This is a genomic window from Raineyella antarctica, assembly GCF_900092135.1.
Classification (GTDB): domain Bacteria; phylum Actinomycetota; class Actinomycetes; order Propionibacteriales; family Propionibacteriaceae; genus Raineyella; species Raineyella antarctica.
This window is the reverse complement of sequence record NZ_FMYF01000002.1, coordinates 1-56,025: the sequence shown is the minus strand read 5'-3', so window position 1 is coordinate 56,025 and position 56,025 is coordinate 1. Positions and strand designations below refer to the sequence as shown.

General features: G+C 71.4%; 55 protein-coding genes (1 of these 55 only partly in view). 23 read left to right on the top strand and 32 right to left on the bottom strand.

What is annotated here, in order from left to right; all coding sequences use genetic code 11:
* Together typA and GA0111570_RS02745 are read left to right on the top strand one after the other, a co-directional pair.
* Positions 1 to 157, top strand: the 3' portion of a protein-coding gene (gene typA, locus GA0111570_RS02750; protein ID WP_092606148.1) for a translational GTPase TypA. 1,703 nt of this gene lie to the left of the window's left edge; the window shows 157 of its 1,860 coding nt (coding positions 1,704–1,860); its start codon lies beyond the left edge, outside the window; it ends in the stop codon at positions 155 to 157.
* A gap of 423 nt (positions 158 to 580) precedes the next feature.
* The gene (locus tag GA0111570_RS02745) at positions 581 to 1,687 is read left to right on the top strand and encodes a L,D-transpeptidase family protein (RefSeq protein WP_139283122.1); all 1,107 of its coding nucleotides are present in this window, start codon (positions 581 to 583) and stop codon (positions 1,685 to 1,687) included.
* Between the two features lie 72 nt (positions 1,688 to 1,759).
* Here the strand turns inward: GA0111570_RS02745 and GA0111570_RS02740 are convergent, their stop codons facing one another.
* The 7 genes from GA0111570_RS02740 to GA0111570_RS02710 all read right to left on the bottom strand — a co-directional run bounded on the left by GA0111570_RS02740 (position 1,760) and on the right by GA0111570_RS02710 (position 8,326).
* Positions 1,760 to 4,267: a glycoside hydrolase family 65 protein gene (locus GA0111570_RS02740; protein WP_092606144.1), complete on the bottom strand. Its 2,508-nt coding sequence runs from the start codon at positions 4,265 to 4,267 to the stop codon at positions 1,760 to 1,762.
* 8 nt (positions 4,268 to 4,275) lie between these two features.
* On the bottom strand, positions 4,276 to 5,025 hold the full coding sequence (locus tag GA0111570_RS02735) for an HAD family hydrolase (protein ID WP_092606143.1): 750 nt from the start codon (positions 5,023 to 5,025) through the stop codon (positions 4,276 to 4,278).
* Between the two features lie 74 nt (positions 5,026 to 5,099).
* Positions 5,100 to 5,336 (bottom strand): thioredoxin family protein, encoded by a 237-nt coding sequence (locus GA0111570_RS02730; RefSeq protein WP_092606141.1) that lies wholly within the window; start codon positions 5,334 to 5,336, stop codon positions 5,100 to 5,102.
* Positions 5,337 to 5,389: 53 nt separating this feature from the next.
* Positions 5,390 to 6,445, bottom strand: coding sequence for a permease (locus tag GA0111570_RS02725; protein ID WP_092606139.1), 1,056 nt, complete (start codon positions 6,443 to 6,445; stop codon positions 5,390 to 5,392).
* Entirely contained in the window at positions 6,436 to 6,774 is a 339-nt protein-coding gene (locus GA0111570_RS02720) for an ArsR/SmtB family transcription factor (protein WP_217633992.1), read from the bottom strand. The genes GA0111570_RS02725 and GA0111570_RS02720 overlap by 10 nt, the downstream gene beginning before the upstream one ends.
* Positions 6,775 to 6,852: 78 nt before the next feature.
* Positions 6,853 to 7,827 carry a CAF17-like 4Fe-4S cluster assembly/insertion protein YgfZ gene (gene ygfZ / locus GA0111570_RS02715; RefSeq protein ID WP_092606135.1) on the bottom strand — a complete coding sequence of 325 codons (975 nt, stop codon included), beginning with the start codon at positions 7,825 to 7,827 and terminating at the stop codon, positions 6,853 to 6,855.
* A gap of 1 nt (position 7,828) precedes the next feature.
* The gene (locus tag GA0111570_RS02710) at positions 7,829 to 8,326 is read right to left on the bottom strand and encodes a heme-binding beta-barrel domain-containing protein (RefSeq protein WP_092606133.1); all 498 of its coding nucleotides are present in this window, start codon (positions 8,324 to 8,326) and stop codon (positions 7,829 to 7,831) included.
* Between the two features lie 170 nt (positions 8,327 to 8,496).
* On the opposite strand from GA0111570_RS02710, the gene dtd reads away from it, so the two are divergent.
* Positions 8,497 to 8,946: a D-aminoacyl-tRNA deacylase gene (gene dtd, locus GA0111570_RS02705; RefSeq protein ID WP_092606131.1), complete on the top strand. Its 450-nt coding sequence runs from the start codon at positions 8,497 to 8,499 to the stop codon at positions 8,944 to 8,946.
* On the top strand, positions 8,946 to 9,626 hold the full coding sequence (locus GA0111570_RS02700; RefSeq protein ID WP_245702998.1) for a cation efflux transmembrane domain-containing protein: 681 nt from the start codon (positions 8,946 to 8,948) through the stop codon (positions 9,624 to 9,626). The genes dtd and GA0111570_RS02700 overlap by 1 nt, the downstream gene beginning before the upstream one ends.
* Positions 9,627 to 9,643: 17 nt before the next feature.
* On the opposite strand, the gene GA0111570_RS02695 is transcribed toward GA0111570_RS02700, so the two are convergent.
* Entirely contained in the window at positions 9,644 to 9,901 is a 258-nt protein-coding gene (locus tag GA0111570_RS02695) for a MoaD/ThiS family protein (RefSeq protein WP_092606127.1), read from the bottom strand.
* 245 nt (positions 9,902 to 10,146) lie between these two features.
* Here GA0111570_RS02695 and GA0111570_RS02690 point away from each other — a divergent pair, with 245 nt between their 5' ends.
* From GA0111570_RS02690 to GA0111570_RS02655, 8 genes are all read left to right on the top strand, one after another.
* A complete protein-coding gene (locus tag GA0111570_RS02690) occupies positions 10,147 to 10,788 on the top strand; it encodes a winged helix-turn-helix domain-containing protein (RefSeq protein WP_092606125.1) in 642 nt (213 codons plus the stop codon).
* 34 nt (positions 10,789 to 10,822) lie between these two features.
* Complete coding sequence (gene mshD / locus GA0111570_RS02685) at positions 10,823 to 11,701, top strand: mycothiol synthase (RefSeq protein WP_092606123.1); 879 nt, start codon at positions 10,823 to 10,825, stop codon at positions 11,699 to 11,701.
* A 95-nt stretch (positions 11,702 to 11,796) separates the two neighbouring features.
* Positions 11,797 to 12,690: an NUDIX hydrolase gene (locus GA0111570_RS02680; RefSeq protein ID WP_175557296.1), complete on the top strand. Its 894-nt coding sequence runs from the start codon at positions 11,797 to 11,799 to the stop codon at positions 12,688 to 12,690.
* Between the two features lie 238 nt (positions 12,691 to 12,928).
* On the top strand, positions 12,929 to 14,035 hold the full coding sequence (pstS, locus tag GA0111570_RS02675) for a phosphate ABC transporter substrate-binding protein PstS (protein WP_092606119.1): 1,107 nt from the start codon (positions 12,929 to 12,931) through the stop codon (positions 14,033 to 14,035).
* A gap of 201 nt (positions 14,036 to 14,236) precedes the next feature.
* Complete coding sequence (gene pstC / locus GA0111570_RS02670; protein ID WP_092606117.1) at positions 14,237 to 15,193, top strand: phosphate ABC transporter permease subunit PstC; 957 nt, start codon at positions 14,237 to 14,239, stop codon at positions 15,191 to 15,193.
* A complete protein-coding gene (gene pstA, locus GA0111570_RS02665) occupies positions 15,193 to 16,356 on the top strand; it encodes a phosphate ABC transporter permease PstA (protein WP_092606115.1) in 1,164 nt (387 codons plus the stop codon). Before pstC ends, pstA begins: the two co-directional genes overlap by 1 nt.
* Positions 16,357 to 16,383: 27 nt before the next feature.
* Positions 16,384 to 17,163, top strand: a complete 780-nt coding sequence (gene pstB / locus GA0111570_RS02660; protein ID WP_092606113.1) for a phosphate ABC transporter ATP-binding protein PstB — start codon at positions 16,384 to 16,386, stop codon at positions 17,161 to 17,163.
* A gap of 94 nt (positions 17,164 to 17,257) precedes the next feature.
* Positions 17,258 to 18,181, top strand: a complete 924-nt coding sequence (locus GA0111570_RS02655) for a DUF2510 domain-containing protein (RefSeq protein ID WP_175557295.1) — start codon at positions 17,258 to 17,260, stop codon at positions 18,179 to 18,181.
* A 33-nt stretch (positions 18,182 to 18,214) separates the two neighbouring features.
* Here the strand turns inward: GA0111570_RS02655 and GA0111570_RS02650 are convergent, their stop codons facing one another.
* Entirely contained in the window at positions 18,215 to 19,480 is a 1,266-nt protein-coding gene (locus tag GA0111570_RS02650; protein ID WP_092606109.1) for a glycoside hydrolase family 3 N-terminal domain-containing protein, read from the bottom strand.
* Between the two features lie 5 nt (positions 19,481 to 19,485).
* The gene (locus GA0111570_RS02645) at positions 19,486 to 20,889 is read right to left on the bottom strand and encodes a mycothione reductase (RefSeq protein ID WP_092607091.1); all 1,404 of its coding nucleotides are present in this window, start codon (positions 20,887 to 20,889) and stop codon (positions 19,486 to 19,488) included.
* 79 nt (positions 20,890 to 20,968) lie between these two features.
* Between GA0111570_RS02645 and GA0111570_RS02640 the strand changes: the two genes are divergently transcribed.
* On the top strand, positions 20,969 to 21,622 hold the full coding sequence (locus GA0111570_RS02640; protein ID WP_175557294.1) for a GOLPH3/VPS74 family protein: 654 nt from the start codon (positions 20,969 to 20,971) through the stop codon (positions 21,620 to 21,622).
* A 10-nt stretch (positions 21,623 to 21,632) separates the two neighbouring features.
* Here GA0111570_RS02640 and ccsB read toward each other — a convergent pair whose 3' ends face one another.
* The 16 genes from ccsB to GA0111570_RS02560 all read right to left on the bottom strand — a co-directional run bounded on the left by ccsB (position 21,633) and on the right by GA0111570_RS02560 (position 36,789).
* A complete protein-coding gene (gene ccsB / locus GA0111570_RS02635; protein ID WP_092606107.1) occupies positions 21,633 to 22,628 on the bottom strand; it encodes a c-type cytochrome biogenesis protein CcsB in 996 nt (331 codons plus the stop codon).
* Positions 22,628 to 24,202, bottom strand: coding sequence for a cytochrome c biogenesis protein ResB (gene resB, locus GA0111570_RS02630; protein WP_092607086.1), 1,575 nt, complete (start codon positions 24,200 to 24,202; stop codon positions 22,628 to 22,630). Before resB ends, ccsB begins: the two co-directional genes overlap by 1 nt.
* Positions 24,203 to 24,282: 80 nt before the next feature.
* Positions 24,283 to 25,050: a cytochrome c biogenesis CcdA family protein gene (locus tag GA0111570_RS02625; protein WP_425438601.1), complete on the bottom strand. Its 768-nt coding sequence runs from the start codon at positions 25,048 to 25,050 to the stop codon at positions 24,283 to 24,285.
* A gap of 17 nt (positions 25,051 to 25,067) precedes the next feature.
* Entirely contained in the window at positions 25,068 to 25,676 is a 609-nt protein-coding gene (locus GA0111570_RS02620; protein ID WP_245702997.1) for a TlpA family protein disulfide reductase, read from the bottom strand.
* Positions 25,669 to 26,319, bottom strand: coding sequence for a histidine phosphatase family protein (locus GA0111570_RS02615; protein WP_092606105.1), 651 nt, complete (start codon positions 26,317 to 26,319; stop codon positions 25,669 to 25,671). The genes GA0111570_RS02620 and GA0111570_RS02615 overlap by 8 nt, the downstream gene beginning before the upstream one ends.
* A gap of 25 nt (positions 26,320 to 26,344) precedes the next feature.
* Positions 26,345 to 27,673, bottom strand: coding sequence for a glutamate-1-semialdehyde 2,1-aminomutase (gene hemL, locus GA0111570_RS02610; RefSeq protein ID WP_092606103.1), 1,329 nt, complete (start codon positions 27,671 to 27,673; stop codon positions 26,345 to 26,347).
* Positions 27,674 to 27,784: 111 nt separating this feature from the next.
* Complete coding sequence (hemB, locus tag GA0111570_RS02605) at positions 27,785 to 28,765, bottom strand: porphobilinogen synthase (RefSeq protein ID WP_092606101.1); 981 nt, start codon at positions 28,763 to 28,765, stop codon at positions 27,785 to 27,787.
* 22 nt (positions 28,766 to 28,787) lie between these two features.
* Positions 28,788 to 30,518 (bottom strand): bifunctional uroporphyrinogen-III C-methyltransferase/uroporphyrinogen-III synthase, encoded by a 1,731-nt coding sequence (locus GA0111570_RS02600; RefSeq protein ID WP_425438605.1) that lies wholly within the window; start codon positions 30,516 to 30,518, stop codon positions 28,788 to 28,790.
* A gap of 73 nt (positions 30,519 to 30,591) precedes the next feature.
* Positions 30,592 to 31,635: a hydroxymethylbilane synthase gene (gene hemC / locus GA0111570_RS02595; protein ID WP_092606099.1), complete on the bottom strand. Its 1,044-nt coding sequence runs from the start codon at positions 31,633 to 31,635 to the stop codon at positions 30,592 to 30,594.
* A complete protein-coding gene (locus GA0111570_RS02590; RefSeq protein WP_175557293.1) occupies positions 31,632 to 32,993 on the bottom strand; it encodes a glutamyl-tRNA reductase in 1,362 nt (453 codons plus the stop codon). Before GA0111570_RS02590 ends, hemC begins: the two co-directional genes overlap by 4 nt.
* Entirely contained in the window at positions 32,990 to 33,757 is a 768-nt protein-coding gene (locus tag GA0111570_RS17550; protein WP_175557292.1) for a redox-sensing transcriptional repressor Rex, read from the bottom strand. Before GA0111570_RS17550 ends, GA0111570_RS02590 begins: the two co-directional genes overlap by 4 nt.
* Positions 33,758 to 33,869: 112 nt before the next feature.
* Positions 33,870 to 34,103 (bottom strand): glutaredoxin family protein, encoded by a 234-nt coding sequence (locus GA0111570_RS17545; RefSeq protein WP_092607071.1) that lies wholly within the window; start codon positions 34,101 to 34,103, stop codon positions 33,870 to 33,872.
* A 185-nt stretch (positions 34,104 to 34,288) separates the two neighbouring features.
* Positions 34,289 to 34,390: a 30S ribosomal protein bS22 gene (locus tag GA0111570_RS02575; RefSeq protein ID WP_002550589.1), complete on the bottom strand. Its 102-nt coding sequence runs from the start codon at positions 34,388 to 34,390 to the stop codon at positions 34,289 to 34,291.
* A 158-nt stretch (positions 34,391 to 34,548) separates the two neighbouring features.
* Positions 34,549 to 34,785 (bottom strand): helix-turn-helix domain-containing protein, encoded by a 237-nt coding sequence (locus GA0111570_RS17830; RefSeq protein WP_281245193.1) that lies wholly within the window; start codon positions 34,783 to 34,785, stop codon positions 34,549 to 34,551.
* Between the two features lie 52 nt (positions 34,786 to 34,837).
* Positions 34,838 to 35,689: a pyrroline-5-carboxylate reductase gene (proC, locus tag GA0111570_RS02565; protein WP_092606094.1), complete on the bottom strand. Its 852-nt coding sequence runs from the start codon at positions 35,687 to 35,689 to the stop codon at positions 34,838 to 34,840.
* Between the two features lie 68 nt (positions 35,690 to 35,757).
* Positions 35,758 to 36,789 carry an aspartate-semialdehyde dehydrogenase gene (locus GA0111570_RS02560; RefSeq protein WP_425438600.1) on the bottom strand — a complete coding sequence of 344 codons (1,032 nt, stop codon included), beginning with the start codon at positions 36,787 to 36,789 and terminating at the stop codon, positions 35,758 to 35,760.
* Between the two features lie 210 nt (positions 36,790 to 36,999).
* On the opposite strand from GA0111570_RS02560, the gene benA reads away from it, so the two are divergent.
* The 4 genes from benA to GA0111570_RS02540 all read left to right on the top strand — a co-directional run bounded on the left by benA (position 37,000) and on the right by GA0111570_RS02540 (position 44,591).
* Positions 37,000 to 38,385: a benzoate 1,2-dioxygenase large subunit gene (benA, locus tag GA0111570_RS02555; RefSeq protein WP_092606092.1), complete on the top strand. Its 1,386-nt coding sequence runs from the start codon at positions 37,000 to 37,002 to the stop codon at positions 38,383 to 38,385.
* A gap of 17 nt (positions 38,386 to 38,402) precedes the next feature.
* Positions 38,403 to 38,927 carry a benzoate 1,2-dioxygenase small subunit gene (benB, locus tag GA0111570_RS02550; protein WP_092606090.1) on the top strand — a complete coding sequence of 175 codons (525 nt, stop codon included), beginning with the start codon at positions 38,403 to 38,405 and terminating at the stop codon, positions 38,925 to 38,927.
* A 10-nt stretch (positions 38,928 to 38,937) separates the two neighbouring features.
* Entirely contained in the window at positions 38,938 to 41,691 is a 2,754-nt protein-coding gene (benC, locus tag GA0111570_RS02545; RefSeq protein ID WP_092606088.1) for a benzoate 1,2-dioxygenase electron transfer component BenC, read from the top strand.
* Positions 41,692 to 41,834: 143 nt separating this feature from the next.
* Entirely contained in the window at positions 41,835 to 44,591 is a 2,757-nt protein-coding gene (locus GA0111570_RS02540) for a helix-turn-helix transcriptional regulator (RefSeq protein ID WP_092606086.1), read from the top strand.
* A 15-nt stretch (positions 44,592 to 44,606) separates the two neighbouring features.
* Here GA0111570_RS02540 and GA0111570_RS02535 read toward each other — a convergent pair whose 3' ends face one another.
* From GA0111570_RS02535 to GA0111570_RS02525, 3 genes are all read right to left on the bottom strand, one after another.
* A complete protein-coding gene (locus GA0111570_RS02535; RefSeq protein WP_245702993.1) occupies positions 44,607 to 45,401 on the bottom strand; it encodes a CPBP family intramembrane glutamic endopeptidase in 795 nt (264 codons plus the stop codon).
* Entirely contained in the window at positions 45,398 to 46,234 is an 837-nt protein-coding gene (locus GA0111570_RS02530; protein ID WP_092606082.1) for a sugar phosphate isomerase/epimerase family protein, read from the bottom strand. Before GA0111570_RS02530 ends, GA0111570_RS02535 begins: the two co-directional genes overlap by 4 nt.
* 102 nt (positions 46,235 to 46,336) lie before the next feature.
* Positions 46,337 to 47,332 (bottom strand): Ppx/GppA phosphatase family protein, encoded by a 996-nt coding sequence (locus GA0111570_RS02525; protein ID WP_092606080.1) that lies wholly within the window; start codon positions 47,330 to 47,332, stop codon positions 46,337 to 46,339.
* 38 nt (positions 47,333 to 47,370) lie between these two features.
* Here GA0111570_RS02525 and GA0111570_RS02520 point away from each other — a divergent pair, with 38 nt between their 5' ends.
* From GA0111570_RS02520 to disA, 5 genes are all read left to right on the top strand, one after another.
* Positions 47,371 to 48,264 carry a DUF3109 family protein gene (locus tag GA0111570_RS02520; RefSeq protein WP_092606078.1) on the top strand — a complete coding sequence of 298 codons (894 nt, stop codon included), beginning with the start codon at positions 47,371 to 47,373 and terminating at the stop codon, positions 48,262 to 48,264.
* A gap of 57 nt (positions 48,265 to 48,321) precedes the next feature.
* Positions 48,322 to 48,966, top strand: a complete 645-nt coding sequence (locus GA0111570_RS02515) for a VOC family protein (protein ID WP_092606076.1) — start codon at positions 48,322 to 48,324, stop codon at positions 48,964 to 48,966.
* 129 nt (positions 48,967 to 49,095) lie between these two features.
* Positions 49,096 to 50,166 carry a histidinol-phosphate transaminase gene (locus tag GA0111570_RS02510; protein WP_092606074.1) on the top strand — a complete coding sequence of 357 codons (1,071 nt, stop codon included), beginning with the start codon at positions 49,096 to 49,098 and terminating at the stop codon, positions 50,164 to 50,166.
* Positions 50,167 to 50,228: 62 nt separating this feature from the next.
* Positions 50,229 to 51,635 (top strand): DNA repair protein RadA, encoded by a 1,407-nt coding sequence (gene radA / locus GA0111570_RS02505; RefSeq protein WP_092606072.1) that lies wholly within the window; start codon positions 50,229 to 50,231, stop codon positions 51,633 to 51,635.
* A 54-nt stretch (positions 51,636 to 51,689) separates the two neighbouring features.
* Positions 51,690 to 52,748, top strand: a complete 1,059-nt coding sequence (gene disA / locus GA0111570_RS02500; protein WP_092606070.1) for a DNA integrity scanning diadenylate cyclase DisA — start codon at positions 51,690 to 51,692, stop codon at positions 52,746 to 52,748.
* A gap of 39 nt (positions 52,749 to 52,787) precedes the next feature.
* Here disA and GA0111570_RS17540 read toward each other — a convergent pair whose 3' ends face one another.
* Entirely contained in the window at positions 52,788 to 53,522 is a 735-nt protein-coding gene (locus GA0111570_RS17540) for a hypothetical protein (RefSeq protein WP_175557290.1), read from the bottom strand.
* Positions 53,523 to 53,640: 118 nt separating this feature from the next.
* Here GA0111570_RS17540 and GA0111570_RS02490 point away from each other — a divergent pair, with 118 nt between their 5' ends.
* Positions 53,641 to 54,516, top strand: a complete 876-nt coding sequence (locus GA0111570_RS02490; protein WP_092607062.1) for an HhH-GPD family protein — start codon at positions 53,641 to 53,643, stop codon at positions 54,514 to 54,516.
* 17 nt (positions 54,517 to 54,533) lie between these two features.
* Here the strand turns inward: GA0111570_RS02490 and GA0111570_RS02485 are convergent, their stop codons facing one another.
* Together GA0111570_RS02485 and GA0111570_RS02480 are read right to left on the bottom strand one after the other, a co-directional pair.
* Positions 54,534 to 55,205: an HAD hydrolase-like protein gene (locus GA0111570_RS02485; protein ID WP_092606066.1), complete on the bottom strand. Its 672-nt coding sequence runs from the start codon at positions 55,203 to 55,205 to the stop codon at positions 54,534 to 54,536.
* Positions 55,206 to 55,311: 106 nt separating this feature from the next.
* Positions 55,312 to 56,025, bottom strand: a 714-nt coding sequence (locus GA0111570_RS02480; protein ID WP_175557289.1) for an AAA family ATPase, incomplete at its 5' end; no start/stop codon positions are given.

Below are 56,025 nucleotides of genomic sequence, written 5' to 3'. Positions count from 1 at the left end.
GCGCCTGGTCCCGCCGCGCCTGCTGAGCCTGGAGCAGGCCCTGGAGTTCTGCCGCGGGGACGAGTGCCTCGAGGTGACGCCGGCCGCCGTCCGGATCCGCAAGACGGTACTGGACCGCAGCGAGCGGGCCAGGGCCACTCGTCGGGCCAAGGCCTGACCTTCCGGGCCTGCTCGCCCACGGAGCCCGGCCCCACTTGTACGGCCCCTGTCAAGGGCGGTTGCGGCCGCTCTCGACGGGGGCCGAACTGTTACCTTTCACCCCTTCACACGCCCCCGGCACAGAGTAGCGTTGGCTGTGCCGCAGCTGAGTCCCGGACGACCACCGGGGGCTGCAGCCGAAGGTTCTGGGCCGTGGACCGATCCACGGCGAACAGGGGGAAATATCCACATGTCACGCACCACCCGTCCCCGGCGCCGGGCTTGGGCCCTGCGGCTGGCGGCCCTGTCCGCGGCAGCGCTGTTGACCGCACCGTTCGGCGCCGGTCCCGCGAGGGCCGAGACCGCTAGCCCGACGCCCACTCCGACCAGCACGGCCACTCCGACCAGCACGGCCACTCCGACCAGCACGGCCACTCCGACCATGACGGCCACTCCGACCATGACGGCCACCCAGGCCCCTGCAGCGGCGCCCGTTCCGGCCGCGGCGTCCGCAACCTCGGCGTCCACAACCTCGGCTGCCGCCCCGGCCCCCCTCGCACTCCCGGCAGGTGAGCAGGCGATCGCGGACAAGTACGCGCTCTCGCAGGGTGTGCTCGGTGCACCGACCACCGCCGTCGCGTGCGGCCTGGTCGACGGCGGCTGCTACCAGCACTTCCAGGGCGGCTCCATCTACTGGTCCCCGGCCACCGGCGCCCACTTCACCACCGGCGCGATCCGCGCCAAGTGGGCCGCCACCCGCTGGGAGAACGGCTTCCTCGGCTACCCCACCACCGACGAGACCTGCGGCCTGGCCCGCGGCGGCTGCTACCAGCACTTCCAGCACGGCTCCGTCCACTGGTCCCAAGCCACCGGCGCCCACTTCACCACCAACGCCATACGGGCCAAGTGGGCCGCCACCCGCTGGGAGAACGGCTTCCTCGGCTACCCCACCACCGACGAGACCTGCGGCCTGGCCCGCGGCGGCTGCTACACCAGCTTCCAGGGCGGCTCGATCCACTGGTCGGCCGCCACGGGGGCACACTGGACGAACGGCACGGTCCAGTCCATGTGGAGACAGCGCGGCTACGAGAACGGGAGCTACGGCTACCCGGCCGGCGATCCCTACAGCGTTTCCGGCAAGACCAGCCAGCGGTTCGAGGGTGGGTACCTGACCACCGGTGTCGACACCCGCTGCCTAACCGGCCGCACGATGTGCGCCTCCAAGAACGACCGCAAGCTGCGCTGGATGATCAACGGCCAGATCGTGCAGACCATGGATGCGCGGTTCGGCTGCTCGGCCACCCCGACCGACAACGGTTCCTTCAAGGTCTACTGGAAGAGCTACAACCACACCTCCACGCTGTACAACACCTGGATGCCCCGGGCGATGTTCTACAACGGCGGCGAGGCCGTGCACTACTCGCCCGACTTCGCGTCCCGCGGCTACGCCGGCTGCAGCCACGGCTGCGTGAACATCCGGGACTGGGACGGGATCAACTGGCTCTACAACCAGGTCCAGGTCGGCGACAAGGTCGTCGTGTACTACTGACCACCACCAGCCGGGTGCGAGGGCGATCGGGGCCACTGGTCCCGGTCGCCCTCGTCGTTGAGCGCTCGTCGTTCAGTCGAGCGCCCCGGGCCAGGCGCCGGGCACGCTCGCGGTGATGTGGCTGCCGTCGCGACGGACCCCGATCACTGCCTGCGGCGGCACCGGCCCGGGCGTGAGCGGGCCCTGGTCGGCCAGCGGCACCCGGACGACCGGGTGCTCGTTGTCGATCTCGAACACCTCGCCGCGGACGCTGAACTCCTCGTACGTGCCCTCCTCCAGGGCGAACTCCATCATGTCGGCGGTCAGCCGGACCCGGGTGCGCGAGCCGCGCCGCTGCAGGCGGAACGTCAGGCTCTCCCAGTCGGCCGGTAGCCGGGGGTCGAAGGTGAGGTCGGACCCGTGGTCCCGCATCCCCCCGAAGCCGTACACCAGGGCCATCCAGACGCCGCCGCCCGAGGCGACGTGCACCCCGTCGGAGGTGTTGCCGTGCCGGTCGGCCAGGTCGACGAAGAGGCTGGAGTAGAAGTAGCGCAGCGCCAGCTCCTGGTAGCCGACCTCGGCCGCGATGATGGACTGGACCACCGACGAGAGGGTGGAGTCACCGGTGGTGATCGGGTCGTAGTACTCGAAGTTGGCGAGCTTCTGCTCCGAGGTGAAGTAATCCCCCTGCAGGAACATCGCCAGCACCACGTCGGCCTGCTTGAGCACCTGGAACCGGTAGATCACCAGCGGGTGGTAGGAGAGCATCAGCGGGAAGTTGTCCGGCGGCGTCGCGGCCAGGTCCCACACCTCCCGGTCCAGGAAGTGCGCGTCCTGTGGGTTCACCCCGATGTGGTCGTCGTACGGGATCACCATCGCGTCCGCGCAGCGCAGCCACTCCTCCACCTCGTCCTCGGTGAGGTCGAGCCGCCGGGTGAGCCGGTCGTACGAGTCCGGCCAGATGCTGGCCAGGGTGGCGACCGTCTCCGCCGCGCGGCGCAGGTTGTAGCGGGCCATCACGTTGGTGAACAGGTTGTCGTTGACGACGGTGGTGTACTCGTCCGGACCGGTGACCGCGTGGATGTGGAAGGTCGCCGACCCGTTGTCGGTCCAGAAGCCCAGGTCGGCCCACATCCGGGCGGTCTCGACCAGGACGTCGACGCCCTCCTTGAGCAGGAACTCGATGTCGCCCGTGGCTCCGACGTAGCGGTTCAGGGCGTACGCGATGTCGGCGTCGATGTGGTACTGCGCGGTGCCGGCGGCATAGAAGGCAGAGGCCTCCTCGCCGTTGATGGTGCGCCACGGGAACAGCGCCCCACGGGTGGACATCACCTCGGCGCGCCGGCGGGCCGCGTCCAGCATCAGGTAGCGGAAGCGCAGCGCATTGCGCGCCGCGTCCGGGAACGTGTAGGTCAGGAACGGCAGGACGTAGATCTCGGTGTCCCAGAAGTAGTGCCCCGAGTAGCCGGTCCCGGAGACGCCCTTGGCCGGGATCCCGTACGTCTGGGAGCGGGCCGAGGCCTGGGCCAGGGAGAAGAGGTTCCAGCGGATGGCCTGCTGCACGGCCGGGTCACCGCCGACGACGACGTCGGAGTTCACCCAGAACTCGTCGTACCAGTCCCGCTGCTGCTCCATGAACCGGGCCGGGGTGGACTCCATCGCGCGGTCCAGGGTCCGGCGCACCCGGTCGATCAACTCGCGGACGGGGACGGTCTTGGAGCTGTGGTAGGAGGCGTACTTGACCAGCCGGATCGGCTTGCCCGGCTCGGCCTGGGCCCGGAAGATCACCTTCGCCACGTCCTCCTCGGACATGATCAGCGGCTCGCACTCGTTCTCGGTCTCGACCACGTGGTCGATCCCGACGGTGAGGGTCATCCCGGACTCCACGGTGCGGTAGCCGAGCATCGCCCGCAGTCCCTTGGTCCAGTTCATCTGCGGCTCGAGGACCCGGCGTTCCACGCCCTCGGCCCGGCGCGGGTCGAGCCCCTGGGCGGCGGAGCGTACGTGGTACTCGTCCTCGCCGTCCTGCCGGTTGAGGATCTGGGAGGAGATCACCACCGGCGCCGCCTGGTCCTCCATGGTGACGTCCATGGTCATCACCGCGAGGTGCCGGTCGGTCATCGAGACCATCCGGGTGGTGTCGATCCGGACCGTCTTGCCCGAGGGCGTCCGCCACAGGAGGTGCCGACGCAGGACGCCGTCGCGGAAGTCGAGGGAGCGCTCGTACGCCTGCAGGTCGGCCATGGAGAGGTTGATCGGCTCGTCGTCGACGTAGAGCTTCATCACCTTGGTGTCCGGCACATTGACGATCGTCTGCCCCACCCGGGCGAAGCCGTACGCCTCCTCCGCGTGCCGGATCGGCCAGGTCTCGTGGAAGCCGTTGACGAAGGTGCCGTGCGCGAAGCTGTCCCGGCCCTCCTCCGGGTTGCCGCGCATGCCGAGGTAGCCGTTCGCGACCGAGAAGAGGGTCTCCATCTGCCCGAGGTCGTCCCGGCTCGGGAACGTCTCCACCAGCCGCCACTCGTCGACCGGGAACCGGGAGCGGTCGAGCGGGTCCACCGGAGGGGGTGGGATGTGGGCGTCGTGGTGGGGCGATCGCATGACGTTCCTCAGGGGTGGCGTACGGCGGGCGGGGCGGCGGATTCGGGCGGAACCAGGTCGGCGAGGTCGGCGACGACCTTGTCGGCGCCCGCCTCGCGCAGGGCCTCGGCACCGACGCCGCGGTCCACGCCGACGACCGCGGCGAAGCCACCGGCCCGGCCCGCGGCAACGCCGGAGAGGGCGTCCTCCAGCACGACCGCCCGGTCGTACGGCACGTGCAGCAGCCGCGCCGCGTAGCGGTAGGTGTCCGGGGCGGGCTTGCCGGGCAGGTCCTCGGCCGCCGCCACCTGCCCGTCGACCACCACGTCGAACCGGTCGGCCAGCCCCGCAGCCTCGAGCACCGCCGCGGCGTTGCGGGAGGAGGAGACGACGGCGACGGCGACGCCGTGGCCACCGAGCCAGTCGAGCAGGCGCACCGAGCCGGGGTAGGCGGCCATGCCGTCGCGGTGCAGCGTCTCGAGGAAGGCGTCGTTCTTCAGGTTGCCGAGGCCGCGGACCGTTCCGGCGCCCGGCGGATCGTCCGTGCTCCCCTCCGGCAGGTCGATCCCACGGGAGGCCAGGAACGCGCGGACCGCGTCGTACCGGGGCTTGCCGTCGACGTACGCGAAGTAATCGGCGTCGGTGAAGGGCTCGGCCAGCCCGCGGGTGGCCAGGAAGGCGTCGAACACCTCGGCCCAGGCCCTCATGTGGACCTCCGAGGTCGGGGTGAGCACCCCGTCGAGGTCGAACAGGGCGGCGTCAACAGCAGACCAGTTCACTTGTCCCACCTTAGGCAACCCTCCAATGGCCCCTTGGGGCAGTGTACCGGCAGTGCCGGCGGCAGGTCGGTCGATCAGCGCACGGCCAACAACTCGGCGATCTCCGCGGGCCGGGCCACCCGGCCGGACAGCACGACCTCCTCGTCGACCACGAGGCCGGGGGTGCGCATTATGCCGTACGAGGCGATCTCGCCGACGTCGGTCACCTTGATGATCTCGGCCTCCTTGCCGAGCGTGGCGAGGGCCGTACGGGTGTTCTTCTCCAGGTTGACGCAGTTGGCGCAACCGGAGCCGAGGATCTTGATCTGCATGGTGTTTCTCCTGTCGGATGGGGCACTTCTGGGGACTGTGGGGACGGAGCGGGTCAGGTCGGCAGGACGGCGTTGAACAGGTAGCCGACGGCGATGATCCCGACCGCTGTGATCGCGGCGAAAGTGGCGATGAGCCTGGGCTTGAGGACCCGGCGCAGCAGGATCATCTCCGGCAGCGAGAGGGCGACCGTGGCCTGCATGAAGGCGAGCAGGGTTCCCATCGGCAGTCCCTTGGAGTGCAGGGCGTCGACCAGCGGGAGGATGCCCGCCGCGTTCGAGTAGAGCGGCACCCCGACCACGACGGCGATCAGCACGGCGAACGGGTTGTCCTTGCCGGCGTACCGGGCGAAGAAGTTCTCCGGCGCCCAGCCGTGGATCACGGCCCCGAGGCCGATGCCGACCAGGAGGTAGGGCCAGATCTTCTTCAGGATCGAGCCGACCTCCTCGACACCCATCCGGACCCGGTCGGAGAAGGTCAGGCCGACGCTGGAGTTGATCACCTGGCCGCGCAGCCGGGTCTCGAACACGAACGGTTCGACCCAGCGCTCCAGCTTGAGCCGTCCGATCACGAGCCCGGCGATGATCGCGATGAGCAGCCCCGAGCCGATGTACAGCGCCGTGGGCCCGGGTCCGAACAGGCCGAGCAGCAGCGCGATGGCGACCTCGTTCACCAGCGGGCTGGCGATCAGGAAGCTCATCGTGACCCCGAGGGGTACGCCGGAGGCGACGAACCCGATGAACGCCGGAACCGCGCTGCAGGAGCAGAACGGCGTCACCACCCCGAGGCCGGCGGCCAGCACGTTGCCGACCCCCTCACGCCGGCCGCCGAGCAGCGCCCGGGTGCGCTCGACGCTCATGTAGGAGCGCAGCACCGTGACCAGGAAGATGATGCCCGCGAGCAGCAGCACGATCTTGATGGTGTCGTAGAAGAAGAAGTGCACCCCCGAGCCCAGGCGCGAGGTCAGGTCGAGCCCGACCACGTCCCCGACCAGCCAGTTCCAGAACGGCTGGTTCACCAGGTAGAGGCCGGTCCATGCGGCGGCGGCCAGGGCGAGGACGCCCCACAGCCGGACGAACGGCCGGACGCCGGGCTGCTGGATCACCGACATGGCGTGCCTCCTTGGCAGCCGCCGGAGGCGCCCGGAAGCGCAGCGTGCAGGCGCTCGAGGGCGTCCTCCGCCAGTGTGTAGTCGACCCAGCGGCCCCGCTTCGCGCTCGTCACCAGGCCGGCATCACGGAGCACCTTGAGGTGGTAGCTCAGCTTGTTCTGCGGGATCTGCTCGGCCGGCTGCAGGTCACAGACGCACTTGGTGCCCTGCGCGGCGAGGCGTTGGAGGATGCTCCAGCGCACCGGATCAGCTGCCACCGCGAGGAGGGCCACCGCATCCTCGGGCGAGACGCGGTCCCATTTCACATCGAGCTGGATTGATTCAAGCACACTTGAAGTGTGCGACGCTGTCGACCCCTTCCGCAAGCAAGGAAAGGCAAAGTGCCGAGGATCACACCGGGCCTGCGGTCACCCCCTCCCGGGGCGTACGTGCAGCCCGACCTCCGGGTCGACGATGACCTCCTGGGAGGCGGCGACCTCGCCGACGACCAGCGGGGCGTCGACCGGCACCGAACGCTTCACCAGGGCGAGGGCGATCGGGCCCTCCTCATAGTGACGGGCGGCGGAGCCGACGAAGCCGACCGTACGATCCGGGTCGTCGCGCAGCGCGACCGGCGAGCCGTGACCGGGCAGCATGTCCATCGAACCGTCGAGCTGGAGCCTGACGAGGCGGCGCGGCGGCCGGCCCATGTTCCAGACCCGGGCGACGGTCTCCTGGCCGGTGTAGCAGCCCTTGTCCATGTGCACGGCCCCGCCGAGCACCCCGATCTCGTTGGGGATCGTACGCTCGTCGGTGTCCACGCCGATCCGGGCGATGCCGGCGGCGATCCGCCGCGCCTCGTACGCCCACAGGCCGGCCCGATGCGGACGCTCGGCCAGCGCGGCCAGCGCCCCGCGGGGCACGAACAGGTCGGTGCCACCCAGGGAGTCCTCGGCGCGGCGGGTGATGATCGCGTCCGGCCAGCCGGCCGGGTCCTCGACGGTCCAGACCACCGCGACGTCGGCCGAGCGGTCGGTCACCTCGACCCGGCTCATGAAGCGCATCCGGTCCAGGAAGGCAACCAGGTCACCGACCCTCCCGGGCTCGGTGTGCACCCACAGCACCTCGCCGTCGTCGACGAGGAACAGTGCGTGGTCGACGTGCCCGTTGGGGTCCAGCAGCAGCGCCGTGGTGCCCTGGTGCGGGGCCAGCGCCAGCAGGTGCTGGCTGGTCATGGCGTGCAACCAGGTCAGCCGGTCCGGGCCGGCGACGGTCAGGACGCCCCGGTGCCCCAGGTCGACCCAGCCGCGGCCCTGGTCCAGTTCGCGCTGTTCGCGCGCCGGGTTGCCGCAGTGCACCACGGCACCGGCGTCGATGCCGTCCTCGGCCCGTACGAGTCCCATCTCAGTGCGCGGTCCGCTTGAGGCGGGCCCACATGTACGGCTGCAACTCGTGCTCGGTGGTGGCCCGGTCGAAGGTCCACAGCAGGTCGCCCTCCACCTGGCCGTACAGGCGCTGGCCGCCGGTGTAGCCCGGAGCGGTGACCGTACGCGCGACGGCGTCGGTCGCCAGCTGGATGCGGGCGCCCTCGACCTTGCCGAACCACACCTCGGAGTAGCCCTCGGGGTGGCACATCACCACCTCGACGGAGCCGTCGGCCTGGGGCCGCCAGAAGCCGGTCTCCATCGACCGCGGCGCGACCGGCTGGCCCTCCTCGTCGGCGATGAAGGTCTGCGAGAGGTAGTGCAGGTAGCCGCCACCGTTGTCGGTGAACTCGACCACCTGCCCGTACTCGAACTCGCCCTCGGTGGGCCACTGGCCCTTGCCGGTGCCCTCCCATCGGCCGATCATCCAGGCGATCGGCATCAGCAGCGGGTCGAGGTCGGGGCGAATCTCGAACATCTCAGTTCCGTCCTTGTTGGTCCATGATGAGGCGGACGACCAGGTACAGGGCCAGCACCCCCACCAGCACGCAGATGCCGATCAGGAGGGCCGAGTAGAAGGTCGCCACCCGCACAGTGTAGGTGGGCACCACGACCGGCCCCTCGCACGACGGCAGTAGGGTCGGGGCCATGCGTGCAGTGGTCCAACGGGTGAGTTCGGCGTCGGTCACCGTCGGGGACCGTACGGTCGGGGCGATCGACGGGCCCGGCCTGCTCGTGCTGCTGGGCATCACCCACGACGACACCGAGGCGTACGCGCAGCGGCTGGCCGAGAGGATCTGGAACCAGCGGATCATGGCCGACGAGCGGTCCTGCGCCGACCTGGGCGCCCCGCTGCTGGTCGTCTCGCAGTTCACCCTGTACGCCGACACCCGCAAGGGCCGCCGTCCGGGCTGGAGCGCCGCGGCGCCACGGCCGGTCAGCGAGCCGCTGGTCGACGCCTTCGTCGCCGCGCTGCGCGGGCTCGGCGCCCGGGTGGAGACCGGCGTGTTCGGCGCCGACATGCAGGTGGCGCTGGTCAACGACGGGCCGGTCACCCTGGTGCTGGACCAGCCGCCGGTCGGACCGGGAATACCGTGATGGAGGAAGGGATGGGCGCCGACAACGCCGGGCGACAGGAGGCACCGGTGCGGCAGGACGCCGACCCGGCAGCGGTCCGGGCGCTGCGGCGCACCGCGCTGGTGGTGGTGGCGCTCAACCTGGCGTACTTCTTCGTCGAGGTCGGGGTGGCGCTGGCCATCCGGTCGGTCTCGCTGTTCGCCGACTCGGTGGACTTCCTGGAGGACACCGCCGTCAACCTGCTGATCTTCATCGCGTTGGGCTGGAGCCTGCGCGCGAGAGCCCGGGCCGGCAAGGCGATGGCGGGGATCATCGTGCTGCCCGCGCTGGCCGCGGTGGTGATGGCAGTGCTGAAGTTCGCCGACCCCGAGCGCCCCGATCCGCTCTCCCTGGTGGTGACCGCGGGCGGGGCGATCGTGGTGAACTCGATCTGCGCCTGGCTGCTCGCCCGGCACCGGCACAACGTCGGCTCGATGTCCCGGGCCGCCTTCCTGGCCGCGCGCAACGACGTCTATGCCAACGCCGCGATCATCGCGCTCGGTGTGGTGACCATCTTCTGGGCCTCCGGCTGGCCGGACATCGTCCTGGGCATGTTCCTGGTCCTGCTGAACTTCACCGCCGCCAAGGAGGTCTGGGAGGTCGCCGAGGAGGAGGACCTCGCGGCCAAGGCCCTGGCCGGCGAGGCCATCGACGACGACTGACCACGCTGGCCGGCGGCTCAGCCCCCGGCGAAGGGCGGCAACGCCTCCAGCTCGACCGGCCCGGTGAGGGGACGGGTGCGATCCGCGTCGCCGAGCCGACGCCCGTCGACCAGGAACGAGCACAGCCCGATGACCCGGGCGTACTCCGCGTCTCCGGGGCGAGCGGCGGCGGCCCGATCGAGGGCGGCGGCCACTGTCGGGGCCTCCACGACGTCGGTCTCGACGCCCGCGGCGTCCCGCGCCCCGGCCCAGTAGCGAATGGTGATGGTGGCCATGCAGCCATGCTGCCACGCCACCCCGAGCCCTCCGGCCGCGGGCCCGGGGCGCGCCCAGAGGCGCTCCGGCGTGTTCCGGACGGGTAACAGGGCTGTTCCGGTGTCGTGGCGCGCCGATGACGGACCCACGCAACGGCGCGGTACCAGTCCCGCCCGGTTGCAGTCCCTGCCACGGCACCGGCGCGTCCGGCGCCCGAACAGGATATTTTTGGCCTCGGAAGCGAGGTGCGGTGCAACTATTGCTGATGACCACGAGGGATGACGCGGAGTCGGTCATGCCCTCGCTCGGGCTGCTCTCCCACCAGGTGGCGCTGGTCCCCCTCGACGCCGCGGCCCTGCTGCACGTCACGCTGCCCGACGTCATCCTGATCGATGCCACCTCGGCGTTGTCCCAGGCACGGGCACTGACCCGGGTGATCGGCACCAGCGGCAAGCACGCCCCGATCCTGCTGGTCACCGGCGAGGGCGGCCTGCCGGCCCTGTCCACCGACTGGGGGTTCGTGGACTTCGTGCTGGCCCAGGCCGGTCCGGCCGAGCTGGAGGCTCGGCTGCGCCTGGTCACCTCCCCGGTCGGCCGTGACGAGGTGATCACGACCGGCAGCGTGACGATCGACGAGGCCGGCTACGCCGCCTCGGTCAACGGGCAGCCGCTGGACCTGACCTACACCGAGTTCGAGCTGCTCAAGTACCTGCTCCAGCACCCGGGGCGGGTCTTCAGCCGCGAGCAACTGCTCTCGGACGTGTGGGGCTACGACTACTTCGGCGGCTCCCGTACGGTCGACGTCCACGTCCGCCGGCTGCGGGCCAAGCTCGGCCCCGAGCACGAGGGGATCATCGGCACGGTCCGCAACGTGGGCTACCGCCTGGTCCCCGAGGCGAACGGCTGACCGGACCGGCTGTGCCACCGGCTAGCGTGGTCCCATGCGCTACGAGCCGACCTTCCTCGACGACCCCGACGACAGCCACCGTACGGAGATCCTCGCGATGGCCGGCGCGGCGGCGGCCTTCGACGGCGTCGACCCGCTGAACGAGGCGGCCCGGATGAGCCTGCGCCCCGGCGCCGCCGGCGCCCGGCACCTGGTGCTGTCCGGCCCGGCCGGGATCGAGGCGTACGCCAACCTCTCCGCCACCGCCGAGGGGACCGCGATCCAACTGGTGGTCGCCCCCGAGGCCCGGCTCACCGGCATCGGCACCGCGATGCTCGAGGCGGCACTGGCCGCCCTGCCGCCGGACCCCGCCCCCGGGATCTGGTCCTTCGGGGACCTGTCGGCCGCCCGCGGCTTCGCGGCCGCCAACGGGCTGCGCCCCGGGCGCAACCTGCTGATCATGGAAGCGCCACTCACCGGCATCCCGGCCCCCCGACTGCCGGCGGAGGTGACGGTTCGCGCGTTCCGCCCCGAGGACGAGGCGGCCCTGCTGGGCGTGAACGCCCGCGCCTTCGCCCACCACCCCGAGCAGGGCGCGATGGATGCGGCCGACTTCCGGGCCCGGACCTCGGAGGACTGGTACCGCCCCGAGGACCTGCTGGTCGCCGAGCGGGACGGGCGGCTGGTCGGCTTCCACTGGACCAAGCGCCACGACGCCGACCTGTGGGAGGTCTACGTGATCGGGGTCGATCCGGTGGCGCACGGTGGCGGCCTGGGCAAGGGCCTGCTCCGGGCCGGCCTGCAGCACATGGCCGAGCAGGGCGCCCGCCGGGTGATCCTCTACGTCGAGGGCGACCAGGAGGTGGCGGTCGGCCTGTACCGGGCGCATGGCTTCCGTACGATCCACACTGACGTGATGTACGTCCCTGCCTGACCGGACGCCCGGATTAGGATGATCCCGCCGCCCCGGCCATGGTCGACCGGATCCGCGGCACCGCAGGCACTGCTCCACCAGACAGGTCACCCCCCATGCCCAGTCCCATCCTCGCGGCCGGCGCGGTCGTCCTCCGCCCCTCGGCCACCGACGCAGACGGCACCGAGGTGCTCGTCATCCACCGGGCCGGCTACGACGACTGGACCCTGCCCAAGGGACACAAGGATCCCGGCGAGCCGCTGCCGCTGACGGCGGTCCGCGAGGTCACCGAGGAGACCGGGGTGGCGATCCGGCTGGGCGCCCGGCTGGAGACCTCCCACTACCCGGTCAACGGCCGGCCCAAGGAGGTGCACTGGTGGGTGGGCATCCCGACCGGCGCCCCGGCCACCACGCCTGACGAGGAGGCCGACGTCGTCCGCTGGGCGAGGGTCGAGGAGGCCACCCGCCTGCTGACCTTCGAGAGCGACCGGCACCTGGTCGCCCACGCGGTCGAACTCGCCGCGGTGGTCCCGTTCCTGCTGGTGCGGCACGGCAAGGCGCTGGCCCGGACCAAGTGGAAACATGCCGATCGACGCCGCCCACTCACCAAGCGCGGCCGGCTGCAGGCGCGCTCGCTGGTCCCCCTGCTGTCCGCGTTCGGCATCGAGGAGGTCGCCAGCTCCGACGCGGTGCGCTGCGTCGACACACTGGTCCCGTACGCCACCGCGCGCGGGCTCGAGGTGCACCGGTACGAACAGCTGACCGAGGACGCCGCCGAGGAGAACCCCCAGCAGGCCGAGGACCACACCCGGGAGCTGGCCGGCACCGCCGCCTCCGGGGGGACCCCCACCGCCATCTGCGGCCATCGACCGGTGATCCCGATGATGCTGGCCTCGGTGGGACTGGAGAGCGTGCCGATGCGCACAGGAGACTGTGTGGTGGCCTACCTCGATACACAGGGGAAGGCGGTCTGCAGCGAAGTGGTCGAGGCGCCCCTCCCGGAGGACTGACCGGCGTCCTGGCCCCGGTTCCATGCGCTGCTGGCAGGGACAACCCTTGCCACAGAACTCGAGGGGCCGCCACACCCCAGTAGCGGGTGTGACCGAATCGTGACCGACAGCCGTTCCTTAGTTCACCCAGAATTCACCCAAGTTGGGCCTCCGCGTCATCCGCCGAGCTTAACGTCGCCCGCGGAGCCACCTCCGGCGGCCCCGAGCTCGACAATCATCATCCCCGAAGGGAATCTTTGTGAAGATCTCGCGTGTTGGCGCTTCCGTCGCCGCTGCCACCGCTCTCGTCCTGGGCCTCTCCGCCTGCTCCAACAACCAGGCCGCTACGCCGAACAGCAGCGCCTCGGCAAGCACCGGCAACCTGACCGGCACCCTCTCCGGCGGTGGCGCGTCCTCGCAGGAGTCGGCCATGACCTCCTGGATCGACGGCTTCAAGGCTGTCCAGCCCGGCCTGACCGTCCAGTACAACCCGGTCGGCTCCGGCGCCGGTCGCAAGGGCTTCCTCGAGGGCCAGTACATGTTCGCCGGCTCCGACTCGGCGATGTCGACCGACGAGTGGACCAAGTCGAAGTCCATCTGTGGCCCCGACGGCGCCTTCCAGGTCCCGGCCTACATCTCCCCGATCGCGGTTGCCTACAACCTGCCCTCGGTCAAGGAGAACATCAAGATGGATGCCGACACCATCGCCAAGGTGTTCAACGGTTCCATCAAGAAGTGGAACGACCCGGCCATCGCCTCCCAGAACGCCGGCGTGACCCTGCCCGCCACCAACATCACCCCCGTGCACCGTGCGGACGAGTCGGGCACCACCAAGAACTTCACCGACTACCTGAGCAACGCCGCCAAGACCGCGTGGCCGCAGAAGGCCGCCGAGGCCTGGCCGTCCGGCTACGCCGGCGAGTCCGCCCAGCAGACCACCGGCGTGGTCTCCCTGGCCAAGTCCACCGAGGGCTCCATCGTCTACGCGGATGCCTCCGCCGTGGGCGACCTGGGCACCGTCGCCGTCAAGGTCGGCGACAACTACGAGAAGTACACCCCCGAGGCTGCTGCGAAGACCGTCGCCTCCGCCAAGAAGATCGGTGGGATGGCCCCGCAGGACATGGGTGTGAAGATCGACCGCACCAGCACCGAGGCGGGCACCTACCCGATCGTCCTGGTCTCGTACCACATCTACTGCACCACCTACAAGGACCAGGCCACCGCCGACAACGCCAAGGCCTTCGGCAAGTACGTCCTCTCGGCCCAGGGCCAGAAGACCGCTGCCGACGCCGCCGGTTCCGCTCCGATCTCGGGTGACACCGAGAAGGAGGCCCTGGCCGCGATCGACACGATCAAGGTCGCCTGAACCACAAGCACCGCACCCACCTCTGGGTGATTGCGTTTCTCACACGGACAGCCGCCGGCGCGCCACTCGGGTGCCGGCGGCTGTCCGTATAGTCAGCCCTAGCCAAACTTCCGGATCGCTGCCACCTCATCGGTGGGGCAACGTCGCCAGAAGGTCCGTTTTCCGTTCCCGTCCCCTCACACTCCTGTAAGGAGGGAAACCATGTCCGAGACCACTGTGACCCCGCCGGAGACGCGCAACAAGCTCACCGGCGGCGGCTCGGCCGGCCGGGCCGGCGACAAGATCTTCTCGGGTCTCACCCTCGCTGCCGGCATCCTCATCTTCGTGGTGCTGGCCGTCGTCAGCCTGTTCCTCGTGCTCGAGGCACTGCCCGCGATGACCGCAGCACCGGACCAGATCACGTCCCACCAGAGCTTCTGGTCGTACGTGGCGCCGCTGGTCGTCGGGACGCTGATCGCCTCGGCGATCGCGCTGGTGGTGGCCACCCCGATCGCCATCGGCGTGGCGCTGTTCATCTCCCACTACGCGCCCGCCCGCATCTCCCGGACCGTCGGGTACGTGGTCGACCTGCTGGCCGCCATTCCTTCCGTCGTCTACGGCGCGTGGGGTTACCTGGTCTTCGGACCGGCCCTGGTGCCCGGGTACAAGTGGTTGCACGAGAACCTCGGCTTCATCCCGGTCTTCGGCCAGCCCTCCGCCACCGGACGTACGCTGCTGACCGCCTCGCTGGTCCTCTCCGTGATGATCCTGCCGATCATCACCGCGCAGTGCCGGGAGATCTTCATCCAGACCCCGAGCCTGCACCAGGAAGCCGCCCTGGCCCTGGGCGCGACGAAGTGGGACATGATCCGCGCAGCGGTCTTCCCCTTCGCCCGCAACGGCATCATCTCCGCCATCATGCTCGGCCTGGGCCGCGCCCTGGGCGAGACCATGGCCGTCACCCTGGTCCTGTCGGCCGGCGCGCTCACCCCGAACCTGATCGGCGTGGGCAACAACACGATTCCGGCAGAGATCGCGCTGAACTTCCCCGAGGCCTTCGGCATGCGCCAGAGCGAGCTGATCGCAGCAGGCCTGATCCTGTTCGTCATCACCCTGCTGGTGAACATGCTGGCCCGCTGGATCGTCAGCCGTTACTCCGAGTTCTCGGGAGCCAACTGATGTCCACCACCACTGAAACCTCGCAGCAGTCGCCGCGCCCCCAGCGCTCGGCCGCCTCCGGCAACACCCTCAAGGCCGGCCAGCTGCCGTCCTGGTCCCGGGCTGCCACCCTGGCCGGCTCCCTCGCAGTCTCGGCGGTGATCTTCCTGGTCGCCGGGTGGAACTGGGTGCCCGTCCTGCTGGTCGCCGCCCTGCTCTTCCTGGTCGCGCACAGCGCCTGGACCTTCGCGGTCGAGGGCCGACGCCACGGCCAGGACGCCTTCTGGGGCACCGTGGTCTGGATGGCCTTCCTACTGGCACTGATCCCGCTGGTGTCGATCGTCTGGACAGTGGTCGCCAACGGCGCCCCGACGCTGGTCCGGCCCGGCTTCCTCACCCACGACATGGCCGGCGTCACCGGCGTCCAGGACCGTCTCGCCCAGCGGGGTGGCGACCTCGCCGGCGGTATCCAGCACGCCCTGGTCGGCTCCCTGCTGATCACCCTGGCCGCCACCGTGATCTCGGTCCCGATCGGCCTGCTCACCTCGATCTGGCTGGTGGAGTACAGCCGGGGCAGCTGGCTGTCGCGGACGATCACCTTCCTGGTCGACGTGATGACCGGCATCCCCTCGATCGTCGCCGGCCTCTTCGCCGCCGGCATCATGATGGTCTTCTTCGAGTGGCAGAGCGGCGGCATCTCCGGAGGCCGCCAGACGATGGGCATCACCGCGGCCATCGCCCTGTCGGTGCTGATGATCCCCGTGGTCGTCCGGACCACCGAGGAGATGCTCCGCGTGGTGCCGAACGAGCTGCGCGAGGCCTCGTACGCCCTGGGCATCCGCAAGTGGCGAACGATCTTCAAGGTCGTCATCCCGACCGCGATCTCCGGCATCGCCTCAGGCGTCACGCTGGCGATCGCCCGGGTGATCGGCGAGACCGCCCCGATCCTGGTCACCGCCGGTGTCGCGACCGGGACCAACTGGAACCTGTTCCACGGCTGGATGATGACCCTGCCGGTCTACATCTACCGCCAGCTGGTCAACCCGACCGCCCCGGCCGCCCCGGACCCGTCCACGGCCCGTGCGTGGGGTGCGGCGCTGGTGCTGATCATCGTGGTGATGGGCCTGAACCTGCTCGCCCGCGTCATCGCGCGCCGGTTCGCGCCCAAGACCCTGGGCCGCTGAGCCCTCCGACACAGAAGGAACCCATCCATGTCCAAGCGAATCCAGGCCAAGGACGTCAACGTCTACTACGGGGACTTCCTCGCGGTCGAGGGTGTCAACATCGAGATCGAGCCGCGTACGGTGACCGCCTTCATCGGCCCCTCCGGTTGTGGCAAGACCACCTTCCTGCGCACGATCAACCGCATGCACGAGGTGATCCCCGGCGCCCACGTCAAGGGCGAGGTGCTGCTCGACAACGACAACATCTACGAGAGCGGCGTCGACCCCGTCAACGTCCGCGGCCTCGTCGGCATGGTCTTCCAGCGGCCCAACCCGTTCCCGACGATGTCGATCCGCGACAACGTGCTGGCCGGCTACAAGATCAACGGTCGCCGGCTGAGCTCCCGGGCCGCCGACGAACTGGTCGAGAAGTCCCTGACCGGCGCCAACCTCTGGAAAGAGGTCAAGGACCGCCTCGACCAGCCCGGCTCGGGCCTGTCCGGTGGCCAGCAGCAGCGCCTCTGTATCGCCCGTACGATCGCGGTCGAGCCCGAGGTGATCCTGATGGACGAGCCCTGCTCCGCCCTCGACCCGATCTCCACCCTCGCCATCGAGGACCTGATCGAGGAGCTGAAGGAGCAGTACACCGTCGTCATCGTGACGCACAACATGCAGCAGGCCGCGCGAGTGTCCGACCGAACCGGCTTCTTCAACATCGCCGGCACCGGCAAGCCCGGCCACCTGATCGAGTACGACGACACCGAGAAGATCTTCTCCAACCCGTCGAACAAGCAGACCGAGGACTACGTCTCCGGCCGCTTCGGCTGATCACTGACCGCTCCCGGACCCGACCGGAGACCCCGAGGGCCGGCGCCATGTGCGCCGGCCCTCGTCGCACCAGGGCACCCGTAGACTCGGACCCGTGAGCACGCAGGCTGGGTGGTATCCGGATCCGGGCGGCCAGCGCGGGAAGTTCCGCTACTGGGACGGCCGCGGCTGGACCGTCGCGCTGAGCAGCGACCCGACCGCTCCCCCGCCGGGCTTCCCGAGCACACCACCGCCGACACCGCCCCCACCACCGCCCGGTGGCGGCGCGTACGGTCCAGGCACGTACGGACCCACCCCGCCCCCGATGGAGCCCCCGCGCCGCCGTACCGCGATCGGCTGGTGGCTCGCCGCCGGTGCCGTGCTGGTGGCCCTGCTCCTGCTGGTCACCTGGGCGATCCGCGCCGGGACCGGCCTGTCCACCTCCGGCGCCGGCCGCGGCGGCCAGCCCACCACCCAGGTGTGCCCACCGGGCGAGCTGGGCACCCCGACCCCGATGCCCGTCCAGCCGGCCGACGGCCGGGTGCATGGCGGAAAGCTGTCCTACCCGGAGCTAGGGGCGCCCTTCGGGCCGGTGATCCCGGAGGACCAGGTGCCGTTCGCCCGCAACGCGGTCCAGCAGCTGTACGTGGTGGAGGCCGACTTCGACGGCCGCAGCGACTGGGTGGCCCAGGTGATGATCGGCGACCTGCTGGCCGGGGACGGCTTCTTCAGCCCCGAGGACGGCTCCCGGATCGTCGTCGACTGCGTCGTCGATCGGTTCTACGGCGACTCGACGGTCACCCGGAACGACGTCCGCAACGCCGCGACCACCATCGACGGGCATCCGGCCTGGGTGGTCGAGTCGAAGCTGTCCTTCAACGTACCCGGCCTGAAGACCAAGGGCGAGCGGCTGCTGGTGGCGATCGTCAGCACCGGCCCGTCCAGCTCGGGGATCTTCTACGCCTCGATCCCGGACACCACGCCCCAGCTGCTGGAGCCGGCCCGGCAGGCCATGGCGGGGCTGAGGGTGGCCGGCTGAAGGTCGCCCCACGGCAGGCCGCAGGGGCGACGGTCAGCCGGCGGAGCAGCCGGCCAGCCCGCGGCCGGCCTTCATCTCCAGCACGCGCAGGGCGCTGTCCCGGACCTGGCGGTCGAAGGCCGGGTCGTGGGCGGCGGTGTCGGCCAGGCCGGTGACCATGTCGTCGGCCAGGGTCGGGTCGACGGTGATGGCGATGTCGCCGCCGGCCCTGACGAACCGCACCGCCCGCTCGCCGGGGGCCACGGACTGCACCTGCGCGGCGACGCCCAGGTCGTCGGAGACCACGACACCGTGCCAGCCGAGGTCCCCGCGCAGCATCTGCCCGATCACCACCGGGGACCACAGCGCGGGCTGCTGGGCGTCGATCCGGGTGTAGCGGGCCGAGGAGATCATCACCATGTCGGTGCCCGCCCCGATCGCGGCACCGAAGGGTGCCAGCAGCGGGTCGTGGCGGACCGTACGGTCATCGGTGACGCCGGTGGCGAAGTCGGTGTTGCCGACCACCTGGCCCAGGCCCGGGAAGTGCTTGACGGCGGTGCCGGTGCCGCCCGAGCGCAGCCCCGAGACGAACGCCCGGACGCTGCCGGAGACCGCTGCGGGATCGGAGCCGAAGCCGCGCCCGTACCTGGCGATCGGCTCGTTGACGGCGACCCGGTCGGCGGGGACGACGTCGGCCACGGGGGCGAGGTCGACGTCGATGCCGGCGCGGTGCAACTCCTTGCCCCAGGTCCGGGCGTCGTCGGCCAGCCGGGTGGTCGACAGCTTGCCCTGGTCGGCCGCCGAGGGCATCGCGGTGAAACCGGTGCCGGACAGCCGCCTTACCTGGCCGCCCTCCTGGTCCACCGCGACCACCAGCCCGTCGCGGCCGGCGCCGGCCCGGATCGCATCGGTCATCTGCCGGACCGAGGTGACCCCTGCCTTGCTGGTACCCATCAGGATCACCGAGCCGAGGTCCTGCCGCTTCACCAGGGCGGCGGTCGCGGCCGGGTCCTCACCGACCTGGTGGCCGACCATCACCAGCTGTCCGGCGCGTTCGGCGGGCGTCATCGCGTCCACCCGCAACCGGCAGCTGTCGGCACGGATCACCGGCGGCACCCCGTCCGGCCCCGTCGAGCCGGGTGTCGAAGCCGGTGCTGGGGTCGTGGTCGCCGTCGGAGCCGTGGTCGACCCCGGGCCGGCGGTCGCCGATGCGGTCGGGGTGGCCGAGCGGGGGCCGCAGGCGGCCAGGGAGAGGGCGAGGACGGCCAGGCCGGCAGCCAGGACGGTCCGGTGGCGGAGTGGCGTGCGGGGAAGGGACATCGGGATCAGTCCAACGGGAGGGCGAGCAGGGCGTTCTCGAGCACCTCGGTGAGGGCCGGGTGGATCCAGTACTGGCCTCGGGCCATCGCGCGGACGTCCAGGCCGAAGCTCATCGCCTGCAGCACGGGCTGGATCAGGATCGATGCCTCGGGGCCGATGATGTGGGCGCCGAGCAGGTGGCCGGTGACCGGGTCGGCGAGCAGCTTGCAGAAGTGGCCGGTGTCCTCCATCGCCCAGCCGTACGCCACGTCGCCGTACTGCTGCACGGCCGAGACGTACGTGATCCCCAGCGCGCGGGCGGCCTGCTCGGTCAGGCCCACGGCGGCGACCTGCGGGGAGCCGAAGACGGCGTGCGGGACGTACCGGTGGTCGGTGGCGACCGGGTGGTGCGGGCTCAGCAGGTTGTGCTGGACGGTCCGGGCCTCGGCGTTCGCGACGTGCTTGAGCAGGTGTTCGGAGGACACGTCGCCGAGGGCCCAGATGCCCTGCACCGGGGTGCGCTGGTACTTGTCGACGGGGATCCGGCCGTCGGCGGCCAGCTCCAGCCCGGTCGCCTCGGTGGCCAGCGTGTCCCCGTTGCGGGTGCGCCCGATGGCGGTGAGGACCAGGTCGGTGTCGTACGAGGCCGGGCCGCTCGGTCCGACCGTGTTCACCCGGATCCGGCCGTCCTCGAGCTGTTCGAAGGACTCCAGGTGCTCCTTGAGCCGCACGGTGCAGCGCTCCGACAGCGACTGGGTGAAGCGGCGCGAGACGTCCTCGTCCTCGCGGCGCAGCAGCGCCCCCGAGCGGCTGACCACCGTCACCTCGACCCCGAAGGCGGAGAAGAGGTGGGCGAACTCGGCCGCCACGAAGCCGCCGCCGAGGATGACCATTCGGCGGGGCAGCTCGTCGATCCGCATCACGGTGTCGCTGCTGTGCAGGGTGACCTCCTCGGCGCCGGGGACGTCGGGTCGGCGCACCCGCGAGCCGGCGGCGATCACGACCTGGTCGGCGGTGATGTCCTCGGTGCTGCCGTCCTCGGCCACCACGGTGAGCCGGCGCAGCCCGGAGAAGTGCGCCCGGCCCTGCAGCAGGGTGACGTTCGGCATGCCGGTCGTACGCCACTGGCGGCCGGCCTCGGTGATCGGGTCGATCCGGCCGAAGATCCGGTCCCGGACCGCACGCCAGTGCACCCCGTCCAGGGTGAGGTCGATGCCCAGGTCACGGGCGTGCTGCACCGAGGCGGCCAGGTCGGCCGGGTGCACGTACATCTTGGTCGGGATGCAGCCCAGGTTGAGGCAGGTGCCGCCGAAGAGCTTGTCCGGACCGACGCCGGCATCGATGATCGCGACCTGCCGGTCGGCGAACCGCTCGTCGATGATGGAGTTGCCCGACCCGGACCCGATCACACAGATGTCGAAATGGCGCACGATCCCCACTGTAGTGAACGTCACCACTCCCGGCCGTCGGGCCCGCGGCCGCTGGGCCGGGGCGACCTACGCTGGAGGCATGCTCTGGGCCGAGAACCTGCTGCTCCTGCTCACCGATCGGCGGACCGGACGATTGGTGGTGCCGTGGAACCGGGTCGACCTGGCGCTGGCCGGTTCGGTGCTGGGCCAGCTGTGGCGGACCGGCCGGATCGACGTCGACCACCCGGAGCGGCCCCGTCTGCCGGGGCGGATCCACGTGCTGGATGCCTCCCCCACCGGGGACGAGGTGCTGGATCGGGTGCTGGCGATCCTGGCGACCACCGAGCGGCGCCCCATCCCGGCCCTGCACCGGATCAAGGCCGGCGTGCGCCGCAGCCTGTACGAGCGGCTGGAGGCCGAGGGGGTGCTGGTGCACCGGACCGGCCGGGCGCTGGGCTTCATCCCGCTCGACCTGTGGCCGGTCCGGGACGCGCGCAGCCACGAGCCGTTCACCCGCAGGCTGGTGAACTGGTGGACCTCGCCGACCTACCGGGAGGCGAGCGACGACGCCGAGTGCGCCTCAGCGACCGCCCTGCTGGGCGCGATCGGTGCGGTCGGGCCGGTGGTCCGGCGGGTCGGGCCGGCCCAGCAGGCCAGGGGCGTGCAGCGCACGGCGGCGCTGGCCCGGGAGGCGTCCTGGGTGGCCACAGCGGTGCACCAGATCCACACCTCCCAGCAGGCCGGCGCCGCCTAGGCCACGCGGTTCAGACCCCGGCGTACGAGTGCAGGCCGCTGAAGACCAGGTTCACGCCGATGAAGTTGAACCAGAACGAGACGAACACGATGATCGACAGGATCGCGGCGCGCGAGCCCTTCCAGCCGGCCGTCAGGCGGGCGTGCAGGTAGGCGGCGACGATCACCCAGGTGACCAGGGAGAAGGTCTCCTTGGGGTCCCAGCCCCAGAACCGGCCCCAGGCGTACTGGGCCCAGACTGCGCCGGCAGCGACCGCGAACGTCCACAGCGGGAAGCCGGCGGCGGTGGTCCGGTAGGCCCACAGGTCCAGCTTCTTGGTGGAGGGCAGCTGGGCCAGCCAGCCACGGGTGGTGCCGCGCTCGTCGGAGCCCTTGCGCAGCAGGTAGAGGATCGAGAGCAGCGAGCCGATGTTGAACAGCGCGCCGGCGATCGAGGCGGCCACGATGTGCACGACGAACCACCACGAGTGCAGAGCCGGCACCAGGTCGGCGACCGCGACGTAGAAGACCTCGACGGCCAGGCCGACACCGATCGTCGCCAGCAGGGTCACCGGCAGGCCAAGCCAGCGCATCCGGTGACGCATCGCGAGCACCAGGAACGCGGCCACGATGAACATCACCGTGGTGATGGTGAACTCGTACATGTTGCCCCACGGGAAGCGGTGCGCAGCGACCCCGCGCAGCGCCGTCCCGACCACGTTCGCGACCCAGCCGACCATGGTGATGGCGAGCGCGATCCGGCCCCACTTGTCGGTCCCCTCCGGGGCACGTCCCGGGTCGACGGTGACCGAGGTGCGCACCGTACGGTGCGACGTACCGTCGGCCGTCCCGGCCGCCTCAGCGGCTCCCACCGTCGCACCGACGAGGGCCGGCTCGGCCGTCTCGGCGACGGTCTCGTCCGGGACCCGGCGGGCCATCGCCCACTCCAGGCCGAAGACCATCATCGCGACCAGGTAGAGCAGCCACGCGGTCATCATCGCGAGGTTCGAATATGCAGCGAAATCCATCACTCATCCCCTTCGGACGACGGCGTCGCCCCATCATCCATCACGGCGACGACCGCCGCCACATCATCATCGAGCCCGGTCCGGGCATCGGCACGATCCAGCCCGCCGACCTCGACGAGCGTACGTCCGTCCTCGCCCTCGACCGCCCGGGCCCAGAGGCGCCGGGGGCGGATGAACAGCGAGAGCATCAGGCCGACGATCGCCGCGCCGACCGATCCCACGGTCAGCCCCAGGCCGGGGCTGGAGGACATCTGCAGCTGGGCCCAGCGCTGCCAGCCGACGAAGGTGAGGCGACCGCGCCCGTCCGGCAGGTCGACGTAGTCGCCCTGCTTGAGCTTCACCGCGAGCGGCGTGCCCTCGGCGGTCTTGATCTGGGTCATCCCGGTCGTGTCGAGCGAGTAGACGCTCTGCGGCTTGCCCGTCTCGGGGCCGGGCGGGCTGGTCCAGGCGTTGAGGAACAGTTCCGGCACCAGGGCGTCCGGGAAGAGCGAGTGCGGGCCACGCTGGTCGACGGTCGCCGTCGGCAGGAAGAAGCCCTGGAAGGCGAGCACCTCCGGGCGGGCGTCGAGCGCCTTGATCGCCCCGGTCGAGGTGAAGTTGCCGTCCTGGGGCAGGAACACCACCGGCCCGTTGAAGGCGACGTTGCCGTTGCCGTCGGTGACCGAGACGATCGGCGCGTAGCCGTGGGAGGACAGGTGGATCTGGGTGCCGCCGACCTGGACCGGGCTGTTCACCTCGAGCACCTCCTTGTGCGGGGTGGCGCCGGGCGCGTCGGTGACGGTCAGGTGCGCGGTGAACTGGCGGGCCGCGCCGGTCTGCACCGGGCCGGTCTCGAAGCGTACGACGAAGTCGTCCAGGCTCAGCGAGAACGGCGGGAGGTTGCGCGGGGAGAACAGGCCGCCGCCGGTGAAGTCGTCGTACTGGGTGATGTTGTTCGAGAAGCCCTGGCCGGTGACGACGATCGAGGTGCCCTTGTAGCCGAACAGGTTGGTCCAGGCGACGCCGATCAGCAGCACCACCATGCTCACGTGGAAGAGCAGGTTGCCGAACTCGCGCAGGTAGCCGCGCTCCGCGGCGACCGAGTCGCCCCGGCGCACGACCCGGAAGTGGCGGGACTTCAGGAGCGTGGCGGCCGCCGTCAGCGCCTCCTCGGCGGAGCGGGTGGTGGAGGAGGTGGTGGACTCGGGCAGCCGGTCCAGCCGGCGGGGGGTGGCCGGCGGCTCGGCCCGGACAGCCTTGAAATAGACCCGGACCCGGGGCAGGATGCAGCCGATCAGGGAGATGAACAGCAGCAGGTAGACCGCCGAGAACCACGGCGAGGTGTAGACGTTGAACAGGCTGAGCGACTCGTAGACCTTGGCCAGGTCCGGGTTGGCTGTCTTGAACTCCAGCACCCGGGCCGGCGAGATCGACTTCTGCGGCACCATCGCGCCGGGGATCGCCGCCAGGGCCAGCAGGAACAGCAGCACCAGGGCCGTACGCATCGACGTCAGCTGGGTCCAGAGCCAGCGGCCGGTCTCCGCCAGGGACAGCGCCCGGGGCTTCTCCGTGCCGCCCTTGCGTGTCTTCTTCATCCGGTCTCCTGTGCTGCCGCCGGTCGCGGCGCTGGTCGGTTCCTGCGTGGTCTCGACGGTGGTCGTCACCCCGGCCCGGCTCACAGGAACGTCCCGAAGCCAGCGGCCCAGACCCGGATCACGGCCATCAGCCGTTCCCACAGCCCGGAGACCAGCAGGACGCCGACCGCTGCCATGGTGAACCCGCCGATCCGCATCACGACCCTCTGGTGCCGGCGGACGAACCTGACCAGCCGCTGCATCCGCGAGAACGCGACGGCGGCGAGCACGAACGGGATGCCCAGGCCGAGGCAGTAGACGAAGGCGAGCACGCCGCCGCGCACCGCGCTGCCCTCGTTCATCGCCAGGGTCAGCACCATCGACAGGGTCGGGCCGATGCAGGGCGTCCAGCCGAGCCCGAAGACGAAGCCCAGTACGGGGGCGGCCGCCAGTCCGGCCTTCGGCAGGCGCTTGATCCGGGTGTCGCGGTCCCCGAGCGGGACCACCCCCGCGAACATCAGCCCCATCAGGATGGTCAGGACGCCGATCACCCGGGTGATGATGACCTGGTGGGTGAGCAGGCCGCGGCCCAGGGTCCCGGCCGCGACACCGGCCGCGACGAAGACGACGGCGAACCCGAGCACGAACAGCAGGCTGCCGAGCAGCATCCGGCCGCGGTGGCTCCGGCTGTCCTCCAGCACGTCGGAGGCGCCCAGGCCTGTGGCGTACGACAGGTAGCCCGGCAGCAGCGGCACCACGCAGGGGGAGAAGAAGGAGACCAGGCCGGCCAGCAGGGCGATCGGCACCGCCAGCAGCATCGCGCCGCCGACGGCCTCCGTCGCCCAGCCGGCGATGTCGAGGGGAAGCATCGTGGTGACCGTCCCCGTCACTTGCCCGCGATGACGTCGTCGATCACGCCGACCAGCGTCGTCTCGGTGGTCGCGCCGATGATCCGGGCGGCGACCCGGCCCTGCGCGTCGATCACCAGGGTCGAGGGGATGCCGGAGGGCGGCAGCTGGTCGGAGAACTCCAGCAGCAGCTTGCCGGCCGGGTCGTAGATGCTGGGGTACTTCACCCCGAAGCCGCGCTCGAACGCCTCCGCCGGATGTGGGTCGAGGTCACGGGTGTTGAGTCCGATGAAGTCGGCGCGGTCGGTCGTACGGGCCGCGGCCGCCACCAGCCCGGGGGCCTCCGCCCGGCACGGTGCGCACCAGGAGCCCCACACGTTCAGGACCAGGACCTTGCCCGCCGAGGCCTTGGTGGACAACGTGGCGCCCTGGCCGCCGAGCACCGGTCCGGAGACCACCGGCGCCGCGGGGCGCTTGTCGGGCGAAAGGATCGTCACCCCGCCGTCACCGCTGACGAAGCCGCTCTGGGTGTTCACGCTGTCGGAGCCGCCACCGCAGGCGGCGAGGCCGGCGGCCAGCCCGAGGGACAGGACGGCTGCGGCAATGCCCCGGACGGTACGGCGGACGGGTGTGGTCTGGTCAGGCACCGGCGACGAACCCCTTTCGCTTCTTGGTCGGCAACAGGTCGCGGCACGGCTCGTCGTAGCCGACGAAGCTGACCACCCCGTCTGTCACGGCCAGGGTGGTGACCGAGGCGAGCGTGCACTGGCGCTTCAGCGGGTTGTGCGCCGGCCGCAGGCCCTCGGCGCCGCGGCGGGCCATCCAGATCGGCAGCTGGTGCGAGACGATCACGGCCTCGTGTCCATCGGCCACCTCGGCGGCCTCGCGGACCACCTCCAGCATCCGGGCGACCTGCTCGGCGTACGGCTCGCCCCAGGAGGGCAGCATCGGGTTGAGCAGGTAGTGCCACAGGCGCGGGTCACGCAGGTCGGACCGCATCCCGTTGAACACCCGGCCCTGGAAGTGGTTCCAGGCCTCGATCAGGCGCTCGTCGGTGACGACCTGCAGGTCGGCGTGGCCGGCGGCGATCGGCGCCATCGTCTCCTGGGCCCGCTCCAGCGGGGAGCAGCGCAGGTGGGCGACGTCGCGGTCGGCGAAGTACTCCCCGAGCCGGTCGGCCATCTGCCGGCCGAGGTCGGAGAGGTGGAAGTCAGGCAGCCGTCCGTAGAGGACGGTGCCGGGGTTGTGCACCTGGCCGTGGCGGCAGAGGTGGACGAGGGCCTGGGTCATGTCGCTCCTGCTCGTGGGCCGGCCGTCAGGCCTTGGTCATCGCCAGCCGGGCCGCGGCGGCGGCCTTGGGCAGGGCGTCGAAGATCCGGTCCAGGGCGGCGTCGTCGTGTGCCGCCGAGAGGAACCAGGCCTCGTAGCAGGACGGGCCGAGGTACACCCCGTTGGCGAGCAGACCGTGGAAGAAGGCCGCGAAGACATCCTCGCGCTGGGTGGCGGCGGCCTTCCAGTCCGGCACCTCGGTGGTGCCCTCAGGGGTGAAGAAGCCCGAGAACAGGTTGCCGGTGTGCTGGATGACGTGCGGCACCTGGAAGGCGTCCAGCGCCTTGCCGATCTCGGCCCGGAGCAGCTCGGAGCTGCGGTCGATCTGGGCGTAGACCTCCTCGGTGGCCAGCCGGAGGGTGGTGCTGCCGGCGGCGGTCGCCACCGGGTTCCCGGACAGCGTGCCGGCCTGGTAGACCGGGCCGACCGGGGAGAGCTGCTGCATGATCTCGCTGCGCCCGCCGAAGGCGGCGGCCGGGAAGCCACCACCCATCACCTTGCCGAAGGTCATCAGGTCGCCGTGCTGGCCGTCCAGGCCCCACTGGCCGGAGCGGGAGACGCGGAAGCCGGTCATCACCTCGTCGGTGATCAGCAGCGCGCCGTGCTCGTGCGCGATCCGGGACAGGAAGGCGGTGAAGTTCTCCCCGTCCTCCTCGGCCGGCGGGACGACGCCCATGTTGCCGGCGGCGGCCTCGGCGATGATGCAGGCGATGTTGTTGCCGTGGCCGCGGAAGGCCTGCCGGACGCTCTCCCGGTCGTTGTAGGTGCAGACGATCGTGTCGGCGGTGGTGGCCTGGGTGACGCCCGGCGACGAGGGGTGTCCCATCGTCGCGGCGCCGGAGCCGGCGGCGACCAGCAGGGAGTCGACGTGGCCGTGGTAGCAGCCCTCGAACTTGATCACCTTGTCGCGGCCGGTGTAGCCGCGGGCCAGCCGCAGGGCGGACATGGTGGCCTCGGTGCCGGAGTTGACCAGCCGGACCTGCTCGACCGGGGTGCGGTCGATGATCATCTCGGCCAGGTCGATCTCGGCCTCCGTCGGCGCCCCGAACGAGGTGCCGTGCTGCGCGGCGCGGGCGACGGCGTCGAGCACCTCGGGATGGGCATGGCCCAGCAACATCGGGCCCCAGGAGCCGACCAGGTCGACGTACTCGTTGCCGTCGACGTCGGTGACGTACGCACCGCGGGCGGAGCGGATGAACCGGGGGGTGCCGCCGACCGCGCGGAAGGCGCGCACCGGGGAGCTGACGCCCCCGGGGATCACCCGCTTCGCTCGCTGGTAGAGGGCCTCGGACTGCTCCGTGGGCAACGACGACATCGATCCTCCTGCAGGCGTGGACGGCAAGCCCCAGCGTACGTTCCCGCGCGCGGCGGGCAAGCCGGCGGCCGCACGGTGGGCCGCCGGGCGGGACGGGTCCTCACCTCCCGCTCAGCGGGCCGAGCGCTCCCAGCGGGCGAAGTCCATCGCCCAGTAGGTCAGGATGATGTCGGCGCCGCCGCGGCGGATCGAGGTCAGCAGCTCGCGGACCATCCGCTCCCGGTCGATCCAGCCGCGCTCGGCGGCGGCCTCGACCATGGCGTACTCGCCGGAGACGTTGTAGGCGGCGACCGGCACGTTCACCGCGTCACGGACCTGGCGCAGGATGTCCAGGTAGGACAGCGCAGGCTTGACCATCACGATGTCGGCACCCTCGGCCAGGTCCAGCTCGACCTCGACCAGGGCCTCGCGGGCGTTGGCGGGATCCTGCTGGTAGGTCTTGCGGTCCCCGGTGAGGGAGGAGTCGACGGCCTCGCGGAACGGGCCGTAGAAGGCCGAGGCGTACTTGGCGGCGTACGCCATGATCACGGTGTCCTGGTGCCCCGACGCGTCGAGGGCGTCGCGGATCGCGCCGACCTGGCCGTCCATCATCCCCGAGGGGGCGACGACGTGGGCGCCGCGGTCGGCGTGCATGACGGCCATCCGGGCGTACAACTCGTTGGTCGCGTCGTTGTCGACCCGGCCGTCACCGGCCAGCACGCCGCAGTGGCCGTGGTCGGTGAACTCGTCCAGGCAGACGTCGGTCATCACCAGCAGGTCGTCGCCGACGGCGTCCTTCACCGCGGCGGTGGCCACGTTGAGGATGCCGTCCTCGGCCAGGGCGCCCGAGCCGGTCGCATCCTTGGACTGCGGCACCCCGAACAGCATGATCCCGGCCAGGCCGAGCCCGGCGCACTCCTCGGCGACCCGGCGGATGTTGTCCAGGTCGTGCTGGGACTGCCCGGGCAGGGACGAGATCGGGCGCGAGCCGGTGATGCCCTCGGCGACGAACGCGGGATAGACCAGCTGCCGGGGCTCGACCGACGTCTCCGCGACCATCGCCCGCATGGCGGGAGTGGTACGGAGGCGGCGAGGACGGTACGGAACGGACATGCTTGCCCTCCAGGGGTTGGGTTCAGGTGGTGCGCTTGCGGCCGCGCGCGCCACGGCGGGTCTCGGACGGCTTGAGCACCACCTGGCCCTTGGTCAGGTAGGCGTCCCGCCGGTCGGCGGCGAAGCCGGCCAGGGCGTCGGCCAGCTCGACCGCTGACGGGTTGGCCGCCACGACGTCGACGCGCAGCCCGTGCTCCTCGCACGTCTTGGCCGTCTGCGGGCCGATCGCGGCCACGACGGTGCAGGAGTGCGGCTTGCCGGCGATGCCGACCAGGTTGCGCACAGTGGAGGAGGAGGTGAAGACGACGGCGTCGAACTGGCCGGTCTTGATCGCCTCGCGGACCGGGGCCGGCGGCGGTGAGGCCCGTACGGTCCGGTATGCCGTGACGTCCTCGACCTCCCAGCCGAGCGCGGTCAGGCCGGCCTTGAGGGTCTCGGTCGCGATGTCGGCGCGGGGCAGGAAGACGCGGTTGATCGGGTCCAGGGAGGGGTCGTACGCCGGGAACTCGGCCGCCAGGCCGCGCGCGGAGCGCTCCCCGACCGGGATCAGCTCCGGCTCGATACCCCAGGCGCGCAGGGCGTTCGCGGTGGTCGCACCGACCGCGGCGACCTTCAGGCCGGAGAAGGCCCGGGCGTCCAGCCCGTACTCCTCGAAGCGCTCCCGGACGGCCTTCAGGGCATTGACGGAGGTGAAGCAGACCCACTCGTAGCGGCCCTCGACCAGGCCACGGATCGCCTTGTCCATCTGCTGGGGGCTGCGCGGCGGCTCGACCGAGATGGTCGGCACCTCCTCGGAGTGCGCCCCGTAGGTGCGCAGCCGGGTCGCCAGCGGGCCGGCCTGGTCCTTGGTGCGCGGCACCAGCACCCGCCAGCCGAACAGCGGCTTGGACTCGTACCAGGTCAGGTCGTCGCGCTGCTCGACCGCCGGGCCGATCATCACGTGCACCAGGGCGTGGTCGGGCAGGCCGGCGGCATGGACCGACTCGGCCAGCTGGACCAGCGTGGTGAGCACGGTGACCTGGGCGGTGGAGCCGCCGCCGAGCACGGCCAGCGCCGCCTCGGACGACGGGCGGCCCGAGGACATCGCGGCCTCGGCGATGTCCGCGACGAGGTCGACCCGGGTGTTGACGACCAGGGTGCCGGACGGGGCCCACTGGGCCGACTGGGCCTTGGTGAAGCTGCCGTCGGTGGCCGCGACGAAGTGGATGCCGGCGGCATTGTTCAGGGCGATGCCGGCGTACTCGGGGACGGCCGTCAGGGAGGAGACGCCGGGGACGATCTCGAAGTCGATGCCACCCTTGACGCAGATCGCCGCCTCGTCCGCGACGTTGCCGTCCATGAACGGGTCGCCCTTGACCAGGCGCACCACGCGCTGGCCGCGGTTGGCGAGGCGCAGCACCTCCTTGGCCCGGTTGGACGGGGTGAGCGGCTTGCCGTCCTCCCGCGACCCGAGGCAGTCCGGCACCACGCCGGCCTTCAGGGTGACGGCGGGGTGCTCCAGGATGGTGGCCAGGTCCGCACTGTCCAGGATCACCGCATCGGCGTCGGCCAGGCTCTGCACCGCCATCAGGGTGAGCAGCTCGGGATCGCCGGGGCCGGTCCCGACGAAGATGACCCGCCCGCGACCGGGCGCCCCCTCGCCGGGGTCCTCGGCAGCACGCGTCGGCGCCGCGGTGGGCGCGCCACTGTCCCCCGCATGCCGGGTACCGGCGAGGGCACGCAGCTGGTCGTGCGGGTCGTTGGGGGCCGGAATCGTCGTCACAGCGTTCTCTCGTTCTCATCCTGCGTCGGGTGGCACCACGCCGATCCGTACGCCCGGATAGGGCTCAGGTCTCGGGCCGTTCGGCCGGGTGTCGGAGCAGCATGTCGCGGGCCGACCTGTCCCCCAGCTGCGCGGCACGGGCCACGGCAGCTTCCGGGGACTCGCCGTCCGACGTCGGAGCGCTCCCCTCCACCGAGGTGAGCGGGGTCGCCGCATCTCTCGAAGAAGTACTAGCTATCATTTGCCCAGCAACCGCCCTCAGAGTCAAGTTGAGCTGCTCGTCAGCGGTCACGTGGACCCCCACGGGCGCCAGGCAACCGGCCTCCATCGTGTTCAGGAAGCGGCGCTCGGCGGTCACCTCGAGCCGGGTCGGCAGGTGGTCGATGGCGGCCATCAGGGCCAGCAGCCGCGGGTCGGCCTGCTCGGACACCTCGACGGCCAGCGCGGCCTGGCCGGCGGCCGGCAGCACCCGGTCGACCCCGATCGGCTCGGCGGGCAGGCCCTCCACGGTGGTCCGGCCGTCGTTCTCCGCCAGCATCCCGAGTCGGCGCAGTCCGGCCGCGGCCAGCACGACGGCGTCCAGTTCCCCGGTGCGGACCATGTCCACCCGGGTGCCCACGTTGCCGCGGATCGGGACCAGCTCGACCTGCAGCCCGCGGGCGGCCAGCAGGTTGGCCAGCTGGACCACGCGGCGGGGTGAGCCGGTGCCGATCCGCATGCCCGAGGCGAGCGCGTCGAGCGGCAGTCCGACCAGCACGTCGCGGGGATCCTCGCGGGCCGGGATGGCGGCGATCACCAGCCCGGGGGCCGGATCGACCGGCAGGTCCTTCAGCGAGTGCACGGCGACGTCGGCGTCCCGGGTGCGCAGCTGGTCACGGACGGCGGTGGCGAAGATGCCGGTGCCGCCGATCTCGGTCAGGTGGCGTCGATCGGTGTCCCCGGTGGTGACCACTCCGACCATCTCGGTGGTCGCGCCGAGCTCCTGCAGCCGGGCGGCGATCCACTCGGCCTGGGTCCGCGCCAGGGCGGACCGGCGGGCGCCGACCCGTACGTGCAGGCCGGTCCCGATGCCGGCGGTGGGGTCGGTGGTCTCCCGGGGGGTGCTCATGCGAGCTCCGGACCCAGCACCGAGGCGACGGTGTCGGCCGCGGTGACGACCTGCGGGGCGGCGGGGTTGGGCACGCCGACCGGGGGCGTGCCGTCGGCGGTCGTGGTGGTGACCGCCCGCAGGTGGTCCGGGTCCAGGGCGAAGAGGTCGCGCAGCGCGGCGGCGTAGTCGACCTCCTGCTCGCTGCGCGCGTACTGCTGCACCCGTACGGTCGGCTGGTGCAGGAGCTTGTCGACCACGCGGTGCACCGCCTTCTCGACCTCGAAACGGTCCGCCTCGCTCAAGCCGGGGGTCAGCCCCTCCAGGCGCTGGAGCTCGGCGTCGACGACGTCACGGGCCATCGAGCGCAGCGCGACGACCGTCGGCTTGACCTGCGCGGCGCGGCGCCGGGCCAGGTAGTCCTTGGTCTCCTCGCCGACCAGGCGCTGCGCGTCGCGCAGCTGGGAGGCGGTCGAGTGGTCGGTGTCGCGCTCCATCAGCAGCGCGATGTTGATCAGCGGGGCGTACCGGGCGGCTTCCTTGTCGACGTCCGCCGGCATGGCCAGGTCGATCACGGCACTCAGGGCGGCGTCCCGGACGTGCTCGGAGGTGATCACGGTCCCGCGGGCACCGGTGCAGGTGACCAGGATGTCGGCCTCGGCCAGCGCGTCCTCGAGCTCGCTCATCGGGCGGGGGCGGCCGCCGACCGCGCGGGCCAGGTGCTCGGCCTTGTCGTACGTCCGGTTGACCAGGGTCAGGTCGACGCCCTCGCCGGCCAGGGTGTGCGCGGACAGCGCAGCCATCGACCCGGCACCGACGATCACGACCCGCTGGCCGGCCAGCTGGATGCCCTGCTGGTAGAGCTCGTCCAGCGCGGCCGTCATCAGCGACTGGCCCGCGGCGCCGACCTCGGTGTCGGACTGCACGCGCTTGCCGACCCGCAGGCCCTGCTGGAAGAGGGTGTTGAGGTGGGGGCCGACCGCGCCGTTGTCCTGGGCACGGGTCAGGGCGGACTTCACCTGGCCGAGGATCTGGTTCTCCCCCACCACCATGGAGTCCAGGCCGGAGGTGACGTTGAACAGGTGGCTGACGGCCGCCTCGTCGTAGAAGACGGCGCAGTGCTGCTGCAGCGTGGCCGGGGCGAGCCCGGTGGCGTCGGCGATCCGGCCGGTGATGTCCTCCAGGCTGTGGTGGAAGCGGGAGACATTGGCGTAGATCTCCGTGCGGTTGCACGTCGACAGCACCACGGCCTCGTCGATGTGCTCGCTCTCGGCGAGGGTCTCCTCGAGCCGGGCGGACGTCACCGCATCCATCGAGGCCCGGCTCAGGAGCTCGACCGGGGCGGTCTTATGGGAGACGCTGAGGACCAGGATGCTCACACGGATACCTTCTTGTCGTTCGACGGGTCCGACGCCGCCGACGTGGGAACCGCGTCAGGCTCGGCGGCCGCTGGTTCGGGCCGCGCGGCGGGCGCGCCGGGGTGCTGCTGGTAGTAGGCCAGGATCTGGAGCTCGCGGCCGAGGTCGACGTCGCGCAGGCGCACGCCCTCGGGGGCATGCACCCCGTCGGCGGCGAAGTTGAGGATGCTGTCGACGCCCGCGGCGGCGAGCCGGTCCACCGTCTGCTGGGCGACCCTGACGGGAACGCAGAGCAGGGCCAGCGTGGCTCCGGTCTCGGCGACGACCTGTTCGATCTCGTCGATGGAGCGTACGACCATGGTGGTCGGGCCGATCGCCGCCGCGACGCGCATCCGGCGGCCGACCAGGCCGGGGGCGATGTCGATCAGGGCCGCGATCCGGAAGCCGCGCTCGGCGTAGCCGGTGAATGCCGCCATGGCCGAGCCGAGCTGGCCCATGCCGATGATCATGAACGGGCGGGACGCGGGGCCGATCAGGTGGCCGGAGACCATGTCGATCAACCGGCCGACGTCGTAGCCGACGCCACGGGTGCCGACCGAGCCGAGGTAGGAGAGGTCCTTGCGGAGCTGGGCGGGATTCACCCCGGCCGCCTCGGCCAACTGCTGGGAGGAGATGGTGGTCTGTCCGCGCACGTCGCGCAGTACCTGCCAGTACCGGGGCAGGCGGGAAATCGTCGCCTCGGGTATGCCGCCGGAACCCACCGGCTGGGCCGCACCTTCGGACACGCCCCTCCTGCCGTTGAACCGTTGATCCTGACCCCCAACTCTAGGAGCTGGTACAGGGCTTTCCAATTTGGCGGACCACCGGCCGGGACCTGCTCTCAGCAAGGGAAGCCGGTCACCGGGGTCGACGGAGGGCGGCGTCGAGCGCCGCGGGATCGACCCGCCAGGTCGCGAACTCGACGCCGTCGACGAACACCACCGGGACCAGGTCCGAGTAGCGGGCCACCAGCACCGGATCGGCGTCGATGTCGGCGACGTCGTACGACTCGCCCCGTTCGGCGCAGACCCGGTCCACGACCGGGAGCGCCTCCTCGCAGAGGTGGCAGCCGACCCGGCTGAGCACGCGCACGCGTGCAGAAGCGTCGCCGGAGCCCACGCCAGAGGTGTCGTCGGGTCCCGGCCGGGACCCACTGCTGCGCCGGACGACCGGAGCCGCCCAGCGTGGGATCCACGACGGATCACGACGAAGAGGCGACCGGCCCCGGGAGGTCCCGGGGGCGATCACGTCATCGGACCCGTGACCGGGCCCGAGCGTCACTTGCCAGCGCGGCGACGCTGGATGCGCGTCTTCTTGAGCAGCTTGCGGTGCTTCTTCTTCGCCATGCGCTTGCGACGCTTCTTGATGACAGAACCCACGGATGGACCTCTCGATTGCCGGGCACAACGACACCCGAACGCTTGTGGACAAGCCGTCACCCCGATGGCGACGGCCGACGACCCCGGGGGTCGCAACCACGACATCCTATCCCGGCGGCCGCGCCAGCGCGAAACCGTCGGTCGGAAGGCCGCGACGATCAGTCGCCGGAGCCCGGGTCCGGCCGATCGGCCGGGCCGTCGGCGGCGGCTGCGACGTACTGGGCGCGGGCCAGGTAGGAGTCGATGGCGTGCTGCGGGATCCGGAAGGTCCGTCCGAAGCGGACGGCCTCCAGCTCACCGGAGTGGATCAGGCGGTAGACCGACATCCGGGACACCCGCATCAGTGCCGCCACCTCGGCGACGGTCACGAACCGGGTCTGCGTGACACCCTCCACCACACCTCCTCTGCCACCCCACGTACGTCTTCCGACCGAGTCTACCGGCGGCTCAGGCGCCCAGGGCGGCACTCCGCTCGGCGGAGGCGCGGACCCCGGCGGCCAGCGCGGAGCGCAGGCCGCGCTGCTCGAGGGCGGCCAGGCCGGCCGCGGTGGTACCTCCCGGGGAGGTCACGGCCTCGCGCAGCAACGTCGGGTGGGACCCGGGCTGCTGGGCCAGGCCGGCAGTGCCGCGGACCGTCTGCACCGCCAGGGCGTTCGCCACGTCCCGGGTCAGTCCGAGCTCGACCCCCGCCTCGACCAGGGCCTCGACGGCCAGCAGGACGTACGCGGGTCCGGAGCCGGACAGCCCGGTGACGGCATCCATGTGCTTCTCGGCCACCTGCACCACCAGACCGGTCCCGGCCAGCAGGGCGACGACCAGGTCCAGGTCCTCGGGCCCCGCGGCGGAGCCGGGGCAGATGGCCGTGGCGCCCTCGCCGATCCGGGCCGGCGTGTTCGGCATTCCCCGGACCACCCGGATCGCGTCGGGGACCATCGACTCCAGGCTCGCGGTGGACAGGCCGGCGCAGACGGAGACCAGCAGGGCACCGTCACGCCAGGAGCCGTCCAGCGCGGCCAGCGCGGCGGGGGCATCCTGCGGCTTGACGGCGAGCACCACGACGTCGGCGCCGGCCACGGCCGCGGCCGGGTCCTCGACCGCACGGGTGCCGCGGCCGACGGCCGCCCGGTTGTCGGCGAGCAGTGCCTCGCGGCGGGCCGCCACGCGCTCGGCGACGACCACGTCACCGAACAGGTCGTCCTCCAGTGCGGCGATCGCACCGAAGATCGTGCCGCCCATCACCCCGCCGCCGATGACGGCGACCGTGAGCGGGGAGCGGCGGATGGGTGCCTGGTTGTCCATGGGAACAACGTACGCCGACGGCCTCCCCCTCGGGGTGGCACGTCGGCGTACGGGACGGGCGGGGTCGATCAGAGGTGGGCGGCCACCAGCTCGGCGATCTGCACCGCATTGAGTGCGGCGCCCTTGCGCAGGTTGTCGTTCGAGATGAAGAAGGCCAGGCCCTTGCCCGCGGGGGCGGACTGGTCGACCCGGATCCGGCCGACGTACGACGGATCCTTGCCGGCCGCGTCGATCGGGGTCGGGACGTCCATCAGCTCCACGCCGGCAGCACCGCGCAGCGCCTCTGTCGCCTGCTCGGGGGTGATGTCCCGCTCGAACTCGGCGTTGATCACCAGCGAGTGGCCGCTGAAGACGGGCACCCGTACGCAGGTGCCGGCGACCAGCAGCTCGGGCAGGTGCAGGATCTTGCGCGACTCGTTGCGGAGCTTCTGCTCCTCGTCGGTCTCACCGCTGCCGTCATCGACCAGGTTGCCCGCGATCGGCAGCGCGTTGAACGCGATCTGCTTGACGTACGGCCCGAACTGGTCGGGGGTGATGCCGGAGGTGGAGCCGTCCAGGGCCAGGGCGCGAGGGTCGGCGATCGCCGCGGTCTGCTCGGCGAGGGTCCTGACACCGGCGACGCCGGAACCGGACGTCGCCTGGTAGGTGGCGACGATCAGGCGGGTCAGGCCGGCCAGGTCGTGCAGCGGCTTCATGATCGGCATCGCGGCCATGGTGGTGCAGTTCGGGTTCGCGATGATGCCCTTGGGCGGGTTCAGCGCGTCCTCCGGATTGACCTCGGAGACCACCAGCGGGACCTCGGGATCCATCCGCCAGGCCGACGAGTTGTCGATCACGACGGCACCGGCAGCGGCGACCTTCGGCGCCATCTCCAGCGAGGTCGTCTTGCCTGCGGAGAAGATGGCGATGTCCAGGCCGGAGAAGTCGGCCGTCGCGGTGTCCTCCACCGTCACCTCGCCACCACGCCAGGGCAGCTTCGAACCGGCCGAACGGGCCGAGGCGAAGAAACGGATCTCGTCGAGGGGGAACGCGCGCTCGTCCAGCAGCGTACGCATGACGCCGCCGACCTGGCCCGTGGCCCCGAATACTCCAACTCGCATGGGCACCAGCCTACGACACCGCCCCAGCCCAGCCCGCGACGGACCGATCAGGTCCGACCCCCCGGAAACCACCCCCACCCCGGGGAACCCCCGGGGTGCCTAGGTCATGGCTGGGCATTTGTCGGGTGCGCATAGTTGTGACCTTTGCCACAGTTGGGGACAACGCCCCGAGACCCGGGGCGGGTGCCGACGAAGTCACCTGGAGGAAACATGGCACATCCCAGCATCGACGCCCTGAGCATCGACCTCGACCAGCTCATGGTCGAGAAGCCCGAAGAGGGCAAGTGGCAGCTGGACCGGTCGGTCTTCACCGACGAGCAGCTGTTCGAGCTCGAGATGAAGTACATCTTCGAGGGCAACTGGGTCTACCTGGCGCACGAGTCGCAGGTACCGAACGTCGGGGACTACTTCACCACGTACATCGGCCGCCAGCCCGTGGTCATCACGCGCGGCAAGGACGGCGAGCTCAACTGCATGATCAACGCCTGCGCGCACCGCGGCGCCATGCTCTGCCGCCGCAAGACCGACAACCGCACCACGCTCACCTGTCCGTTCCACGGCTGGACGTTCCGCAACGACGGCCGCCTGCTCAAGGTGAAGGACCCGGAGGACGCCGGCTATCCGGAGCAGTTCAACAAGAACGGCTCGCACGACCTCACCCACGTCGCGAAGTTCGACTCCTACCGCGGCTTCCTGTTCGGCTCGCTGAACCCCGACGTGCAGGAGCTCGAGGACTACCTCGGCGACGCCACCAAGGTGATCGACTGCCTGGTCGACCAGTCCCCCGAGGGCCTGGAGGTGCTGCGCGGCGCGTCCACCTACACGTACGACGGCAACTGGAAGGTCCAGGCCGAGAACGGCGCCGACGGCTACCACGTCACCGCCACGCACTGGAACTACGCCGCCACGACCGGCCGTCGTTCCACCGGTGAGTCCAAGAACACCACCCAGACCGTGGACGCCGGCAAGTGGGGCAAGCAGGGCGGCGGCTACTGGTCGTTCGACAACGGCCACCTGTGCCTGTGGACGACCGCTGCCAACTACGAGTCCCGCCCGCTGTTCCCCAAGCTCGAGGAGCTGAAGGAGAAGTTCGGCGAGGCCAAGGGCAACTTCATGGTCAAGGGCTCGCGCAACCTGCTGCTCTACCCGAACGTCTTCGTGATGGACCAGTTCTCCACCCAGATCCGCCACTTCCGGCCGATCAGCGTGGACCAGACCGAGGTGACCATCTACTGCATCGCCCCCAAGGGTGAGTCGGCGGAGTCCCGCTCCCAGCGCATCCGCCAGTACGAGGACTTCTTCAACGCCTCCGGCATGGCCACCCCGGACGACCTGGAGGAGTTCCGCTCCTGCCAGAAGACCTTCCTCGGCACCGCTGCCCGCTGGAACGACATGTCCCGCGGCCAGGCCCACCAGATCGCCGGGCCGAACGACGTCGCGAAGGGCCTCGGCATGACCAAGGTGCTCTCCTCCGGTGTCAAGAACGAGGACGAGGGCCTCTACCCGGTGCACCACGAGTACTGGCTGTCCGTGATGAAGAAGGCCCAGGAATCCGAGAAGGCTGCCGAGGCGCAGCTGCTGTCCGAGCTGGCGTGAAAGGGAGTACCAGGACAATGACGACCGTACAGAACCCCACCGCAGCCGACGTCTACGTCGACCAGCAGGCAGTCGAGCAGTTCCTCTACCGCGAGTCGCGCTACCTCGACGACCGTGACTTCACCCGCTGGCTCGAGTGCTACTCCGAGGACTCCGAGTTCTGGATGCCCTCCTGGGCCGACGACGACGCCCTCAGCCGTGACCCGCAGACCGAGATCTCGCTGATGTACTACCCGAACAAGGGTGGCCTGGAGGACCGTGTCTTCCGCATCCGCACCGAGCGCTCGTCGGCGACCTCGCTGCCCGAGCCGCGTACGTCGCACAACATCACCAACGTCGAGGTGATCGACCGCCGCGGTGCGCTGGTGGACGTGCGCTTCAACTGGCACACCATGTACTTCCGCTACAACACCGTGGACCCGTACTACGGGACGTCCTTCTACACGATCGACTTCTCCGGTGAGTCGCCCCTCATCCGCCGCAAGGTCGTCATCCTGAAGAACGACTACATCCACCACGTGGTCGACATTTACCACGTCTGAGAGGGGAGACATGTCTTATCAGGTCGCACTGACCTTCGAGGACGGCGTCACCCGCTTCGTCACAGCCGAAGCCGACCAGACGGTCGCAGAAGCCTCCTACCGTGCACGGATCAACATCCCCGTGGACTGCCTGGACGGCGCATGCGGCACCTGCAAGGCCTTCTGTGAGTCCGGTGACTACGATCCTGGCTACTACATCGAGGACGCGCTCAGCGAGGACGAGGCGGCACAGGGCTACTGCCTGCCGTGCCAGATGCGTCCCAAGTCGGACCTGGTGCTCCGGATCCCCTCGACGTCCGCGGTGGCGAAGACCGTGGCCGGCACCTTCCAGGCCACCGTCGTGGACATCCGGAAGTACTCCAGCAACGTCATCGGCTTCACCATCGAGGTGGAGAACCGGGACAAGCTGTCCTACCTGCCGGGCCAGTACGTCAACATCGACGTCCCCGGCACCGAGGAGACCCGCTCGTACTCGTTCAGCACCTCCCCGGACCAGCAGCGGCTCAGCTTCCTGGTGAAGATCACCCCCAAGGGGGCGATGTCCACCTGGCTCGCCGAGCGCGCCAAGGTCGGCGACCGGCTGACCCTGCACGGGCCGAACGGCTCGTTCTTCCTCCGCGAGGGCTCCACCCCGCTGCTGATGCTCGCCGGCGGCACCGGCCTGGCGCCGATCCTGGCGATGCTGCGGACCGCGGCCAAGGCGGGGAGCACCCGCCCGATGCACCTCATCTACGGTGTCAACACCGACGACGAGGCCGTCGAGCAGGACACCCTGGAGGAGCTGCGCACGCAGCTGCCGAACTTCACCTGGGACTACTGCGTCGCCGACCCCCAGGCGAAGGCCGAGAAGAAGGGCTACGTCACCGCCCACATGGACCCGAAGAACCTCTACGAGGGGAACGTGTCGGTCTACCTGTGCGGTCCGCCGCCGATGGTCGAGGCGGTGCGCAAGCACTTCCAGGCCACCGGCCTGGAACCGGAGGGATTCTTCTACGAGAAGTTCTCGCTGGCCAGCTCCTCGGCCTCCCGTGACCACGGGGTCGAGGTCCTGGAGCGCGAGCTCGGCGAGGTCCTGGCCGAGGAGGCCACCGAGACCTCCGTGCCCGAGGCCGCCCTCGTCGGGGCGTCCACCGGGTCCCTGCCGGCGGGTGCCGTCGGCCGGGTCGAACTGGCCCCCGTCGGTGCCGAGGCCCGGGCGAGCCTGCCGGGCGAGGCCCCGGCCGGGATCACCCCGCTCGGCACCGGCTTCGCCCGCCAGGACCAGGACGACACGGCGTTCCGCGTCGTCAGCCTGGAGCTGTCCGGGACGCGGGACGCCGCCGCCGAGTCGGCGACGCCGAGCGCGGCCGCCCTGGCCGCCACCACCGGTGACGACGCCTTCGTCGCCGTCGGCCAGTCGATGCGTACGCAGCGGGAGGTCCAGCCGCTGAACGAGACGGTGCAGGCAACCGTGGTCGCCCCGCAGGCGATCGCGGACAACGTGTCGGCGGACGGGTACATCATCGGCGAGGAGCACCCCTCGGTGCTCAAGTCCGACTCCCTCTTCAACGCCCGTACGGCGCTGGAGCTGGGCGTGATGGACCTGACGATCGGCCGGCTCACCAGCCAGCAGATCACCGGCTACCGGATGCTCGCCGACGCCTGCCGGCCCTTCATCAAGGGCGAGACGTTCGTCGACGCGGACGCGTTCACCGACGCCAACGCGGTGTTCCACGAGTACCCGTTCACCTTCACCGGCAACGAGCACCTGCTGGACGCCTACCGCCGCCTCGGCGTGGCCGGCCACATGCACGAGATGCTGCCGCACGGCTCCTGGTGCCACCCGGACATCATCTCCGACCACGACAAGATCATCGACGCCTTCGAGGCCGGCGACCGTGACCTGGCCCGGCGGCTCATCATCGAGCACGCCGAGCACGGCAAGGAGACCACCCGCAAGGCGATGATCGAGGGCGGCCTGCTGGAGGCCCCCGGCTTCGTCAGCCCGGGCCGGTTCACCGGCAAGGTGGTCATCGTGACCGGTGCCGCCCAGGGCATCGGCGAGCGGGTGGCCCGCCGGATCGCCGCGGAGGGCGGGCAGCTCGTGCTCGCCGACCGCGCCGACATCCTCGACGAGGTGCAGTCCTCGATCGCCCGCAAGGGCGGCAAGGTGACCTCGGTCAAGGCCGACCTCGAGACGTACGCCGGTGCGCAGAAGGTGGTCCGCAAGGCCATCGACACGTACGGGCGGGTCGACGTGTCCATCCACGTGGTGGGCGGGACGATCTGGCGCAAGCCGTACGAGGAGTACCAGGAGGACGAGATCGAGAAGGAGATCCGTCGCTCGCTGTTCCCGACCCTGTGGGCCTGCCGGGCGGTGCTCCCGCACCTGTACGAGCAGGGCCACGGCACGATCGTCAACGTCTCCTCGACCGCGACGATGGGCCTCAACCGGCTCCCGTACGCGGCGGCGAAGGGCGGCGTGAACACGCTGACCAAGTCGCTCGCGTTCGAGGCCGCCCCGCACGGCGTCCGAGTCGTCGCCACCGCCCCCGGTGGCACCGACGCCCCGCCGCGCCGGGTCCCCCGGGGTGGGGAGCCGCAGAACGAGGAGGAGCAGTCCTGGCACCAGGTGACGGTCGACCAGACCATCGAGTCCTCGCTGCTGAAGCGGTACGGGACGCTGGACGAGCAGGCCGCGGCGATCTGTTTCTTCGCCTCGGACGAGGCCTCCTACATCACCGGCACGGTGCTGCCGGTGGCAGGTGGTGACTTCGGCGGCTGAGGCCGCCCGACGCAGTGGCCCTCGTCTCCACCGAGGCGACTCCAGGCGCTGACCGGGGGCGAACGGCCATGGCGGCCCGGACGGGAGTGATCCTCCCGTCCGGGCCGTTCGTCGTCCCCGGCGCGGCGACCTAGGATGCAGGAATGGAACCGGCACAGGCGCCGCTCGTCGGCCGCGATCGCGAACTCGGCATCCTGGTGGACCTGTGCGAACGGGCCCTGGCCGGTGACCCCCGGGTGATCGTGGTGGCCGGTGCCCGGCACGTCGGCATCAGCGCCCTGGTCGAGGAGGCGATCCGCCGGGTCCGCCGGCTGCACACCCCGCCGCCCCCGTTGGTCCGGGTCTCCGGCCTGGCCTGGGAGCGCCGCTACGCCGGCGAGCTGGCCCAACGCCTCTGCCACGCCCCCGGCGTGCACTCCCCACTGCCCACCCTGGAGGGCAACGCCGACCCCGCGGCGGTCACCATGTCGCTGGTCGACCGGTTCCGCGACGGCTCGGCGAGCGGCCTGCTGGTCGTGGTCGAGGAGGGCCAGTTCGCCGACCCGCAGTCGTTGCGCGCCATCACCTCGGCCGTCGAGCGCCTGCACGACGAGCGGGTGGCCGTCATCCTCGCCATGGCCGACCCCCGCGCGGCCGACCCCGAGCTCGCCACCCTGCTGCGGGCGCACAGTGCCGGCACCCTCACCATCGCTGGCCTCGGCGCCGACGCCGTCCGGGACCTGGCCCGGGTGCACGGTGTACTGCTCAGCCCGGACGCGGCCCGGCGGCTGGCGGTCTACACCGGCGGCCTGCCCGGACTGATCGTCGAACTGCTCCAGGAGTTCCCGGACGTGGACTGGGAGACCGCGTACGAGGTGCCGCCGGCCCCGCGCAGCGTCCGCCAGGAGATGGAGGCGGTGCTCGGCGACAACGACGGCCAGGTCCGCGACCTGGTCCAGGCCCTGGCCGTCTCCGGGCAGGGCAGCCGGGCGGTCGAGGTCGCCGCCCTGGCGGGGATCGACGACATGCTGCCGGCGATCGACACCGCCCGGTCCAGTGGGCTGGTCACCGCCCGCAGCCACCAGGGCCAGCTGATGCTCTGGTTCACCAACCCGATGCTGGCCTCCGCGGCGTACGACGCGATCGACCTGGTCACCCGCCGGCAGTTGCACCTGGCGGCCGCCGAGCGGGCCACCGACGCGTACGAGCGCGTGCACCACCTGGCCGAGGCCTCCAACGGCCCCGATGCCGCCCTGTCCGAGGAGATCGCCGCCCTGGCCGAGTCGTACGCCGCCGTCGGCCGCTGGCGACAGGCCGGTGACTGCTGGGTGCTCGCCTCCCGGGGGCACCCCGACCGGGCCCTGTCCCAGGAGTACCTGGTGCTCGCCCTCGACGCGATCACCGGCTCCGGTGACCTGCACCTGGCCGAGTCGCTGGCGCACGAGGCGGAGGCCTTCCCGGTCACCACCCGCCGGGACGTCGCGCTCGGCTACCTCGCCACCCTGAAGGGTCGACGCGGGCGCGCCGAGCACCTGCTGCACCAGGCGCTGGACCACATCGCCGACGCCGATGCCGAGACCGAGGCGGTCACCGCCCACCGGCTGTCCCTGCACGCCCTGGGCGACTTCGACGCCGAGGCGCTGGTGCACTGGGGCGAGCGGTGCATCACCGTGGCCGACGGCGGCGGCCTGGGCCTGCTGCCGGCGGCGGTCGAGGCGCACACCCTGATCGGCCTCGGCCTGGGGGCCGCGGGCCGGGTGGCCGAGGCGGACGCGGCGTACCGGCGCACCCTGGAGGTCCTGGACACCGGCGCCCAGCGGCAGCGGGCCCTGATGGGCCACGGCTGGCTGGAGCTGGCCTGGGACCGCCCCCAGCAGGCGATCCAGGACTTCCAGGCAGCGATCCCACAGGCGCACTGGCAGGGCTCCTCCCGGGTCGCGCTCTGGGCGTCGGGCTGGCTGGCCCGGGCCTACCTGGAGGTCGGCGACTGGGACAGCGCGATGGCCGTGGTGAACCGAGCCACCGAGATGCTCGACCGGACAGGGATGGACCTGATCGCCCCGCTGATCCACTGGACCGGTGCCGAGATCAGCGCCCACCGGGGACAGCCGAAGGCCGCCGACTGGCACGTCGCCCAGGCCCTGGCGGTCAGTTCGGAGTACCTGATCGTCCGGCTGCCGACCGCGCTGGCCCGGGCCCGGGTCGCCCAGGCCGGCTCGGACCCCGACGCCACCCTGCACGCGATGGAGCCGATCGCGACCTCGCCCCGGCCCGCCAGCGTCGACGAGCCCGGGTTCTGGCCCTGGCAGGACGCCTGGGCCAACGCCCTGGTCCTCAAGGGCCGCCTCGACGAGGCGGACACCTTCCTGCGCCCGCACGAGGAGCGGGCCGAACAGGCCGGACGGCACAGCCAGATCGCCCGACTGGGCATGGCCCGGGGCCAGCTGCAGTCCCTGCAGGGGGACATCGACGCGGCCCGGGCGTCCTTCGAGACCGCCCTGGGCGCGATCGAGGAGTCGCCGTTCCGCTTCCTGCGCACCCGGATCAACTACCTGTACGGCCAGGCGCTGCGCCGTGCGGGCAAGCGCCGCGAGGCCGCCGTGGTGCTGCGCCGTGCCCTGGACGGCTTCGCCGCCCTGAACGCCGCGACGTACGTGGAACGCTGCCGCCGTGAGCTGCAGGCCGGCGGGGCCAGTGGGCAGCGCCCCGGCGGCTTCGACGTGGAGTCGCTGACCCCGCAGGAGCAGGCCGTGGCGCGGCTGGTCGCGCAGGGGCTGAGCAACGCCGATGCGGCCCGCGAGCTCTACATCTCGGTCAAGACCGTGCAGTTCCACCTCACCCGGGTCTACAGCAAGCTCGGGCTGCGGTCCCGCACCGAGCTCGCCGCGCACCGCTCCGAGCTCACCGACGCGGTCGACTAGGGCGGCCCGGACCGGTCAGATCCAGCCGACCCGCGGGGCCAGCACGGCGTAGCCGACGAAGGCCACGATGTCGATCACGGTGTGCGCGACGACCAGCGGCATCACCCGGCGCCACCGCAGGTAGACCAGCCCGAACACCACGCCCATCACCATGTTGCCGGCGAAGGCGCCCCAGCCCTGGTAGAGGTGGTAGGCGCCCCGCAGCAGCGCCGAGCAGGCCAGCACCACCGGGAGCGACCAGCCGATCCGGCGCAGCCGGTCGACCAGGTAGCCGACCACCAGCACCTCCTCGACGACGCCGTTCATCAGCGCCCGGGCGACCAGCAGCCCGATGGCCCACAGGCCGGTCCCGACGCCGGCGGCGGACACCTCGGTGTTCAGTCCGGCGGCCCGGGCCGCCAGGTACAGGCCGAGGCCGGGCACGCCGATGGCCGCCGCCAGCGCCAGCCCTCCGAGCAGGTCGCGCCGCCAGGTCCGGCGCCGCAGGTCCATCCCGATCGCCGACCAGGGCCGGGCGTGGTCCCGGGACAGCAGCAGGACGGCCAGCAGGACCGGCACCAGCGGGAGCACGGTCTGCACCACCTGGTACATCGCGTCGAGCCAGGCCCGGTCGGGGATGATCGTCGGGTTCAGCTCACTCGTCTGCTTGCCCACCCCGCCCGGCCGGGTGGACAGGTCGATGATCGCCAGCACCGAGTAGACCGCCGAGCGTCCCAGCGAGACCAGCAGCAGCAGGACGACCTCGAGGCCGTACGGCCACCGGGTGGCCGGGGGCGCGCCGGTACGGGCCGGGGTCCACACCGGTCTCACGGGCGGGGGGCGACGCCGACCGCGCGCTCCACCCGCTCGCGGGTCCAGTCGCGGGCGGAGGCGAGCACCCGCTCGCGCGCCGCCCTGCTGCCCGCCCCCCGGGTGTTGACCTCAAGGCACAGGTCGCCGGTGTAGCCATTGCCGAGCGCAAGGGCCAGCACCCCGTCGGCGTCCTGGCCGCCGGTCCCCGGGGACAGGTGCTCGTCCTTGTACGACCCCAGCCCGTCGGTGAGGTGGATGTGCTGCAGGCGCTCACCCCAGGCCGCGACGTAGGCGAGCGAGCGCACCTGGGCGGTCGCCGCGTGCGACAGGTCGAGGGCCAGGTGCTCGTACGGCTGGTTGGTCGGGTCCCAGGTGGGCAGGTAGGCCTGGTACTCCCCCGCCGGCGTACGCCAGGGGTACATGTTCTCCACGCAGAACCGGACCCCGGTCTCGGCCGAGACCGAGGCGATGCCGTGCACGAACCCGGTCGCGTAGTCGCCCTGCCAGCGGAACGGCGGGTGCACCACGATGACGTCGCAGTCCACGGCCAGGGCCATCTCCGCCGACCTGCGCAGCTTGTCCCAGTGCCCGGTACCGCGCCAGACGTGCTGGGTGACGACCAGTGTGGGGGCATGGATGGAGGTGACCGGGACCCCGTAGTAGTCGCGCAGCTTGATCACGGCCTCGACGTCCGCGGCAATCGGGTCGATCCCGATCATCACCTCCACGCCGTCGAAGCCGAGCCGGGAGGCCACCTCGAAGCCGCTGGCGGTGGACTCGGGGAACATCGACGACGTCGAGAGGGTCACGAGGTTGCGAGGACCACTGCCCTCGCCCAGTCGCTGGTCCATCTGCTGGTCCCTCCGGGATGCGGCCCGACGCCGTGCCGGGTCGAGGGCTGCCGTGCGGCGGCCACCTTCCAGACTACCGAGGGTCCGGCGAGCGGCAACCCGTCAGAGCGTGGCCGGGGCCCCCGCCTGCATCTCGCCCTCGCCGTGGTGCAGTGACCGGGCCCGGAGGCCGTCGCGCTGCCAGTACTGCAGGTGGTCCAGATGGTTCAGGATGATGCCCTCGCGCGAGGCCCACGGGCACAGTTCGACGGACTCGACACCGGCGAGCTCCATCGCCGCCTCGGCGACGATCGCGCCGGCGAGCAGCTGGGCGGCCCGGTCCTTGGAGACGCCGGGCAGCTCGGCGCGCTGTGCCGGGGACATCTCGGCCAGCCGCTCGACCCACTCGTGCAGGTCGGCCAGGTGCAGCTGCCGGCGTACGTACGGCCCCTCGCTGGAGGGGGCGGCCCCACCGGTGATCCGGCCCAGGGAACGGAAGGTCTTGGAAGTGGCCACCCACCGGTCGAAGGGGCTGCGGCGCAGCAGCTCGCCGACGACGGCGCCGATCTCGGCCCGGACGTGGCGCCGGCAGGCGGCAGCACCCCCCTCGTCCTTGAACATCCGGTACATCCGGCCCGCGCCCACCGGTACCGAGATCGCCACCTCGGGCTCCTCGTCGGAGCCGCAGGCCATCTCCAGCGAGCCACCCCCGATGTCGAGCACGCCGAGCCGGCCGGCCGACCACCCGTACCAGCGGCGTACGGCCAGGAAGGTCGCGCGGGCCTCGTCCTGGCCGGACAGGACCTTCAGCTGGACCCCGGTCCGGTCCTTGACGTGCTGGACGACCTCCTCGGTGTTCGAGGCCTCGCGCAACGCGGAGGTGACGAACGGGAGCACCTTGGAGCACCCGGTGGACTCGGCGAACTCCTTGCACTCCTCGACCATGTCGACCAGGACCCGGGTGCCCTCCTCGGAGAGCATCTCGTCAGAGGTGATGTGCTCGGCGAGCCTGAGCAGGCGCTTGTGGGAGGCGGCGGGGACCGGCGGGCCGCCGACCCGCGCATCCACCACGAGCAGGTGCACGGTGTTGGACCCGACGTCGAGGACTCCCAAGCGCATGGACCAACGGTAGTGCGCCCCGACCTAGGCTGGGGGCCATGTCCGCTGCCGAATCCGTCACGTCCCGGGTCCCCGAGCAGGCCGGCCCGGCCGGTCCGCGCCTCGCCGACGGCGAGGTCGCCGACGGGTTCCCGCGGACCTGGGTCGAGTTCGCCGACCCCGCCGACGACGCCCAGGTCTTCCGCTGCGACCTGACCTGGCTGACCTCGCGGTGGACCTGCCTGTTCGGCGCCGGCTGCCCGGGCATCTACCAGGGCCGTCCGTACGACGGGTGCTGCACCCTGGGCGCGCACTTCAGCGACGCCGAGGACGAGCAGCGGGTGGCCGGCTGGGTCGCCCGGCTGGACGACGGGCTGTGGCAGAACGCCGCGGCGTCCGGTACGGACGAGGACGGCACCCCGTGGCGGGCCGCCGACGACTGGGCGCTCGACGTGGTCGAGGAGGACGAGGAGGGTGACCCGGTGACCGAACGGGCGACCCGCCGCCTCGATGGTGCCTGCATCTTCCTCAACCGGCCGGGCTTCGCCGGTGGGGACGGCTGTGCGCTGCACCACCTGGCCGCGAGGGAGGGCGTGCCGGTCACCCTGACCAAGCCCGACGTCTGCTGGCAGCTGCCGATCCGGCGGCTGTTCCGGGAGGTGGAACGCGGCGATGGCACGACCTACACCGAGGTGACGATCGGCGAGTACGTCCGCTCCGGCTGGGGCTCGGGGGGCCACGACCTGAACTGGTACTGCACCTCCACCGCGGCCGCGCACGTCGGCGCCGAACCGGTGCACCGCTCGCTCGCCACAGAGCTGGGTGCCCTGATGGGGCCGGCGGCGTACGCCGTGCTGGCCGCGCACTGCGACGCGCTCGAGGCCGCCCGGCTGCCACTGGCGACGCACCCCGCGACCCTGCATGCACAAGGGCGTCTATCACACAAGTCTTGACAACCATTTCCGGACCCCCGTGCAGGGGTGCTAACAGGCAAGAGCACAATGGTTGCCATGCATGTTGACCACCTCTCGTACGCTGCGGGCCCCGAGGGACTCCTGGCCTCCGCCCAGTTCCTCAGCGACGCGCTCGGGGTGGACTCCCGCGACGGCGGATTCCACCCGCGCTTCGGTACCCGGAACCGCCTGATCCCCCTCGCCGAGGACCGCTACATCGAGATCGTCGAGGTGCTGGACCACCCGGCAGCCGACAAGGCGCCGTTCGGACAGGTCGTCCGGGCCCGCTCGGAGGCCGGTGGTGGCTGGATGTCGTGGGCGGTCTCCACCGACGACCTGGGACCCTTCGAGCGCAAGCTCGGCCGCGAGGCCGTCGTGGGCACCCGTCGCTTCCCCGACGGCCGCCAGCTCGAGTGGCGCCAGCTGGGTGTCAAGGGCCTGTTTGCCGACCCGCAGCTGCCGTTCTTCATCTCCTGGGTCAGCGAGCGCGAGCTGCTCCCGGCCGCGCTCAGTGCCGAGGCGCACGACGTGTCGCTGCGCTCGATCGAGCTGTCCGGGGACCCGGTCCGGATCACCGACTGGCTGGGCGGGGACCCGGCGACGCTGCTCGACGGGGTCGCCCTGGTGTGGAGCAGCCGCCACGGCCAGCCCGGGATCATGTCCGCAACCTTCCAGACCCCCCACGGCTCGGTCACCATCTGACCGGCCCAGGGCCAGCCACATCCCCTCACCTCCACCGGGCCCCGTCCCGCAGCGTGTAACACACCTGCGGGCCGGGGCCCGGTCTGGCGTAGATTCGGGCCTCACCCGTAGTCCCGAGGAGAAGAACAGATGGCCCTGACCCTGCGTCCCCACATCGCCGAGATGCCCGTCTACCGTGCGGGCAAGTCGGCGCAGCCGGGACCGGACGGCCGGGCCTGGAAGCTCTCCAGCAACGAGAACCCGTACGGTCCGCTGCCCGGCGTGCTGGAGGCGGTCACCGCCTCGCTGGCCGAGATGAACCGCTATCCCGATGCCGGCAACTCCGAGATCACCGCCGCCGTGGCGACCCGCCACGGCCTGGCCGAGGAGCGGGTCGCCTTCGGCACCGGGTCGGTCGAGGTGCTGGCCCACCTGATCGAGGCGACCTGCGGCCCGGGCGACGAGGTCGTCTATGCCTGGCGCAGCTTCGAGGCCTATCCGCTGGTCGTGCAGGTGCTGGGCGCCCGCAGCGTCCAGGTGCCGCTCACCGCCACCGGCGAGCATGACCTCGAGGCGATGCTGGCGGCGATCACCCCGCGCACCCGCGTCGTGATGCTCTGCACGCCGAACAACCCCACCGGCCCGGCGATCCCGCACGACGACATCGTCGAGTTCCTCGGCCGCGTCCGCGAGGACATCGTCGTGATCGTCGACGAGGCGTACGTCGAGTACGTCACCGATCCGGACGCCACCCGCGGGCTGGAGCTGTTCGGGGTGCACCCGGGCGTCGTCACCCTGCGCACCTTCTCCAAGGCGTACGGGCTGGCCGGGTTGCGGGTGGGCTGGATGGCCGCGGCGGATCCCGTGCTGGCGCAGGCCGTCCGGTCCGTGACGATGCCGTTCGCGATCTCCAGCCCGGCCCAGGTCGCCGTGATGGCCTCGCTGGCCGCCGAGCCGGAACTGATCGGCCGGGTCCGGGTGACCGTCCACGAGCGCGACCGGATCGCCGCCGAGCTGCGCGCCATGGGCCACGCCATCCCCGCCACCCAGGGCAACTTCGTCTGGTTCCCGGCCGCCGGCCGCACCGAGGAGTGGTTCGACGCGTTCCGGCACGCCGGGCTGATGACCCGCGCGTTCACCGGTGAGGGCCTGCGGGTCTCGATCGCCGAGCCGGACGCCAACGACCGGATCCTGGCGGTCGCCCGCGGCTTGCTGGCCTGAGGCGCTCCCGGCAGGAACCGCTCGCGGCAGGAAGTGTCAGGGGGCTCACCTAGGCTGCTGGCATGGCCCGCACCAAGACCCCCTCACGCGACGCGTACGTCTGTTCCGAGTGCGGCTGGACCACGGCCAAGTGGGTCGGCCGCTGCGGTGAATGCCAGCAGTGGGGCAGCGTCGTCGAGCAAGGGACCCGGACCAACTCCCTGCACCGCACCACCACGGCGGTCGCCCCGTCCCAGCATGCCGTCCCGATCTCCCAGGTCAGGGGCGAGGCGGCGCATCGTACGGTCACCGGGGTCGGCGAGCTCGACCGCGTCCTCGGCGGCGGGATCGTGCCGGGCGCGGTCGTGCTGCTCGCCGGCGAACCGGGCGTCGGCAAGTCGACGCTGCTGCTGGAGGTCGCCGCCGCCTGGGCCCGGCGCGGCCGTCGCACCCTCTATGTCACCGGCGAGGAGTCGGCTGCGCAGGTGCGGATGCGGGCCGAGCGCACCGCCGACCTGTCCGACGAGCTCTACCTGGCCGCCGAGACCGACCTCGGCACCGTGCTCGGGCACGTCGAGCAGGTCTCCCCGACCCTGCTCGTCGTCGACTCGGTGCAGACCATGCAGGCTGACACCGCCGACGGCACCGCGGGCGGGGTGACCCAGGTCCGCGAGGTCACCTCCACCCTGGTCCGGGCCGCCAAGCAGCGGCACATGGCGGTGGTCATCGTCGGGCACGTGACCAAGGACGGCTCGATCGCCGGACCCCGGTCGCTGGAGCACCTGGTGGACGTGGTGCTCAGCTTCGAGGGCGACCGGCACTCCGGCTTCCGGATGGTCCGGGCGACCAAGAACCGCTTCGGCCCGGCCGACGAGGTCGGCTGCTTCGAGATGCGCGAGAACGGGATCGTGGAGGTGGCCGACCCCTCCGGCCTGTTCATCTCCACCGGCGGCGCCGGGCAGCCCGTGCCGGGCACCTGCATCACCGTGACGGTCGAGGGCCGCCGACCCCTGCTCGCCGAGATCCAGTCCCTGGTCGCCAACTCGCCCCTCCAGGTGCCCCGACGGACCAACCAGGGCGTCGACGGCTCCCGGGTGGCGATGCTCACGGCGGTGCTGGAGCGCCGGGCCCGGCAGCCGCTGGGCAACAAGGACGTGTACGTCTCCACCGTCGGCGGGGCGCGGGTCTTCGACCCGGCGGCGGACCTCGCGATCGCGCTGGCGATCGCCTCCGGCACCCGCGACATCGGCCTGCCCCCCGCCCTGATGGCGCTGGGCGAGATCGGGCTGGCCGGGGAGCTGCGCCGGGTACCGGGCGTCGCGCGGCGGGTGAGCGAGGCGGTCCGGCTCGGCTTCCGCACCATCCTGGTGCCGGCCTCCTCCGAGGGCGACCTTGACCGGATGCCCGGAACCGTACGGGTGCTGGCGGTGGAGTCGGTCGGTGATGCGCTCGGCCTCTTCGGCCTGATGGGCGGGAACGGGCGGGCCTGACCCCGGTAGACTGTGCACACACATCCCCGAGCTCTCCAGGATCGAGACAGACAGGTGACCTCCGAGGACAACAGCCGGACCCGCCGGTTCCGGGCACTTACTGCCCCCGGAACGCCGCTGCGCCACGGCCTCGACCGCATCGTCAAGGGCCGTACGGGCGCCCTGGTGGTGCTGGGGTGCACCCGCGAGGTCGAGGGCGTGATGACCGGAGGGTTCCACCTCGACACCCCGCTGACCCCGCAGAACCTGCGCGAGCTGGCGAAGATGGACGGGGCGATAGTCCTCAGCAGCGACCTGACGCGGATCGTCGCGGCCGGCGTGCAGCTGATGCCCGACCCCACGTACGACACCGTCGAGACCGGTACCCGGCACCGCACCGCCGACCGGGTGAGTCGCCAGACCGGCGTCCCGACGGTGTCGGTGTCCGCCTCGATGCAGATGATCAGCCTGTTCATCGACGGGGAGCGGATGATGATCCCCGAGCCCGGGGCGATCCTCGGCCGGGCCGACCAGGCCCTGCGGACGCTGGAGCGCTACACGACCCGACTGAACGAGGTCACCAACCAGCTGTCGGCCCTGGAGATCCGTGACCAGGTGACCGTGCGGGACGTAGGGGTGGTCCTGCAGCGGCTGGAGATGGTGCACCGGATCGACGTCGAGTTGCGCGACTACGTGATCGAGCTCGGCACCGAGGGGCGGTTGATCAACCTGCAGGTCCGCGAGCTGGAGTCCGGGCTGGAGAACCTGACCGAGATGCTGATCGAGGACTACCGCGACGAGGCCGCCGGGATCACGTTCAACCTGGAGGCCCTGGGCTCGCTGAGCACCGCCGAACTGGTCGACCTGACCATGATCGAACGCGCGGTCGGCTTCGGCACCTCCGACCTGGAGAACCAGCTGTACCCGCGCGGCTTCCGCCAGTTGTTCCGGATCAGCTCGCTGCCCAAGGCGGTGGCCGCCCGCCTGCTGGAGCACTTCGGCTCGCTGCAGGAGATCTTCTCCGCCTCGCTGGGCGACCTGCAGGCCGTCGACGGCGTCGGGCTCCGGCGCGCCCGGGCCATCCGCGACGCCCTCGCCTGGATGGCCGAGGCCGAGTTCGACGAACTCGCCTGAGCCGTCCCGGTCCGGATCGAGGGACGGGCACCCGGCGGGTCAGCGGACCGCGAACGCCTTCTTGGCGGCTGCGGCCCCCTGGACCTCGGCGGTCGCGACGTACGTACCCGGCCGGATGTCCGAGGATGCGAGCTTGCAGCCGGGGTAGGAGCGCCGGCCCTGCCAGTCGACCTTCGCGGACAGCGCCTGGCCCGGCTGGACCACCGTGGGCGCCACCTTGGTGAACCATGCCGGGCAGTCCTTGGTGGACCAGATCCGGTCGGTGCCGGACTGGATCCGCAGCTCCGCGGTCGCCGGCTCCCACCCCATCGTGCATGCGGTCGACGCACCGTTGGTGAGCGTCACCGTGAACGTGCTGGCCTTGCCGACGAGCGCGCCGGCGCCACCCGCGACGGCGACCCGAAGATCGGTGGCCTGGCAGGCGGTCGGGGCGGAGGGCGTCGGCGAGGGCTGCGGGGTCACAGCTGCGGCGGCCGTCGCGCCTGGTGTCGGGGTGGACCCCGGGGTGGGGGTGCCGCCCGGGGTGGGCGTGGCTCCGGGCGTGGCCGTGGCACCGGGGGTCGGGGTGGCAGCGGGGGCGGCTGAGGCGGTGGGGTCGCCCAGCAGCAGGGTGCTCGGGGTCGGGCTCGGCACGGCGGTCGGGCCGCTCCGGCCCGGGCGGGTCGCCGCGATGATGATCAGGGCGACCAGCACGACCACGACGGCGATCGCGGCCCGCCGCATCCAGTAGACCTGTGGGTCCTCGGGACCGATCGGGCGCAACAATCCGCTCATGGCCCCAGCCTACGGAAGGCGGTCGTCCCCCGACCGGAGGCGCGCCCTCGCCTAGGCTGGCGGGGTGCCCGAACACCTCCACCCCCCGACCATCGGGACCGCCCCCGACCCGGCGGTCGTGGTCGCCCGCACGCTCGACTGGTACGCCGGGCAGGCGCGCGACCTGCCCTGGCGCCGTCCCGACTGCTCGCCCTGGGGCGTGATGGTGAGCGAGTTCATGCTGCAGCAGACCCCGGTGACGAGGGTGCTGGGGCCGTGGCAGGCCTGGCTGGACCGCTGGCCGACCCCGGCCGCCCTGGCCGCCTCACCGGCCGGTGAGGCGGTCCGGATGTGGGGCCGGCTGGGCTACCCGCGCCGGGCCCTGCGGCTGCACCGGGCCGCGCAGGCGATCGTCGACGACCATGGCGGGCAGGTCCCCGCCGACCTCGAGGAGCTTCGGGCCCTGCCCGGGGTCGGCGACTACACCGCCGCCGCGGTGGCCTCCTTCGCGCACGGGCGGCGGGCCGTGGTGCTCGACACCAACGTCCGCCGGGTGCTGTCCCGGGTGGCCGCCGGGGAGGGCCAGCCGCCGGCCCACGTACGCGCCTCCGAACGCGCCCGGGCCGAGGCCCACCTCCCCCGGGCCGCCGGGCGGGCGGCCCGCTGGGCGGCAGCCTCGATGGAGCTGGGGGCGCTGGTGTGCACCGCCCGCAACCCGCGTTGCGAGGCCTGCCCGCTGGTCGACCTGTGCACCTGGAACCTGGCCGGCCGCCCGGAGGAGACGTACCGACCCCGGACCCAGTCCTACGAGGGGACCGACCGGCAGTGCAGGGGTGCCGTGCTCGCGGTCCTGCGGGACGCCGCCGGCCCGGTCGCGACCACCGAACTGCGGACCGCCTGGCCCGAACACCGCGCGGGTGGTGCGGACCAGTTCGAGCGGGCCCTCACCTCACTGGCCGCGGACGGCCTGGTCACCGCGATCGGTGCGGAGCACTGGGCCCTGCCAGGGGACTGACCCACGTCACGGCCCGGTCAGAGACCCAGCAGCCGGACCAGGTCGGCCGCATCGGTCGCCACGGCCAGGGCCTGCGCCCGCTCCTGGGCGCCGCCGTACCCCCAGCCGACGATGATCGTCGGCAGGCCGTGCACGGCCGCCCCCACGATGTCGTGGATCTTGTCCCCGACCATGATCGAATCCCTGGTGTCGGCCCCGGCCCCGGCCAGCTGGCGCAGCGCATCGGCGACCACGGCGGCCTTGTCCGCGTTGGCGTCACCCTCCCCCGCGCCGCAGATCGCCACGAACCGTTCCTCCAGGCCGTGGTGGGCGAGTAGCTCCCGGGCGTGCGTCCGGCGCTTGGAGGTCGCCACCGCCAGCGGCGTCCCGGCCGCGGCGAGGGCGTCGAGCACCGGCCGGGTCTGGTCGAACAGCGGCGCCTCGAACATCGTGGCGGCGTAGACCTCCCGGTAGTGCGCCACCGCCTCGTCGACGTCGATCTCCGGCGCGAGCTCGGCCAGGGTCGCCCGGATCGGCGGACCGACGAAGCGCCGCAGGTCCTCCGGGTCGTACGTGTAGCCGTAGTCCGCAGCTGCCCGGGCCAGTGCCCGGGTGATCGTCGCGGCGGAGTCGAGCAACGTCCCGTCCAGGTCGAGCAACACGGCGGTCGGGCGCGGATCGAGACGACGATCGGAGGTGAGGGCGAACATGTCGCCAGCCTAGGCGACGGGGAGCGGTGTCCCCGATCCGATCCGACGCGGAGCGACAGGACCCCCGGCACGTATCGTGCCGGGGGTCCTGGTCGATCAGCTGGGCTCAGCTGGCGGTGGCGTCACCAGTGTCGGTGACGTCCTCCACGTGCGGGCCCTCACCCTCCAGGGCGACCGGAGGGGTGTCCGGCACCTCGGACTGCGGGACGCCGCGGAAGGTGAACGGATCCTCCGAGCCCGGGGCCGCCACGTCGACGAGTACGACCTCGCCCGGCTGCAGGTCGCCGAACAGGATCTTCTCGGCCATCGGGTCCTCGACGTCGCGCTGCAGCGCACGGCGCAGCGGACGGGCGCCGAGCACGGGGTCGAAGCCGCGCTTGGCGATCAGGTCCTTGGCCGCCGGCGTCAGCTCGATGCCCATGTGCTTGTCGCGCAGGCGCTCCTCCACCTGGGCCACCATCAGGTCCACGATCGACTTGATGTTCTCGAGGTTCAGCTGGTGGAAGACGATGATCTCGTCGATACGGTTCAGGAACTCCGGACGGAAGTGCTGCTTGAGTTCCTCCGAAACCTTCGCCTTCATCTTGTCGTACGAGGTCTCGTCGTCATTGCCTGCGGAGAAACCGAGGCTGACGGACTTGTTGATATCGCGCGAACCGAGGTTCGTGGTCATCACGATGATCGTGTTCTTGAAGTCCACGACCCGACCCTGCGCATCGGTCAACCGGCCCTCGTCCAGGATCTGGAGCAGCGAGTTGAAGATGTCCGGGTGGGCCTTCTCGATCTCGTCGAATAGCACCACCGAGAAAGGCTTGCGGCG

Excerpts from the sequence above, each read along its gene's own strand:
- benA (WP_092606092.1), top strand. The coding sequence starts at position 37,000 with ATGGCACATCCCAGCATCGACGCCCTGAGCATCGACCTCGACCAGCTC.
- pstB (WP_092606113.1), top strand. The coding sequence starts at position 16,384 with ATGTCCAAGCGAATCCAGGCCAAGGACGTCAACGTCTACTACGGGGAC.
- GA0111570_RS02510 (WP_092606074.1), top strand. The coding sequence starts at position 49,096 with ATGGCCCTGACCCTGCGTCCCCACATCGCCGAGATGCCCGTCTACCGT.
- ygfZ (WP_092606135.1), bottom strand. The coding sequence starts at position 7,827 with ATGGGACTCGTACGGGCCGAGGACGGCATCGACGCCGGTGCCGTGGTG.
- GA0111570_RS02485 (WP_092606066.1), bottom strand. The coding sequence starts at position 55,205 with ATGTTCGCCCTCACCTCCGATCGTCGTCTCGATCCGCGCCCGACCGCC.
- dtd (WP_092606131.1), top strand. The coding sequence starts at position 8,497 with ATGCGTGCAGTGGTCCAACGGGTGAGTTCGGCGTCGGTCACCGTCGGG.
- benB (WP_092606090.1), top strand. The coding sequence starts at position 38,403 with ATGACGACCGTACAGAACCCCACCGCAGCCGACGTCTACGTCGACCAG.
- GA0111570_RS02740 (WP_092606144.1), bottom strand. The coding sequence starts at position 4,267 with ATGCGATCGCCCCACCACGACGCCCACATCCCACCCCCTCCGGTGGAC.
- benC (WP_092606088.1), top strand. The coding sequence starts at position 38,938 with ATGTCTTATCAGGTCGCACTGACCTTCGAGGACGGCGTCACCCGCTTC.
- ccsB (WP_092606107.1), bottom strand. The coding sequence starts at position 22,628 with ATGGATTTCGCTGCATATTCGAACCTCGCGATGATGACCGCGTGGCTG.
- GA0111570_RS02690 (WP_092606125.1), top strand. The coding sequence starts at position 10,147 with ATGACCACGAGGGATGACGCGGAGTCGGTCATGCCCTCGCTCGGGCTG.
- mshD (WP_092606123.1), top strand. The coding sequence starts at position 10,823 with ATGCGCTACGAGCCGACCTTCCTCGACGACCCCGACGACAGCCACCGT.
- hemB (WP_092606101.1), bottom strand. The coding sequence starts at position 28,765 with ATGTCCGTTCCGTACCGTCCTCGCCGCCTCCGTACCACTCCCGCCATG.
- GA0111570_RS02515 (WP_092606076.1), top strand. The coding sequence starts at position 48,322 with ATGCATGTTGACCACCTCTCGTACGCTGCGGGCCCCGAGGGACTCCTG.
- resB (WP_092607086.1), bottom strand. The coding sequence starts at position 24,202 with ATGAAGAAGACACGCAAGGGCGGCACGGAGAAGCCCCGGGCGCTGTCC.
- GA0111570_RS02725 (WP_092606139.1), bottom strand. The coding sequence starts at position 6,445 with ATGTCGGTGATCCAGCAGCCCGGCGTCCGGCCGTTCGTCCGGCTGTGG.
- GA0111570_RS02640 (WP_175557294.1), top strand. The coding sequence starts at position 20,969 with ATGCTCTGGGCCGAGAACCTGCTGCTCCTGCTCACCGATCGGCGGACC.
- GA0111570_RS02525 (WP_092606080.1), bottom strand. The coding sequence starts at position 47,332 with ATGCGCTTGGGAGTCCTCGACGTCGGGTCCAACACCGTGCACCTGCTC.
- GA0111570_RS02530 (WP_092606082.1), bottom strand. The coding sequence starts at position 46,234 with ATGGACCAGCGACTGGGCGAGGGCAGTGGTCCTCGCAACCTCGTGACC.
- GA0111570_RS02650 (WP_092606109.1), bottom strand. The coding sequence starts at position 19,480 with ATGTCCCTTCCCCGCACGCCACTCCGCCACCGGACCGTCCTGGCTGCC.
- proC (WP_092606094.1), bottom strand. The coding sequence starts at position 35,689 with ATGGACAACCAGGCACCCATCCGCCGCTCCCCGCTCACGGTCGCCGTC.
- GA0111570_RS02745 (WP_139283122.1), top strand. The coding sequence starts at position 581 with ATGACGGCCACTCCGACCATGACGGCCACCCAGGCCCCTGCAGCGGCG.
- hemL (WP_092606103.1), bottom strand. The coding sequence starts at position 27,673 with ATGTCGTCGTTGCCCACGGAGCAGTCCGAGGCCCTCTACCAGCGAGCG.
- GA0111570_RS02560 (WP_425438600.1), bottom strand. The coding sequence starts at position 36,789 with ATGCGAGTTGGAGTATTCGGGGCCACGGGCCAGGTCGGCGGCGTCATG.
- GA0111570_RS02730 (WP_092606141.1), bottom strand. The coding sequence starts at position 5,336 with ATGCAGATCAAGATCCTCGGCTCCGGTTGCGCCAACTGCGTCAACCTG.
- GA0111570_RS02700 (WP_245702998.1), top strand. The coding sequence starts at position 8,946 with ATGGAGGAAGGGATGGGCGCCGACAACGCCGGGCGACAGGAGGCACCG.
- GA0111570_RS02680 (WP_175557296.1), top strand. The coding sequence starts at position 11,797 with ATGCCCAGTCCCATCCTCGCGGCCGGCGCGGTCGTCCTCCGCCCCTCG.
- radA (WP_092606072.1), top strand. The coding sequence starts at position 50,229 with ATGGCCCGCACCAAGACCCCCTCACGCGACGCGTACGTCTGTTCCGAG.
- hemC (WP_092606099.1), bottom strand. The coding sequence starts at position 31,635 with ATGAGCACCCCCCGGGAGACCACCGACCCCACCGCCGGCATCGGGACC.
- pstA (WP_092606115.1), top strand. The coding sequence starts at position 15,193 with ATGTCCACCACCACTGAAACCTCGCAGCAGTCGCCGCGCCCCCAGCGC.
- GA0111570_RS02540 (WP_092606086.1), top strand. The coding sequence starts at position 41,835 with ATGGAACCGGCACAGGCGCCGCTCGTCGGCCGCGATCGCGAACTCGGC.
- GA0111570_RS02625 (WP_425438601.1), bottom strand. The coding sequence starts at position 25,050 with ATGCTTCCCCTCGACATCGCCGGCTGGGCGACGGAGGCCGTCGGCGGC.
- GA0111570_RS02520 (WP_092606078.1), top strand. The coding sequence starts at position 47,371 with ATGTCCGCTGCCGAATCCGTCACGTCCCGGGTCCCCGAGCAGGCCGGC.
- GA0111570_RS02615 (WP_092606105.1), bottom strand. The coding sequence starts at position 26,319 with ATGACCCAGGCCCTCGTCCACCTCTGCCGCCACGGCCAGGTGCACAAC.
- pstC (WP_092606117.1), top strand. The coding sequence starts at position 14,237 with ATGTCCGAGACCACTGTGACCCCGCCGGAGACGCGCAACAAGCTCACC.
- GA0111570_RS02710 (WP_092606133.1), bottom strand. The coding sequence starts at position 8,326 with ATGTTCGAGATTCGCCCCGACCTCGACCCGCTGCTGATGCCGATCGCC.
- GA0111570_RS17540 (WP_175557290.1), bottom strand. The coding sequence starts at position 53,522 with ATGAGCGGATTGTTGCGCCCGATCGGTCCCGAGGACCCACAGGTCTAC.
- GA0111570_RS02695 (WP_092606127.1), bottom strand. The coding sequence starts at position 9,901 with ATGGCCACCATCACCATTCGCTACTGGGCCGGGGCGCGGGACGCCGCG.